This is a genomic window from Janthinobacterium sp. LPB2021202312-11-4, from assembly GCF_037049705.1.
GTDB lineage: Bacteria > Pseudomonadota > Gammaproteobacteria > Pseudomonadales > Pseudomonadaceae > Aquipseudomonas.
This window is the reverse complement of the sequence record NZ_JBAGKV010000024.1, coordinates 57,672-99,572: the sequence shown is the minus strand read 5'-3', so window position 1 is coordinate 99,572 and position 41,901 is coordinate 57,672. Positions and strand designations below refer to the sequence as shown.

Sequence of the window (41,901 nt, the reverse complement as noted above, 5' to 3'; positions counted from 1 at the left end):
CCTATCAACTCTTTCTGGGCTTCGATGATCTGAAGCAACTCGCTGTCGAAACCTGCATAACTCTATGTTTACCAAGGAGTTTTCCGTTTCGACTGCGCCGGAAGTGGGGCGAATTATAGACTTCCAGAATCTGCCGTCAACACCTAATTTCACAATTCTGTCATATAGGTCAAAAAAGCCCAGAAACGCAGAGGCCGACTCCAAGGAGCCGGCCTCTGCGCCTTCTACTTACAAGCTAGGAAAAGCGAATTGCGACGCTTCATGGCTCGCCCGTTGCGGCCAGCGCTGTGTAATCGCCTTGCGGCGGGTGTAAAACCGCACGCCATCAGGGCCATACGCATGCAGGTCGCCGAACAACGAACGCTTCCAGCCGCCAAAACTGTGATAAGCCACTGGCACCGGCAACGGCACGTTAACGCCAACCATACCGACTTCAATCTCATCGCAGAACAACCGCGCCGCTTCCCCGTCACGGGTAAAGATGCAGGTACCGTTGCCATACTCATGATCGTTGATCAGTTGCATCGCCTCTTCCAGGCTGTTCACCCGAACGACACACAGCACCGGCCCGAAGATCTCTTCTTTATAGATGCGCATCTCAGGCGTGACGTTATCGAACAGGCAGCCCCCCAGGAAGAATCCTTCCTCATGCCCGGCCACACTCAGACCACGACCATCCACCACGAGGCTCGCCCCCGAAGAAACGCCGTCTTCTATATAGCCACTGACTTTGTCGCGAGCCTGACCGGAAACCAGCGGCCCCATGTCCAATCCACACGAAGTGCCCGCACCAATCTTCAGTGCCTTGATTTGCGGCACCAACTTGGCCACCAGCGCATCCGCCACCTGGTCACCGACGCACACGGCCACCGAAATCGCCATGCAACGCTCGCCGCAAGAACCGTACGCCGCGCCCATCAGTGCGCTAACGGCATTGTCCAGATCCGCATCCGGCATCAGTACCGCATGGTTCTTCGCGCCGCCCAGTGCCTGGACGCGCTTGCCGCGCTTGGTGCCTTCGGCGTAGATGTACTCGGCAATCGGCGTCGAACCGACAAAGCTCAGCGCTTTGACTTCCGGCGCTTCGATCAGCGCGTCCACCGCAGCCTTGTCACCGTGCACCACACTCAACACGCCTTTAGGCAGACCGGCTTCGATCAACAACTGAGCGATCAGCAGCGTCGAGCTCGGATCACGCTCGGACGGCTTGAGGATGAAGCAGTTGCCGCAGACGATCGCCAGCGGATACATCCAAAGCGGCACCATCGCCGGGAAGTTGAACGGGGTGATACCCGCCACCACGCCCAACGGCTGGAAGTCCGACCACGCATCGATGTTCGGCCCAACGTTGCGGCTGTACTCGCCCTTGAGGATTTCCGGCGCGGCACAGGCGAACTCGACGTTCTCAATCCCGCGCTTCAGCTCACCAGCAGCATCTTCCAGCGTCTTGCCGTGCTCTTCGCTGATCAACTGAGCGATGCGCGCTTCGTTCTGTTCCAGCAATTGCTTGAAACGAAACATCACCTGGGCCCGTTTGGCCGGCGGCGTGTTGCGCCAGGCCGGGAACGCAGCCTTGGCCGCATCGATGGCTTTCTGAATGGTTTCGCGGCTGGCCAATGGCAGCTTGTGGATGGCTTTGCCGGTCGAGGGGTTGAACACGTCAGCCGTGCGACCTTCTTCGGTCACCAGTTCGCCATTGATCAAATGCGGGATGAGGCTCATGCGGTACTCCTGAATTTTTGTTCACCGGCGCCCATCAAGGGACGCCCGCTTAGCTTTTGTAGGAGCAGAGCTTGCTCGCGAAGGCGGCCTCAAGGACCCCATCGCAGGCAAGCCTTGCTCCTACAGGTCATGTCGAATCAGTCGATCTTGTTCAGCACTTCGCCGACCGCGTCGAACAGACGATCCAGGTCCTGCGGCTTGCTGTTGAAGGTTGGGCCGAACTGCAGGGTGTCGCCGCCGAAGCGCACGTAGAACCCGGCTTTCCACAGCGCCATCCCCGCTTCGAACGGACGCACAATCGCGTCGCCGTCACGCGGGGCAATCTGGATCGCACCGGCCAAGCCGTAGTTACGAATATCGATAACGTTCTTCGAACCTTTCAGACCGTGCAGCGCATTTTCGAAATGCGGCGCGATTTCGGCCACGCTCTGCACCAGGTTTTCCTTTTGCAGCAGGTCGAGTGCCGCCAAGCCAGCGGCACAGGCCACCGGGTGTGCCGAATAGGTGTAGCCGTGGGGAAATTCCACCGCGTATTCCGGCGTCGCCTGGTTCATGAACGTGTGATAGATCTCGGAGCTGGCAATCACCGCGCCCATCGGGATCGCGCCGTTGGTGACTTGCTTGGCGATGCACATCAAGTCCGGGGTCACGCCGAAGCTGTCGGCGCCGAACATCGAGCCGGTACGGCCGAAACCGGTGATCACTTCATCGAACACCAGCAGGATGTTGTGCTGATCGCAGATGTCGCGCAGACGCTTGAGGTAACCCTCAGGCGGAACCAGCACGCCAGCGGAACCGGCCATTGGCTCGACAAACACAGCGGCGATGTTCGACGCGTCGTGCAGTTCGATCAACTTCAGCAGTTCGTCCGCCAGGGCGATACCGCCCTCTTTCGGCATGCCACGGGAGTAAGCATTGCTGGCCAGCAAGGTGTGCGGCAGGTGATCGACGTCCATCAGGCCTTGGCCGAACAGTTTACGGTTGCCGTTCACGCCGCCAAGGCTGGTGCCGGCGATGTTCACACCGTGATAACCACGGGCACGGCCAATCATTTTGGTCTTGGTCGCCTGGCCTTTCAGGCGCCAGTAAGCACGGACCATCTTCACTGCGGTGTCCGCACACTCGGAACCCGAGTCGGTGAAAAACACATGGTTCAGATTGCCCGGCGTCAGGTCAGTGATTTTCTCGGCCAACTGGAACGACAACGGATGGCCGTACTGGAAACCTGGCGAGTAATCGAGAGTGCCCAATTGCTTGGCCACCGCTTCCTGAATTTCCTTGCGAGTGTGCCCGGCACCACAGGTCCACAGGCCCGAGAGCGAGTCGTAAACCTTGCGGCCCTTGTCGTCTGTCAGCCAACTGCCTTCGGCGGCAACGATCAGTCGCGGATCGCGCTGGAAATTGCGGTTGGCGGTGTAGGGCATCCAGTGCGCATCCAGTTTGAGCTGGCTGGCCAGGGAAGACGGGGCGTTTTCGGGCAAGTTCATGACTAAAACCTCGCAGGGCAATAAGCAACGTAGAGATCAAAAGCGTTCTTGCAGCTAAATTGCCACGGAGATAGAGTCGGTGAAACCCAACTCTTCTAACGTTCAGTCAGGCCAGCACTAAACTTATGAGTACTCGACGCCCCGACCCTCTGGCCCAAGTCAGCGACTTTGATATTCGTTTATTGCGGATCTTCCGCAGCGTGGTGGAGTGCGGCGGCTTCTCTGCGGCGGAATCGGTGCTGGGCATCGGCCGCTCGGCCATCAGCCAGCAAATGAGCGACCTGGAACAACGCCTCGGCCTGCGTCTGTGCCAACGGGGGCGCGCCGGGTTTTCCCTGACCGAAGAGGGCCGCGAGGTTTACCAATCGGCCTTGCAGCTATTAAGTGCGCTGGAAAGTTTCCGCACCGAGGTCAACGGCCTGCACCAACACTTGCGCGGCGAGCTGACCATCGGTCTGACCGACAACCTGGTCACCCTGCCCCACATGCGCATCACCCACGCGTTGGCGCAGTTGAAGGAACGCGGGCCGGACGTGCAGATCCAGATTCGCATGATCGCCCCCAACGAAGTCGAACAAGGCGTGCTCGACGGACGCCTGCATGTGGGCGTGGTGCCGCAAGCCAGCGCGCTATCGGGCCTGGAATATCAACCGCTCTACAGCGAACGTTCGCTGCTGTATTGCGCAGTCGGGCATCCGTTGTTTTACGTCGACGACAAGCAACTGGACGACGGGCGACTCAATAGTCAGGACGCCATCGCCCCGACCTTCCGCCTGCCCGCCGACATCCAGGCGCATTACCAGGCGCTCAATTGCACCGCCAGCGCTTCGGACCGCGAAGGCATGGCGTTCCTGATTCTGACCGGACGCTACATCGGTTACCTGCCCGATCACTACGCCAACCTCTGGGTTCAGCAGGGCCGGTTGCGCGCACTCAAACCGACCGTGAGGTTTTATGACCTGAGCCTCGCATCGGTCACGCGCAAGGGCCGCCGCCCCCATTTGGTGCTGGAAAGCTTTCTGGAGAGCCTGGCGGCGACACGCTGAAAAAACGTTGAAGCCCGGCCACGTTGGACCAAACATCAAAAACAGAGCAATAACCTGAGCACTTGGACAGCTTTTTGCAATGATCAGAAACCTCGATCCGTCAGCAATGAGTTCCTACGCCCATGCAGCCAGAATCCTCAACCCCAAGCGATCTGATCTACGGCCTCAACGATCGCCCAAAACCCCTCGCCGCGATCCTCGCCGCCCTGCAACACGTGCTCGCCAGTTTCGTCGGCATCATCACCCCGCCGCTGGTGATCGGCTCGGCCTTGGGGCTGACCGCGCATTTGCCGTACCTGATCAGCATGGCGCTGATGGTTTCCGGTGTAGGAACGTTCATTCAGGCCCGTAAGCCATTTGGCATTGGCGCCGGGATGATTTGCCTGCAAGGCACCAGTTTTGCGTTTTTGGGCGCGGTGCTGTCGGCGGGGTTTCTGGTCAAGCAACGGGGCGGCAGCCCGGAAGACATTCTGGCGATGATCTTCGGCGTGTGTTTTTTCGGCGCCGTGGTGCAGATCGTCTTGAGCCGTTTCATCGGCCAGTTGCGCCGGGTGATCACGCCGCTGGTGACCGGGATTGTCATTACGCTGATCGGCATCAGCCTGATCAAGGTCGGTATCACTGACCTGGGCGGGGGATTCAACGCGGCGGATTTCGGCGCGCCGGGGAATCTGGCGCTGGGTCTGTTTGTGCTGGTGACAATTGTTTTGCTCAATCGCTCGAATACCCCGTGGGTTCGTCTTTCGGCGATCATCATCGGCCTGGTGCTCGGCAGCCTCGCCGCCTGGTTCAGCGGCAAACTCGTCCCGCAGCCATTGCCTGACGTGCCCCTGATCAGTCTTCCGATCCCGTTCCGGTTCGGTTTCAGCTTCGACTGGGCAGCTTTCCTACCGGTCGCGCTGATTTATCTGATCAGCACCCTCGAAACCGTCGGCGATCTCACGGCCAATTGCATGCTCGCCCGACAGCCCATCAGCGGCCCTTCTTATATAAGCCGACTCAAGGGCGGCGTGCTCGGTGACGGTTTCAGTTGCCTGATTGCCGCGACGTTCAGCGCCTTCCCCAACACCACGTTTGCGCAGAACAACGGGGTGATCCAGTTGACCGGTGTCGCCAGCCGTTACGTTGGGTTGTACATCGGTGCCGTGCTGTTTTGCCTCGGGATGTTTCCGCTGATTGGCGCTGTGTTGCAGCAGATTCCCAAACCGGTTTTGGGCGGTGCAACCCTGGTGATGTTCGGCAGTGTCGCGGCCGCCGGTGTACGCATCCTCGCCCAGGCGCCGCTGGACCGGCGCAGCATGTTGATCATCGCCACATCATTCGGCGTCGGCCTGGGGATTGCCGCACAACCGAGCCTGTTGCACCTGCTGCCGAAACTGGTGCAAAACCTGTTCGACTCGGCGATCACCAGCGGCGGTATCACCGCGATTTTGATGTGCCTATTGCTGCCCGAATCGAAAACCCAAATGCTTGACGCCAATACCCCGTTAAAAAACGCGCCGATCGAGCAGCCATAGGGGTTTTATTGCCTCAGGACTTGTCTGAAACCTGTGGGTGCGCTATCAACGCACTGGTTGCACCCACAGACTATTTCGGAAGTGCCTATGACCTTTGAAGTCCCCGCCCACGGCGGCAAACCTGCCAGCCGCATTCGTCAGAAGAACGAAGAGACGATCCTCAAAGCCGCCGAAGATGAATTCGCCCGACACGGGTTCAAAGGCACCAGCATGAACACCATCGCCCAGAATGCCGGGTTGCCCAAAGCGAACCTGCATTACTACTTCACCAACAAGCTTGGGTTGTACGTGGCGGTACTGAGCAACATCATCGAGTTGTGGGACAGCACCTTCAACACACTGACCGCCGAGGACGATCCGGCCGAAGCACTGACCCGTTACATCCGCGCCAAAATGGAATTCTCCCGACGCCAACCTCAAGCCTCGCGGATTTTCGCGATGGAAGTGATCAGCGGCGGCGAATGCCTGACCGAATATTTCAATCAGGACTATCGCGCCTGGTTCCAGGGCCGGGCCGCCGTATTCCAGGCGTGGATCGACGCCGGAAAAATGGACCCGGTCGACCCGGTGAACCTGATTTTCCTGTTGTGGGGCAGCACTCAGCACTATGCCGATTTCGCCACGCAAATCTGCCGTGTCAGCGGTCGCACCAAGCTGACCAAGCAAGACATGGAAGACGCCGGCGACAACCTGATCCGCATCATCCTCAAGGGCTGCGGCCTGACACCGACGCTCTAAGTTCTTTATGCCTTTTACCCTCAGCGGTTTTTGCGAATACCGCGAAGAGATTCGCAAAAGCCGCTTCATCACCTTCGCCGGGCCAATCAGCAGCCCGGCCGAAGCCCAGGCGTTCATCGAGCAGCACAGCGACTTGAACGCCTCGCACAATTGCTGGGCCTGGAAGCTTGGCGACCAGTACCGCAGCAATGACGATGGCGAACCTGGCGGCACGGCGGGCCGGCCGATTCTGGCGGCGATTGAAGCCCAGGATTGTGATCAGGTCGCGGTGCTGGTGATTCGTTGGTACGGCGGCATTCAACTCGGCACCGGTGGTTTGGCCCGTGCCTATGGCGGCGGCGCGAACAAATGCCTGCAAGGGGCGCCGAAGGTTGAGCTGATCAGCCGCGTGCCGGTGAGTTGTGCCTGTGGGTTTGGGGAGTTGGCGCTGGTGAAGTTGCGGGTGGCGGAGTTGGGTGGGTTGGTGGTGGACGAAGCGTTTACCGCTAACGGCGTAGATCTGAAATTGGCGATTGGCGAAGCACAGATCGAAACCCTGCAATTGCACCTGGCGGACTTGAGTCGCGGGCGGATTTTGTTGGAGCGTTAAAAACAAGATCAAAAGATCGCAGCCTTCGGCAGCTCCTACAGGAGTTGCCGAAGGCTGCGATCTTTTAGGGCATCCACCATTTCCCGTGCATTCCACACTTGCCCACATCTGCTGTGCACCCGGCTGTGGATAACCTGAGTACATTCCGCTGTAACCCTTCTGTCATGCGGCTTTGCGGGCTTTGTTCACTTTTCGTCCAAAGTGCTATCAAAAAACCTAAATCCACGAAAAAACAATCAGTTAGCTCGGTTTATCACCTTTAGAAGATAGCCACACAGTGCTTATGCCCGAGCGTTGAGCTTGCGCACAAATACTGTGGAGCAATCTGTGGATAACCCGTTCATGGCTGGCGCTGCCCCATGTCCGGCATAGCTTGCAGCCCACTGCTCGTTTTTTGATCAAATTGAGGTGGGCAAAACCGGAGCCTGATCAACAACCTTGCCCTCTCGTGGTGCCTGATTCATCAGCGAAACAGTTCCGGCCGCCCCCGCGAAACCCTTGCCGGCAAGGCTTTGCGAAAATTCCTGACTCAATGGCCAGAAAATTGCTTTATCCACAGGCATAACTCCAATCGACCCGAGTCAGTCATGCCCAACCCCGTGCCGATCCCCAATAAAGCCCCACGCCTGCAATTGCGCAACATCACCAAGCGCTACCCCGGTTGCCTGGCCAATGACGCCATCGACCTGAGCATTGCTCCCGGCGAAATCCATGCGCTGCTGGGCGAAAACGGTGCGGGCAAAAGCACGCTGATGAAGATCATCTACGGCGTCGCCCACGCCGATGCCGGGGAGATGATCTGGCAAGGGCAGCGCATCAGCATGCGCAACCCGGCCCAGGCACGGGGCCTGGGGATCGGCATGGTGTTCCAGCACTTCTCGCTGTTCGAAACCTTGAGCGTGGCGCAGAACATTGCGCTGGCCATGGGCGCGGCGGCCGGGACGCCGAAACAACTCGAACCGAAAATTCGCGAGGTGTCCCAGCGCTACGGCATGGCGCTGGAACCGGAGCGACTTGTCCACAGCCTGTCGATCGGCGAACGCCAGCGGGTGGAAATCATTCGCTGCCTGATGCAGGACATTCGCTTGCTGATTCTCGATGAGCCAACTTCGGTGCTGACCCCGCAAGAGGCCGACGAGTTGTTCATCACCCTGCGTCGATTGGCCGCCGAGGGCTGCAGCATTTTGTTTATCAGCCACAAACTCGGCGAAGTCCGCGCGTTGTGCCATAGCGCCACGGTGCTGCGCGGCGGACGTGTGGCCGGGCATTGCGTGCCGGCCGAGTGCACGGATCAGCAACTGGCGCGATTGATGGTCGGGGAAGCCGCCGAGTTGATCACCGACTATCCGAAGGTCATCGGCGGCAATACATTTTTAAACGTAAGTGGATTGTCCTGGCACAACCCGGACCCGTTCGGGTGCTCGCTCAAAGACATCAACCTGCAAGTGCGCAGCGGTGAAATCGTCGGCATCGCCGGGGTCGCGGGCAACGGTCAGGATGAGTTGCTGGCGTTGCTCAGCGGTGAAGAGCGATTGAGCCGCAACGACGATTCAATCATCAAATTCGGTGAAACAGCCGTCGCTCATTTGCGCCCCGATGCCCGGCGCAAACTGGGCCTGGCGTTCGTCCCCGCCGAACGCCTGGGCCACGGCGCAGTGCCGGAGCTGAGCCTGGCAGACAACGCCTTGCTCACGGCGTTTCAACAAGGGCTGGTAAGTAACGGCTTGATTCAACGCAGCAACGTCGAGGCGCTGGCCGAAGCGATTATCCACCGCTTCGGCGTGAAGACACCCGACAGCAAAACCCCGGCCCGCAGCCTGTCCGGCGGCAACCTGCAGAAATTCATCCTTGGCCGGGAAATCCTTCAGCGCCCGAAACTGCTGGTGGCCGCGCACCCGACCTGGGGCGTGGACGTCGGCGCCGCCGCGACCATTCACCGCGCACTGATCGCCCTGCGCGACGCCGGCGCGGCGATCCTGGTGATCTCTGAAGACCTCGACGAACTGTTCCAGATTGGCGATCGCCTCGGCGCGTTGTGCAGCGGTCGATTGTCTCCGCTCCAGGCCACCGTCGACACCCGGCTGATCGACGTCGGCGGCTGGATGGCCGGCCAGTTCGACGTCCCTCATTCACCTGTATCCGCAACGGTTTAACGGAGTTTCACATGCTGCTTTCTCTCGAACCCCGTGGCCAGCAATCACGCCTGATGTTGTGGTGCTCGCCGTTGCTGGCGGCGGCGCTGACCCTGGGCTGCGGCTCATTGCTGTTTATCGCGCTGGGACATGATCCGTTGCTGACCTTGCATACGTTGCTGATTGCACCGATCAGCGACTTGTATGGCATCTCCGAGTTGCTGGTCAAAGCCTTGCCGATTTTGCTCTGCGCCTTGGGCCTGGCGGTGGCGTATCAGGCGCGGATCTGGAACATCGGCGCCGAAGGTCAGTTGCTGCTCGGCGCCCTGGCCGGCAGTGCGTTGGCCGTGAACATCATCGACATGCAAAGTCGCTGGGCGCTGGTGTTCATTCTGCTCACCGGCACGCTGGCCGGTGCCGCGTGGGCCGGGCTGACCGCGTGGTTGCGCACGCGCTTCAACGCCAACGAAATTCTCACCAGCATCATGCTCAATTACATCGCCCTGAACCTGCTGCTGTTTTGCGTGCACGGGCCGCTGAAAGATCCGGCCGGGTTCAACTTCCCGGAGTCGGCGATGTTTGGCGATGCCAGCCGTTTGCCGCTGCTGATAGAGGATGGCCGGGTTCACGAAGGGGTGTATTTCGCACTGCTGGCACTGGTTGCGGTGTGGGTGCTGTTGCAGAAAAGCTTTGTCGGCTTCCAGATCAAAGTGCTTGGGCTGGACAAGCGCGCCGCCGGTTTTGTCGGTTTTCGCGAGAAGCGGCTGATCTGGCTGGCGCTGTTGATCAGCGGCGGTTTGGCGGGACTGGCCGGGGTTTGCGAAGTCACCGGGCCGATCGGCCAATTGGTGCCGCAGGTCTCACCGGGTTACGGCTACGCGGCGATCACCGTGGCGTTTCTCGGGCGGCTCAATCCCATCGGCATTCTGTTTTCCAGCCTGTTGATGGCGCTGCTGTACATCGGCGGCGAAAGCGCGCAGATGAGCATGAACCTGCCGCAAGCGATCACTCAATTGTTCCAGGGGATGATGCTGTTTTTCCTGTTGGCCAGTGATGTGCTGATTCTGTATCGACCGCGTTTGAACCTGCGCTGGGCTCGCCGCGCACCCGCCGCCGTAACCGCAGGAGCGCTGTGATGGATATCGATCTGCTGAGCAATATTTTCTACGCCATGGTCCGTTGCGGGACGCCGTTGTTGCTGGTGGCCCTGGGCGAACTGATCTGCGAGAAGAGTGGCGTCCTCAACCTGGGCCAGGAAGGCATGATGCTGTTTGGCGCGGTGATCGGTTTTATCGTCGCGCTCAACAGCGGCAACCTGTGGCTCGGCGTGTTGCTGGCGATGTTGGCCGGGATGCTGCTGTCGTCGTTGTTTGCCTTGGTGGCGCTGGTGTTCAACGCCAATCAGGTGGCCACCGGGTTGGCGCTGACGATCTTCGGTGTGGGGCTGTCGACCTTTGTCGGCGCGGCGTGGGTCGGTAAACCGCTGGCGGGTTTTGAGCCAGTGGCGATTCCGTATTTGAGTGAGATTCCGCTGATCGGACGGATGCTGTTTGCCCAGGATCTGCTGGTGTATTTGTCGTTCGCGCTGTTTGCGCTGGTGGCGTGGGTGATTCTGAAAAGTCGCGTGGGTTTGATCATTCAAGCGGTCGGGGAAAACCCGGACGCGGCCAGTGCCATGGGCTTGCCGGTGTTGGGCGTGCGCACGCTGGCGGTGTTGTTTGGCGGGGCGATGGCTGGGTTGGCCGGGGCTTATTTGTCCCTGGCTTATACGCCGATGTGGGCCGAAAACATGAGCGCCGGACGCGGCTGGATCGCGCTGGCGCTGGTGGTGTTTGCCAGTTGGCGGGTGTGGCGATTGTTGCTGGGGGCGTACCTGTTCGGGCTCGCCAGCATCCTGCATTTGGTGGCGCAGGGGTTGGGGCTGGCGATTCCGTCGAGTCTGCTGGCGATGCTGCCGTATGTTGCGACGATTGTGGTGTTGGTGTTGTTGTCACGGGATGCGGTGCGCACGCGGTTGTATGCGCCGGTGTCGTTGGGGCAGCCGTGGCAGGCGGGACATTAGCGGTTTGCAGGTCCGGCCTCTTCGCGAGCAAGCCCGCTCCCACCATGGATCGGGTTTACACCCCCCCCTGTGGGAGCGGGCTTGCCCGCGAAAGCGTCCGCACCGGCAACACCTGAACCACGCCCCACGCCAATTCAAAGACCAGGAAAACCACCAACAACGAACTGGCCCCGTGGGCCAGGGCATACGCCTGCCAAGCCGCAAACAGGAACCGCCCCACCGCGTCATACCGACCGTAAACCGGCTGCGGATCACGAATCCGCAACACCGCCCACACGCACACAATCGAGCCCAAAAGATTCGCCATCAGCATGTGCATCGGCTCGAATGCCGGCAGCGCCCCGGGCAGATTCAACGCCTGACTCAATCCCGACAACGCGCCATGTAACAAAGCAAAACTCCACGGCGTGGCAAACGCCGCGGTGACGATCAAGTCATACCAGGCACTGCCGCGCACCACCCGGCGATATTGCGTTGAAGTCCACATTGGCGTTGCTCCATAAATTGAAGGAGCAACAAGGCTAAAGCCTGGAGTATGCTCCAGGGTCAAGCCCCTTTGAGACTCCATGATGCGCATCGGTGAATTAGCCCAGGCCAGCGCCGTCAGCCGCGACACGCTGCGCTTCTACGAGCAGCGCGGGTTGATCGCCGCGCAACGCAGCGCCAACGGTTATCGCGATTACCCGGCCGACATGGTGCAACTGGTGCTGTACATCAAGACCGCTCAACGGCTGGGGTTTACCCTCGGCGAGATCGGCAACAGCGTCGCCGCGTTGTGGCACTCGCCCGACCCGGACAGCGCCGTCACGCAATTGCTGCACGACAAACTCAAACTGATCGAAACCCGCATGGCCGAACTCGGCGCCCTGCGCAGTGAGTTGCAGCAACGGCTCGGTCAACGCTGTCCATTGAATCCATGATCCTCACTTATCAAGGAAACCACTCATGTCCACGGCAAAAACCGCACTCATCATCGGCGCCTCCCGGGGCCTGGGCCTCGGGCTGGTGAAAACCCTGCTGGCCGACGGCTGGCAAGTCACCGCCACCGTGCGCAATCCGCAAAACGCCGAGGCGCTGCAAGCGCTGGGCAAGGTGCGGATCGAAAAACTCGACATGGATGATCAGCAGGCCGTCATTGCCCTGAGCCAGCAGCTCAAGGGCGAAGTGTTTGACCTGTTGTTCGTGAATGCCGGGGTCAAGGGCCCGGCCGTTCAAACGCCCGGTGGCGGTGCGACACTGGCCGAAGTCGGACAATTGTTTTTCACCAACGCCGTGGCGCCGATCAACCTGGCCCAGCGTTTCGTCGGGCAGATTCGCGACGGCAGCGGCGTACTGGCGTTCATGAGTTCGGGGCTGGGTAGCGTCACCGTGCCGGACGCCCCGGAACTGGCGTTGTACAAGGCGAGCAAAGCGGCGCTGAACTCGATGACCAACAGCTTCGTGACGCAATTGGGCGAGCAGAAACTCACCGTGCTGTCGCTGCATCCGGGCTGGGTGAAAACCGACATGGGCGGCGAAGGCGCGGACCTGGATGTGCAAACCAGTACCCGTGGCTTGGTGGATCAAGTGAACGCGTACACCGGCAGGGGCGGGCATCACTTCTTGAACTACAAAGGTGAAACCATTCCCTGGTAACCCCGCAATCCCCCGTAGGAGCTGCCGCAGGCTGCGATCTTTTGATCTTGATCTTTCCTCTGGATCGCTGAAAAACAAGATCAAAAGATCGCAGCCTGCGGCAGCTCCTACGGGGTTATGCGTCGTCTGGTCGGGCCGGGCTTGCCCGCAACGCGGTTTTGTTTGAAACTCCGCACCTCGTCCCCGCGACGACCCTGGATCAGCAGACAGGGTAATTACTGAGCTGGCTAACCTGAACCCCACTTTCAGAGGAGCCGGCCACCATGCCTGCGACCCGTACCTGGTTAAAAAATCCCCTTGCGATCTTCACTGCCAATGGCCTCGATGCCCGTGGCGGCCTGGTGTTGCAAGACGGTTTGATCGTCGAACTGCTCGCCGCCGGCCAGCAACCGTCCGCGCCCTGTGGACAAGTCTTTGATGCCCGCGAGCATGTGATCCTGCCCGGCCTGATCAACACCCATCACCATTTCTACCAAACCCTGACCCGCGCCTGGGCGCCGGTGGTCAATCAGCCGTTGTTCCCGTGGCTGAAAACCCTGTACCCGGTCTGGGCCCGCCTCACCCCGGAAAAACTCGCCCTCGCCACCAAAGTCGCGCTGGCCGAATTGCTGCTGTCGGGCTGCACCACCGCCGCCGATCACCACTATCTGTTCCCGGAAGGCCTGGAAAACGCGATCGACGTGCAAGTCGAAAGCGTTCGCGAACTGGGCATGCGCGCCATGCTGACGCGTGGTTCCATGAGCCTCGGGGAAAAGGACGGTGGCCTGCCGCCGCAGCAAACCGTGCAGGAAGGCGAAGTGATTCTCGCCGACAGCCAGCGTTTGATCGCCGAGTACCACGAACGTGGCGATGGCGCGCAAATCCAGATCGCCCTGGCGCCATGCTCGCCGTTCTCGGTGACTCCGCAAATCATGTCCGCCAGCGCCGAACTGGCGAATAAACTCGACGTGCGCCTGCACACGCATCTGGCGGAAACCCTCGACGAGGAAGATTTCTGCCTGCAACGCTTCGGCCTGCGCACCGTGGATTACCTGGACAGCGTCGGCTGGCTCGGCCCGCGCACCTGGCTGGCCCACGGCATCCACTTCAACCCGGACGAAATCGCCCGCCTCGGCGCCGCCGGCACCGGCATTTGCCACTGCCCGAGCTCGAACATGCGCCTGGCGTCCGGCATCTGTCCGACCCTGGACCTGACTGCCGCCGGTGCGTTGCTGGGCCTGGGTGTGGACGGTTCGGCGTCCAACGATGCGTCGAACATGATGCTCGAAACGCGCCAAGCGCTGTACATCCAGCGCCTGCGTTACGGTGCGGAGAAGATCACCCCGGAACTGGTTTTGGGCTGGGCGACCAAAGGTTCGGCAAGTTTGCTCGGGCGCACCGATATCGGTGAACTGGCGGTGGGCAAGCAAGCGGACCTGGCGTTGTTCAAACTCGATGAACTGCGTTTTTCCGGCAGCCATGACCCGGTGTCGGCGTTGCTGCTGTGCGGCGCGGATCGTGCGGACCGGGTGATGATTGGCGGCAAGTGGCGGGTGATTGATGGGCAGGTCGAAGGGCTGGACCTGAAAGGCTTGATTGCTGATCACAGCCAGGCGGCTCGGCAGTTGATTGCTGGCGTCTGATAGGACGCCTTCGCGGGCAAGCCTCGCTCCTACAGGGTTTTCGCCAGACATGGGAACGGCGCTATACCTGTAGGAGCGAGGCTTGCCCGCGAAGCTCTTAAAGACCGAGCAACGACAACATGATGAACGTCGCAAACAACACAAAGTGCGTCATGCCTTCGATGGCATTGGTTTCTCCGTCGTTGAGGTTGATCGCACTGACAATCAACGTCAGGAAAATCATCACCGTCTGCACTGGGGTCATCGCCATCTGAAACGGCTGGCCGGTGTACAGCGCCATCGCCTCCATCACCGGCACCGTCAGGATCACCGTCGACAGCGACGCGCCCATGGCGATGTTCACCACCGATTGCATGCGGTTGGCCAATGCCGCGCGCAACGCGGTCAAAATCTCCGGCGCGGCGGAAATCGCCGCCACCAGGATCGCCGTGATCACTGGCGGTGCGCCCGTGCCTTCCAGGCCCAGATCGAGGGTCTTGGACATCACCTCGGCCAGTGCGCCGATCACCACCACACCGAAAACCAGCGTCGCGATACTGAGCGTTACGTTGACTGGCTCAGGCTCTTCATCGGGGACTTTCTTGCGGCGTTTTTCCGGGTAGCTGTAGCTGAAGAAATAACTGTGCGGCCCGACCTGCATCCGCAGGAACAAGGTGTAGAGCACGACCATCGCACCGATGGTGAACGCCGAATAAACCTTCCAGTTCGCTTCGGGGATGAATTCCGGCACCACCATGGAAACGCCCATGGCGGTGAGGATCATCACGCTGTAGCTACGCGCCGAATCATCGTTGTAGGACTGTTCGCCATGCTTGATCCCGCCCATCAACGCGGCGAGCCCGAGGATGCCGTTGATGTCGAGCATCACCGCCGAGTAAATCGTGTCGCGCACCAGGGTTGGCGAAGCTTCGTTGCTCATCATGATCGCCAGGATCACCACTTCCACCAGCACCGCCGCCAGGGTCAGGATCATCGTCCCGTAGGGGTCACCGACTTTTTCCGCCAGCAGTTCGGCGTGATGGGCCACGCGCATCGAGGCGGCGACGATAAAGGCAATCAGCACCAGCCCGGCGCCCAGTGCGACGGGCTGGCCGCTGTGCAGCATCCAGTGCTCCAGCGGATACGCAACGACGGCGGCGAGCACGGCCAGCAACAGAAAGCTTTCTTGCTTGAGGAGTGTGAGCATTGCGGGCCTTTTGCACAGGGGAGCGAAATCGGATTGATGAGCTACTGACTGCGGGGCGGCGCTAACGTTTCGTTACACCTTAGCGCACCAGTGGATGGCGTGAGTCCGGTCAGTTGCACTGGGTTGGTTCTGATATTGAAAAGATCGCAGCCTTCGGCAGCTCCTACAGGGGCACGCGAACTCATTTAGGAGCTGCCGAAGGCTGCGATCTTTTGATTTTGTTGTCCTGTTGGTCAGCAATTTGCATTGAGCTCGCCATCCTCAAAACAAAATGGAGTTCGAGTTCATGCACAAACGTCCGTTGAAGAAGCTGCTGTGCGCCGTTGCTGCGGCCATCGGTCTGAGCGCCAGCCTGAGCGCCAGTGCCGCCGACCCGCTGAAAGTCGGCTTCGTCTATATCGGCCCGATCGGTGACCACGGCTGGACGTATCAGCATGAACAGGGGCGCAAGGCGCTGGCCGAGAAATTCGGTTCGCAGATCACCACCAACTACGTGGAGAACGTCGCCGAAGGCGCTGACGCCGAGCGGGTGATCCGCAACATGGCCAAGGACAATTACGACCTGATTTTCACCACGTCTTTTGGCTACATGAACCCGACGCTGAAAGTCGCCAAGCAATTCCCGAAAGTGACGTTCGAACACGCCACCGGCTACAAACAGGACAAGAACCTCGGCACCTACCTGGCGCGGACTTATGAAGGTCGCTACGTCGGCGGTTTCCTCGCGGCGAAGATGACCAAGACCAAGAAGATCGGCTACGTCGCCTCGTTCCCGATCCCGGAAGTGATCCGCGACATCAACGCCATTCAACTGGCCCTGAACAAATACAACCCGGGCACCGAGATCAAAGTGGTGTGGGTCAACTCGTGGTTCGATCCGGGTAAAGAGGCGGACGCCGCCAACGCGCTGATCGACCAGGGCGTGGACGTGGTGTTCCAGCACACCGACAGCCCGGCGCCGATCCAGGCCGCCGAACGTCGCGGTGTGTATGCCGTGGGCTACGCTTCGGACATGGCGCACTTCGGGCCGAAAGCGGTGCTGACCTCGATCGTCAACGACTGGGGCCCGCACTACATTCAAGCGACCCAGAGCGTGCTAGACCACACCTGGAAATCCCAGGATTACTGGGGCGGCTTGAAGGAAGGCACGGTTGAACTGCCGATCAGCGATCTGGTACCGGCACCGGTGAAAGCCGAAGCCGAGCAGATCATCGCCGACATCAAAAGCGGTGCGCTGCATCCGTTTACCGGGCCGATCAAGGATCAGGCCGGCAGCGTGAAAATCCCGGCGGGCGCGACGGCGAGCAATGCGGAACTGGCGTCGATGAATTACTACGTTGAAGGCATGAAGGCCGACATACCGAAGTAATTTCAGCTCAATACACAATCCCCCCCTGTGGGAGCGGGCTTGCTCGCGAAGGCGTCGTACCAGTCGACATTGATGTTGCTGACACACCGCTTTCGCGAGCAAGCCCGCTCCCACAATTGGATCTTCAGCGTTTATAGGGACTGCGCATGAACCGACTCCCGATCATCGACATCGCCCCGCTCTACACCGACGACGCCCACGCCTGGCAAACCATCGCCAGCCAAATCGACCGCGCCTGCCGCGACTGGGGCTTTTTCTACATCAAGGGTCACCCGATCAGCGCCGCACGCATCGACGCCGTGCTCGATCACGCCCAACGCTTCTTCGCCCTGCCGGCCGCCGAAAAACTCAAGATCGACATCACCCAGACCCGCCACCATCGCGGCTACGGTGCCATCGCCACCGAACAACTGGACCCGAGCAAACCCTGCGACTTGAAAGAAACCTTCGACATGGGCCTGCACCTGCCAGCCGATCACCCCGAGGTGCTGGCGGAAAAGCCCTTGCGCGGCCCCAACCGCCATCCGTCGATGCCTGGCTGGGAAGCGCTGATGGAACAGCATTACCTCGACATGCAGGCCCTCGCCCAAACCCTGCTGCGGGCGATGACGATGGCGCTGGGCATCGACCGCGACTTCTTCGACAGTCGCTTCAATGAACCCGTCAGCGTGTTGCGGATGATCCACTACCCGCCACGCCACACCGCCAGTTCCGAAGAGCAACAAGGCGCCGGGGCCCACACGGATTACGGTTGCATCACCCTGCTCTACCAGGACGCCGCCGGTGGCCTGCAAGTGCGCAATGTCAAAGGTGAATGGATCGACGCGCCGCCCATCGACGGCACATTTGTGGTCAACCTCGGCGACATGATGGCGCGCTGGAGCAACGACCGTTACCTGTCGACGCCGCACCGGGTCATCAGCCCATTGGGCGTGGACCGCTACTCGATGCCGTTCTTCGCCGAACCCCATCCGGACACGATCATCGAATGCCTGCCCGGTTGCCAGGACGAAAGGCACCCGGCGAAATATCCGACGACCACGTGCGCCGAATTCCTGCTGTCACGCTTCGCCGATACCTACGCCTATCGACGGGAACCGGAAGCGGTTTGATCAACCGTCTGGTCAGGTTTTACCAATTGTTGCAGCGAGCATCTGTAGAATGCCGTCATTGCACCTGATGAGAATTCGAACATGTACGACTGGCTGAACGCCCTGCCCAAGGCAGAACTGCACTTGCACCTGGAAGGCTCGCTGGAGCCCGAGTTGCTGTTCGCCCTGGCCGACCGCAACAAAATCGCCCTGCCGTGGGACGACGTCGAAACCCTGCGCAAGGCGTACGCCTTCAACAACTTGCAGGAGTTTCTCGATCTCTACTACAAGGGCGCCGACGTGTTGCGCACCTCCCAGGATTTCTACGACCTGACCTGGGCCTACCTGTTGCGTTGCAAGGCGCAGAACGTGATTCACACCGAACCGTTCTTCGACCCGCAAACCCACACCGACCGTGGCGTGCCGTTCGAAGTGGTACTCAACGGCATCGCCGCCGCACTGAAGGATGGCGAGCAGCAACTGGGCATCACCAGCGGTTTGATCCTGAGCTTCCTGCGCCACTTGAGCGAAGACGAGGCGCAGAAAACCCTCGATCAGGCGCTACCGTTCCGCGATACGTTTGTGGCTGTCGGCCTGGACAGTTCGGAAATGGGTCACCCGCCGAGCAAGTTCCAGCGCGTGTTTGATCGTGCCCGTCACGAAGGCTTCCTGACCGTCGCCCACGCCGGTGAAGAAGGCCCGCCGGAATACATCTGGGAAGCCCTCGACCTGCTGAAAATCCAGCGCATCGACCATGGCGTGCGTGCCATCGAAGACGAGCGTTTGATGCAGCGGATCATCGACGAACAAATCCCGTTGACCGTGTGCCCGTTGTCCAACACCAAGCTTTGCGTGTTCGATCACATGTCCCAGCACAACATCCTCGACATGCTGGAGCGTGGGGTGAAAGTCACGGTGAACTCCGATGACCCGGCGTACTTCGGCGGTTATGTCACCGAGAACTTCCATGCGCTGTACACCGACCTGGGCATGACCCAGGATCAGGCCAAGCGTCTGGCGCAGAACAGCCTGGATGCGCGGTTGGTGAAACCTTAAAAGCAAAAGATCGCAGCCTGCGGCAGCTCCTACAGGTGTACACATAACCTTGTAGGAGCTGCCGCAGGCTGCGATCTTTTCAGGCCTATCCCGCCACTGGCTCAGTCAGCTCTTCAAGCGTCTTGCCCCGCGTCTCCATCCCGAACACCCACACCACCGCCGCCGCAATCGCAAAGCACATCGCCCCCAAGGCGAACACTCCGCCCTGCCCGGTTATCGGGAACACCAGCCCGGTCACCAATGGCCCGAGCAGCGAACCGACGCGCCCGATCGCCGAGGCAAACCCCGAGCCCGTGGCCCGCGCCGAGGTCGGGTACAACTCCGGGGTATAGGTGTAGAGCACCGCCCACATGCCAAACAGAAAGAATTGCATCAGCAGGCCCGAGCTGATCAATAACCCGACGTTGCCGCCAAACACCGCGCTCTGGCCGTAAAGAAACGCCATCACCCCGCCGCCCAGCAACGTCACGATGCACACCGGTTTACGGCCCCAACGCTCCACCAGCCACGCGGCCATGAGGAAACCGGGAATCCCGCCGAGGGAAATCAGCACCGTGTAATACACCGATTGCGTCACGGCAAAACCCGATTGCTGCAGCAAGGCGCTGAGCCACGAGGTCAAGCCATAGAAGCCGAGCAAGGCGAAGAACCAGACGCTCCAGATCATCATCGTGCGCTGGCGGTACAGCGGCGACCAGATCTGCCGCAGCGCCGAAAAGAAGGTGCCCGGCGTACTCGCCACACGCGGCAAGCGAATCGGCTGCGGCAGTTCCGAACGGCCCAGGGATTTACGCACCCGGTCTTCGATCCCCAGCAACACCGTGTCCGCCGCATCATGCCGCCCGGCCTGTTCCAGCCAGCGCGGCGACTCAGGAATGAAAAAACGAATCGCCAGGACAAACACTGCCGGCACCGCCAACACCAGGAAGATGTCGCGCCAGCCAATCACCGGCAGCAAGAAATACGACAGCACCCCGGCCGCGACAAAGCCCAGGGGCCAGAAGCCGTCCATCAACGCGATGTAACGTCCACGTTTCCTGGCCGGAATCAGTTCCGAGAGCATCGATTGAGCGATGGGAAACTCCATGCCCATGCCGATCCCCAGCAGGATGCGGAACAAGGTCAGGGTTTCGACGTTCTGCGCCGTCGAGCACAAGTAACTGGCGATGCCCCACAACACGATGCTCCACTGGAACACCGGTTTGCGCCCGAAGCGATCGGCCAGCATCCCGGACAACGACGCCCCCAGCACCATGCCGAAGAAACTCGAACTGGCCAGCAACCCGGCCTGGGCGCTGCTCAGGCCGAACTCGGCTTTGATCGAACCGAGCAGGAAGGTCATCATCGCCAGGTCCATGGAGTCGAAGAAAAACGCCAGGGCGATGATGATGAAAATGATGCGGTGATAGCCGCTGATGGGCAGCCGTTCCAAGCGTTCTGCCGCGCTGAAGCCTATTGATTCCATGCCGCATTCCCCCAATCCCGAAGTCCCGGGATCGAGTGTGCGCGATAGCGGCGTGGGGTTATTGCTGGATGCGACCTGCCCGCAACCCTGAACGACGCCCGAGGCCTCAGACGTCGGTCTCGAAGCGTCTACAACGCCATTTCCAGCTCGGTTTCCTTGGCGAATCGATGAACCTCACGCTGCCCGGTCGCGGTGATCTGCAAGGCGCGGGAGTCGTTGGGCAAGGTCAACCAGCCCGACTGCATGAACAACTGCAACAACGCCGCCCCCAACGAGCCCCCCAGGTGCGGACGGCGTTCACTCCAGTCGGGGCAGGCGCAGGCGATTTGTGCGTTGCGATGGGCCAGGGCCTGGATGAACACCCCGCGCTTGGCCAGTTGCTGGGCGCCCTTATGGGTGACGACGACTCGATGGTCGAACTGTTCGATCCAGCGGGCATCCAGCAAACGCTGGAACAGGTCGGCCGCCAGCGTGCCGCCCAGGTGATCGTCACAGAGCCGCGCCTGTAACAGCGACGAGGGGGCGTGCTGGCGTTTGCCCATGGGCGAGCCGCGCTTGATCGTCTCCGGAATCTCCCGGGGGGTGCTGGCCAGGGTGGCACTGGCCAGCGCTTCCACGGCAGCGCCAACTTCGGGCGCGGCCAGGCGGAAGAAGCGTTTGCGCCCGCGCTCTTCGACTTTCAACAGACCTCCGGCGGACAGGCGCCCCAGGTGTGCACTGGCCGACGACGGCGACAGGCCGGCCAGCAAGGCCAACTCTTCGGCTTGCCGCGCCGTGCCATCCATCAAGGCCCACATCATTGCGCTGCGCTTGGGGTCAGCCAGCAACGTGGCGATCTGGCTGATGCAAGGTGCATGTTCCATGTATTCACTCCCTGTTGAATCGTTTCGTCTACTGCTCAGAGACATCTTGACCAGTAATGTGTCGTCGGCCAAGACGCGAAAACCGTCATAAGCCGGGTCAGCCATGCCGCCCACTTAACGCGTTCCGTCCAACAATCCAGACCGCCCTGGTGCCTGGACGATGACAGCGTGAACGCGTCCGGGCCGGTTCGACGGTGCAGGCATGAGGCGGGCGCTAGTATAAGCGGGTTGAACGTCCGTTCCTGCCCTTGGGAGGCCGCGGGTGGTGATAGTTCCTGACAGAAATTTCGCTATTTGCCTGCGACTATTGATCAACTCCCGGTAACGCAGGAAATTGACTACTCAATTTCGCGCATCGGCTGGCGAGCATTTCCCGCAAAAGGTTCACCGGCTTACTCAATTGTGCGCGATGGGCGCACAGCAAATTCAGCGGTGCGCGCTCACACAGCAGCTCCGGCATCAGCACTTTCAAGCGACCGGCCAGCACGTCGGCGGCTACATCGAGCCAGGATTTGTAGGCGATCCCGGCCCCCGCCAGCGCCCACAGGCGCACCACGTCGGCGTCATCGCTGAAACGGTCGCCACTGACCGTCAGCCCGACTTCGCGTTTGCCATCGTGAAAACTCCAATGGTCGTGAACCCGGCTGCCGAGCATGAACAGCAGGCAATTGTGTTGCGCCAGTTGCTCCAGTTGTCGGGGTTCGCCGTGACGAGCCAGATAATCGGGCGATGCGCAGAGTACGCGACGGTTCTGCGGGGCGATGGGCAATGCCACCAAACTGGAATCTTCCGGCTCGCCGTAACGCAGGGCGATGTCCACCGGTTGGCGGAACAGATCGGCGATGCGATCCCCCAACAATAAACGCACAGTCAATTTCGGGTGCTCGCGCTGGAATTCATCCAGCCATGGCAGCAGCAGGTTGCGACCAAAATCCGACGGCGCCGACAGTTGCAACACACCGCTGACCTGATCCTGACCGCTGGCCAGCAAGCGCCGGCCCTCGTCCAGATTGCTCAGGGCCGCCCGGGCGTATTCCAGAAAGCCTTCACCTTCGGCGGTCAGGCGCAAACTACGGGTGGAGCGCGCCAACAATCGCGCACCGAGTTGCTGTTCGATGCGTTTCAACGCCGCGCTGGCCACGGCCGCCGACATGTCCATGACCCGCGCCGCCGCCGACAAACTGCCCAAGTCCGCAGCCCGGACAAACAACTGCAAGTCATCGAAACGCAGCATCTTCAGCCCCGATTATCAAAAAAATATTGAAAGAGACTGCTCTTTTAGCGGGTTTTATCTTGCCGGGAAATAGCCAATCATCTGCTCCATCGAAATCACTCAGTGTCAGGAGTCGAACATGTCCCAGCCGTTTACCGCCATTGCCACCCTCATCGCCAAACCTGGCCAGCAGGATGCCCTCGAACAACACCTGCGGGCCCTGCTGGAGCCGACCCGCGCCGAGGCCGGTTGTGGCCAATACGACCTGCACCAGGACCTCGCCAACCCATTGGCGTTCTACATGATCGAACAGTGGAGCAGCGACGAAGCCCTGCAAGCCCACGACGACAGCGCTCACATCCAGCACTTTCGCGCCAGGGCCGGCGACTTTCTCGAACACTTCGAGCTCAAGCGCCTGCGCACCCTGGCCTGATTTCTTCCTTTATTCCTTTTTCGGAGCCCGCCATGAAAGCCATTGCCTACTACAACGCCCTGCCGATCAGCGACGCCAACGCCCTGCAAGACATCGAACTGCCAGAACCGGCGGCCGGCCCGCGTGACCTGCTGGTGGAAGTCAAAGCCATTTCGGTCAACCCGGTGGACACCAAGGTCCGGCAGAACGTCCAGCCTGAGGGCGGCGCGGCGAAAGTGCTGGGCTGGGACGTGGCCGGTGTGGTCAAGGCCGTTGGCAGCGACGTGACGCTGTTCAAGGCGGGCGACAAGGTGTTTTACGCCGGCTCCATCGCCCGTGCCGGCGGCAACAGCGAACTGCATGTGGTGGACGAGCGCATCGTCGGCCATATGCCGAAAACCCTCGGCTTTGCCGAAGCCGCCGCGCTGCCGCTGACCGCAATCACGGCGTGGGAATTGTTGTTCGAACGCCTGCAAGTGCGTGAAGGCAAAACCGATGAAGGTCAGAGTTTGCTGATCGTCGGGGCGGCGGGTGGGGTGGGTTCGATCCTGACTCAACTGGCCAGCCAGCTTACCGGGCTGAAGGTGATCGGCACCGCATCTCGTCCGCAAACCCAGAGTTGGGTGCGGGAGTTGGGCGCTGATCTGGTGATCGATCACAGCCAACCGCTGAGCGAAGCACTCAAGCGGGCGGGCGTTGAGCAAGTGACTCACGTCGCCAGCCTGACCCAGACCGACGGGCATCTGGATCAACTGGTCGAAGCCTTGGCGCCTCAGGGCAAACTGGCGTTGATCGATGATCCGAAAGCGCTGGACGTGACCAAGCTCAAGCGCAAGAGCATTTCGCTGCACTGGGAATTCATGTACACCCGCTCGCTGTTCGAGACCGCCGACATGATTGAGCAGCACAACCTGCTTAACCGTGTGGCCGGGTTGATCGATGCCGGGACGCTGAAAACCACGGTGGGCGAACACTTCGGCACCATCAACGCCACCAACCTGCGCCGCGCCCATGAGTTGCTGGAAAGCGGCAAGGCCAAGGGCAAGATTGTGCTCGAAGGGTTCTAAGCGCTCAGATGCAAAACCTGTAGGCGTAACCGCAGGCTGCGAGCTTTTCAGGAGACAAAAGCAAGATCAAAAGATCGCAGGCTTCGCCAGCTCCTACGGGGTATGGCGTACGTAGCGGATTTCAGGTCTTGCACAAAACCTGTAGGAGCTGCCGCAGGCTGCGATCTTTTCGGCAGGCAAAAGCAAGATCAAAAGATCGCAGGCTTCGCCAGCGCCTACGAGGTATGGCGTACGTGCCGGATTTCCAGTCTTGCACAAAACCTGTAGGAGCTGCCGCAGGCTGCGATCTTTTCGGCAGACAAAAGCAAGATCAAAAGATCGCAGGCTTCGCCAGCTCCTACGCGCCTGTGGGCGCTGGCGCTGGCTGCGAGCTTGTGCCGTTACACCGTCAGTCAGAAGGTTGACCGTTGTCACAATTGCGATCGTATTCGGGTCTACAATCGGAACCTCTGCGACACAATCTTTTACTGAAGGAGGTCAGCAATGAAGATCCTGATAAAAGAAGTGGCAACATCCCTGTGGCAGGTCCGCCTGGACCAACACGCCGTCACGTTCCGCAGCGAAGCGGAAGCCCGAGCCTTCACCCGCACCCTGGAAGCGCGGCTCCATGCCCCTCATCAAATCCCCGACCGCCAGCAACGTGCCGCTGGCTAAGTCCGTCTTCAAGCTTCGGCTTGGGCCAGTGCCCGAGCATTTTGTAAACGTCGGGTGAGCATCGCCACGCTCACCACCAGAATTCCGCACAGGCTGATGACCATGGCCATCGGCATGGCGCTGCCATCGTGTAAAACCCCCACCAGCGCTGACGCCCCGGCGGCGATGCTGAATTGCAGGCACCCGAGCAGCGCCGACGCGCTACCGGCACGAGCGCCCTGCCCGTTCATGGCACACGCCGAAGCGTTGGGGAGGATGCAACCGAGACTGGCGATGCAGACAAACAGTGGAATCAGCAGCGGCCATAGCTGTTCGGTGTGCAGCGAGCTGACCGCCAGCAACGTCAGGCCCGCGCCCAGGTAAATCCAGACCGTGCGGGCCAGCAGGAACGCCGGGCCACGCTTGGCCAGCAGTCGTGCGTTGACCTGCGCCACCAGAATGAAACCCGCCGCGTTCGTACCGAACAGCCAGCCGAAATGCTCGGCAGGCACGCCATAAAGCTTGATGAAAACAAACGGTGAACCGGAGATGTAGGCGAACATCCCTGCGACAGCGAGACCGCCGGTCAGGGCGTGGCCGAGGTAGACCGGATCGGCCAGCAACCGGCCGTACTGACGCAATGCCCCCTTCAACGGTTGACGCGGCACGTAATCCGGCAGGCTTTCCGGCAACCCGAGGGCCACGGCCAGTGCAGCAAGGGCGCTAAACCCGGTCAGCACCAGGAAGATCGACTGCCAGCCACTGGTGTTGACCAACAGCCCGCCAAGCATCGGTGCCAGGATCGGCGCCAGTCCCATCACCAGCATCAGCTGTGAAAAGACCTTGGCCGAACCCACCGCGTCGCATTTATCACTGACCACCGCCCGGGCGATCACCATCCCCGCGCAACCGCCCAGGGCCTGGATGAATCGCGCGCCCATCAACCATTCCAGGTTCGGCGCGAAGGCGCAGGCCAGGGACGCCACCGTGAACAAGCCGACGCCGGTGAGCAACGGAATACGCCGCCCGAACCGATCCGCCACCGGACCGTAGAGCAACTGACCAATGGACAAGCCGAGGAAATAAGCGGCAAGGGTCATTTGCACGTGTTTTTCGTCGGTGCCGAACGCCAGCGCCATGGCCGGGAACGCGGGGAGGTAGAAATCGATCGCCAGCGGACCGAAGGCGGTCAAGGCGCCAAGAATCAGAATGGTACGGAAGTTCATCAGGCATCCAGTTGGGCGTGGGTCGGCAGCTCGACAGTCTAGCCGCGCGAGGACGCCTTGAACATTCCGATAGGTCGCTAACTATTAAAAACATTGGATAAATGTGCTTCCGCCTCTGTAGGAGCGAAGCTTGCTCGCGAAGAGGCCGGCACCTCCAACATCGATGTCGCCTGGCAAAGCGCTATCGCGAGCAAGCTCTGCTCCTACAGAAGCAAAAGCAGGTGTGTCAGGCGACTTTGGCTTCGTAGCCTTCTTCGGTGATCGCCGCGATCACCTGCTCGGCGGTCAGTGCGCTTTCGACGCCGACTTCTTTCGTCGCCAGATCCACCCGTACGCTGGCCGCCGGGTCCTTGGCTTGCAGGGCTTGAGTAATGGCCTTGACGCAGTGACCGCAGGACATGCCTTGAACGTTGAACACTTGCATGGTGAGACTCCTTTAGTGAGGTTGCCGGCAGTCTCGACCTTGCCATCATGGCAAGGTCAAGTTCTGAAACAATCTGCCGGGCTGGCAATCGGCGTCGCGCTCGGCCAAGCTGCGTTCATCAATGACTTCACCTCAGGAGATTCAGCCATGCGCTGGTCAGCTCTCAGCCTGTTTGGCTTCCTCAGCCTTTTCGCCGCCCTGCCTTCGGCCAACGCCGCCGGGGAGGATTACGGTGTATTGATCATTTCCCGCGAACGGCTGGAAGTATCGACCAACTGCGAGATCGGCGTGTACATCCAGGATCAACTGTCCGCGCGGCTGTTCCAGGAGCAAAGCACCTCATTCAACCTGCCGCCGGGCAATGTCTCCCTGCGCCTGAAGTTATTGCCGGGCGGGACGTCGGGCTGCAACCCGGGGATGCTGGCGCCGGGTTCGCAGATCATCACGCTCAAGGCCGGGGATGTGCTGAAGTTCCGGATTGCGATGACGCAGGAAGGGATGTACCTCAAGCCTGCGGCTCTGGAATATTGAGTCGCCTGTAAAAAAGATCGCAGCCTTCGGCAGCTCCTACGGGATCGGGTTAACACGCGCTCAATGTAGGAGCTGCCGAAGGCTGCGATCTTTTGATCTGCGACATGGCGCTTGACCTTGCCCGCATGGCAAGGTTGATCCTGTAGGCACTTTCTACAGGGAGCGTGACCGATGTCCGAATCCACCACTTTCGATCTGCCGATTGCCGGCATGACCTGCGCCAGTTGCGCCGGGCGTGTCGAGCGTGCCTTGAGCAAAGTCATCGGCGCCACGGCAGTCAGCGTCAACCTGGCCACCGAGCAGGCGCGCATTCAAGCCCCCCGCGACAGCCTGCCCGCCTTGATGGACGCCGTGCGGCAGGCGGGCTACAGCGTGCCGCAACAAAGTCTGGAGTTGAGCATCGACGGCATGACCTGCGCGTCCTGCGTCGGTCGGGTCGAAAGGGCCTTGAGCAAGGTGCCGGGAGTGAAAAGCGTCAGCGTCAACCTGGCCAATGAACGCGCCCATCTCGAATTGCTCGGCCACATCGATCCGCAAACCCTGATCGCCGCCGTAACCAAGGCTGGCTACAGCGCCAGCGTCTGGGAAGTCGAACACCCGACCGACAATCAACAATCCCGTCTGCAGCGTGAGCGCTGGATCTTGCTCGCGGCCATCGCCCTCGCCTTGCCGCTGGTGTTGCCGATGCTGCTGCAACCGTTCGGCGTGCACTGGATGCTCCCGGCCTGGGTGCAGTTCGCCTTGGCCACGCCAGTGCAATTCATCTTCGGCGCACGGTTTTACGTGGCCGCGTGGAAAGCCGTGCGCGCCGGGGCCGGCAATATGGATTTGCTCGTCGCGCTAGGCACCAGCGCCGGTTATGGCTTGAGCCTGTACGAATGGGCGACTGCCGCCGGGCGCATGCCGCACCTGTATTTCGAAGCCTCGGCCGTGGTGATCGCGCTGGTGCTGCTGGGCAAATACCTGGAAAGCCGCGCCAAACGCCAGACCGCCAGCGCCATTCGCGCACTGGAAGCCTTGCGTCCGGAACGGGCGATTCAAGTGATCGATGGCCGTGAGCAAGACGTCGCCATCAGCGCGCTGCGCCTCAATGACCTGGTCATGGTCAAACCCGGCGAACGTTTCCCGGTGGATGGCGAAGTGGTGGAAGGCCAAAGCCATGCCGACGAAGCACTGATCAGCGGCGAAAGCCTGCCGGTGCCGAAACAACCCGGCGACAAGGTCACCGGCGGCGCAATCAATGGCGAAGGCCGGTTGCTGGTGCGCACCTTGGCCCTTGGCGCGGAAACCGTGTTGGCGCGGATCATTCGCTTGGTCGAAGACGCTCAAGCGGCGAAAGCGCCGATCCAGAAACTGGTGGATAAAGTCAGCCAGGTGTTCGTGCCGACGGTTTTGGTTTTGGCCCTGGCGACGCTGATCGGTTGGTGGCTGTACGGCGCGCCGATTGAAACCGCGCTGATCAACGCCGTCGCCGTGCTGGTGATCGCCTGCCCTTGCGCCTTGGGCCTGGCCACGCCGACCGCGATCATGGCCGGCACGGGCGTGGCGGCGCGCTACGGGATTCTGATCAAAGACGCCGAAGCACTGGAGCGCGCCCACGAAGTCAGCGCCGTGGTCTTCGACAAGACCGGCACCCTGACCTCCGGCGCACCGCGTATCGCACATTTGAGTGCGCTCGACGGTGACGAAGCCGCCCTGCTGCAAATGGCCGGTGCGCTGCAACGGGGCAGCGAACACCCACTGGCCAAGGCTGTGCTGGACGCCTGCGCCGAGCGCGGATTGGCGGCGGCCGATGTCACCGACAGCCAGTCGCTGACCGGGCGCGGCATTGCCGGCACCCTCGACGGACGCCGGTTGGCGCTGGGCAATCGGCGCCTGCTGGAAGAAAGCGCGTTGAGCGCGGGGTCCCTGGCCGATTCCGCGACAGCCTGGGAAACCGAAGGCCGGACCTTGTCCTGGCTGATCGAGCAAAGCCCCGAACCCCGGGTCCTCGGCCTGTTCGCGTTTGGCGACACCCTCAAACCCGGCGCCCTGCAAGCAGTCCAGCAACTCAACGCGCGCAACATCAGCAGCCACCTGCTGACCGGCGATAACCGGGGCAGTGCCAAAGTCGTTGCTGAAGCCTTGGGCATCACCGATGTTCACGCCGAAGTGCTGCCAGCGGACAAAGCCGCCACCGTCGCCGAGCTGAAGAAAACCGGTGTGGTGGCGATGGTCGGCGACGGCATCAACGACGCCCCGGCGTTGGCGGCGGCGGACATCGGCATCGCCATGGGCGGCGGCACCGACGTGGCGATGCATGCCGCCGGAATCACCCTGATGCGCGGCGATCCACGGCTGGTGCCGGCGGCGCTGGAGATCAGTCGCAAGACCTACGCGAAGATTCGCCAGAACCTGTTCTGGGCCTTCGTCTATAACCTGATCGGCATTCCGCTGGCGGCGTTCGGCTTCCTCAACCCGGTGCTGGCCGGCGCGGCGATGGCGCTGTCGAGCGTCAGCGTGGTGAGCAATGCGTTACTGTTGAAAACCTGGAAACCCAAGGACCTGGAGGACAACCGATGAACATCGGCCAAGCGGCCCGCCATAGCGGCCTGAGCGCGAAGATGATCCGTTATTACGAGTCCATCGGTTTGCTCAAGGCTGCCCATCGCACCGACAGCGGCTACCGGGTGTATGGCGATGACGACCTGCACACCCTGGCCTTTATCAAGCGTTCCCGGGACTTGGGGTTTTCCCTGGAAGAGGTCGGCAAACTGCTGACCCTCTGGCAGGACCGCCAGCGGGCCAGCGCCGATGTGAAGGCCCTGGCCCGTCAGCATATCGACGAGTTAAACCAGAAGATCCGCGAACTCGGCCAGTTGCGCGACACCTTGCAAGACCTGGTCGAGCATTGCCAGGGCGACCACCGCCCGGACTGCCCGATCCTCAAGGAGCTGGCGTCGGGCTGCTGCGCCGAACCGGCCCGCGCCTGAGGGACAACAACTTCACCACCAGCAACGTGCTGAGGGGAATGCCGTGGAACAACAGCACCACCATGCCCGGCGTCCACCAGGCATAGAACGGCGCGGCGAGCAGCATGCCGACGCCGAACCCGGTCATTTGCAGCAAGGTCAGGAAACTGAAGATCGGCAGGCGCAGGTGATCCGGTTCCCGTTGCAGGCGCGACATCAGGCCGACTTCGGAAAAACCGTCGCCCAGCCCGGCGGGCAATGAAAACAGCAGCAAACCGTACAGCGTCTGCTGCTGGAACATCAGGATGAAACCGCAGGACATCAGCAGCACGCCGTAGAAAAATCGCCGTTCCAGGTTGATGTTGTCCGAGCCCTTGAGGCGACTGGCGATCCGCGCGCCGATGAGTTTTCCGCTGGCCCAGACCGCCAGCATCAGGCCCAACGTGGTGCTGGCCGATTCCGGGGTCAGCAGCCGCGAGATGATCGGGAACCCGACGTTGTGGGCGGCACTGCCCAAGGTGTCCGCCATGGCCACGGCAAGCATCGCCGCCAACACCGGAGCGCTGCGCAAACCCTGGAGCAATGCCGACCACTGCCCTCGCTCAGAATCGGGTTCAGCACCGGTTGTTGCCGCGCTGAAACGCAACGGCACAATCAACAGTGCCGCCAGCAGGTAAGTGACCACGTTCAGCGCAAACACCGCTTCAAAGCCAAACGCCGCCACCACCAACCCCGCCACCAGACTGCCGCCGACCATCGCAATCGACGCCGCCGAGGTGATCCAGGCATTGGTCTTGAGCAGGTGCTCGCGTTCGATCAGGTTCGGCAACTGGCTGTTGAGGCCGATGGCGAACATCGAATTGCCGAACCCCAGGCCAAAGGCAATCACCGGCAGCAGCAATACTTGTTGGGTCACTGGCAGAATCAGCAGCAAGCCAAGCACCCCGGCGCGCAACAGATCGAAGGCCATCAGCGGCAGGCGCCCGGCAAAGCGGCGATAGAACGTGGTGCCGATCAGGCTGGCAAAGATTCCACCGGCCACGCGGCTGGCGAGGAAAATCGCCACGCTCATGGCGCTGTTGCTCAGCACATAAACGTAAGTGGCCAGGGCGACCATGTTGAGGAACGCGCCGAAATCGGAGATCATGCGGGCAGTGATGATCAACTGAGCATTGCGGGTGGAGTTCACATTCAATCCTTGAGTGTGCAGGTATTCGTAGGAGCTGCCGAAGGCTGCGATCTTTTGATCTTGATCTTAAAAAACAAGATCAAAAGATCGCAGCCTTCGGCAGCTCCTACGGGGTATGCGTGTTCTGTAAAAAACCCGGCCGAAGCCGGGTTTTTTTAACCGATCACTGCATCCACGGTGGAGGCGGCTCTTCGGTTTTGTTCGGCGGCGCATCATCGGCCGCGCGCACCGCTTGTTTACGCTCTTCATCCAGGCGTGCCGCCTCGATTTCGCGAATGACACCACCCACATCCGCCAACTCTTCCGGCTCATCGAACTCGCCGGTCAGGATGCTCGCCGGGTGCAAGGTGCCGGCTTCGTACAAGGCCCACATTTCCTTGGCGTACTTGGTCTTTTTCAACTCCGGCGCAAACCGCCCGAAGTACGACGCCATGTTGCCCACGTCCCGCTCCAGCATGTTGAACGCGTGGTTGTTACCCGCCGCATCCACAGCCTGAGGCAAGTCGATGATGACCGGGCCGGTCGGGGTCAACAGTACGTTGAACTCAGACAGGTCACCGTGCACCAGACCGGTACACAACATCAGCACGATCTGGGAAATCAGGAACGCGTGGTATTCGCGGGCCTGGTCCGGTTCCAGCGTCACGTCATTCAGACGCGGCGCGGCATCGCCGTATTCATCGGCCACCAGTTCCATTAGCAGTACGCCTTCAAGGAAGTCATACGGCTTGGGCACGCGCACACCGGCGCCGGCCAGACGGAACAGGGCCGCCACTTCGGCGTTCTGCCAGGCGTCCTCGGTTTCTTTCTTGCCGAACTTGGAGCCCTTGGCCATCGCCCGAGCCTGTCGGCTATTGCGTACCTTGCGGCCTTCCTGATACTCGGACGCCTGGCGGAAACTGCGTTTATTCGCCTCCTTGTAGACCTTCGCGCAACGTAGCTCATTACCGCAGCGCACCACATAAACAGCTGCTTCTTTACCACTCATGAGTGGGCGCAGCACCTCGTCGACCAGACCGTCCTCGATCAGGGGTTCAATGCGTTTTGGAGTCTTCATCAGCTTTTATTGTGGGTCCTTTATTACCAAACACGCGAAAGTCATTCGTTATACGGCAATCCTCGCACCTCGGGGAGGGGTTACCGACCTATGAACATTGCGGATGCACACAATGTGCCGAATTTAGCCGGCAAATTCCGCACCGCCCATCGACCGATGCAGATCATAGCCGAGCCGCCGACACTTGATGGCGCAGGGATGTGAGGGCATTTACGACAGAAGCTGACATCCAACCGCCTCCTATTTGTAGGTTTTTTCTCGTTAGGCCTCAATTTCCCGTTTTTTCAGCCGAAGTCCTCAGAGAGAAAAGGATTTGTCCGACAATCGTCCCCGACTAAAACGACGATGCCGTACTCAAGGAATCGAGTCGATCACGATCGTTTTCGGCTGCCAATAATCCCCGAGTCATCTGCACTGCGTGGGCCTACAAGAAAAATCTGGAGCGCGGATGAACATTAAACAGAAGTTGACCTGGGCGTTTGCAATCATCGCCTGCTTGCCGGTGGTGCTGGTCGCCACGCTCGTGGTGCTGAACTTGCGCAGTGATGCCAAGGAAGGTTTTGTCGACAGCAGTGGCCGCGAGATCCGTCAGGTCAGCAACGCCATGCAGCTGTTTTTCGACGGCATCAGCCAGAACGTCGATTACCTCGCGTCCCAGCCGTTGATCAAAAACACGGACGACAGCCTCAAGACTTACATGGCCGCCAACGCCGAGAGCATTCCTCAGGGCGAGATGGACAAAAAAGTCTTCGCGCTGCTCCAGGACCTGGGCAACACTCATCCGTCCTACGCCTACGCGATCGTCGGCACGGCAGCGGGCGGTTATGTGTCCTGGCCGGACGACGCCAAACTGAACAACTACGACCCGCGCCAGCGTCCCTGGTACAAGGCCGCCCAGGCCAAACCGGGCAAGCCGTTCCGTACCGAGGCGTATTACTGGGCCCAGGACGATGCGTCCTACGTCAGCACCGTGCGCACCATCGACAACAAGTTGGGCAGCAACGGCGGCGTGGTCAGCATCGATGTGACGCTCAAGCAGCTCACCGAAATCGTCAAACAGATCAAGCTCGGTGAAACCGGCTACCTGATGCTGCTGGAAAACACCGGCACCGTGCTGGTCGATCCGAAGCAGCCGGAACACAACTTCAAGGCCCTGAGCAGCCTCGGCGAGGGCTACGCGCAACTGGCCAAGGCTGGCAAAGGCCTGGTGGAAGTCGAGCTCAATGGCGAGCGCTACATGGCCAACGTCTGGCCGTCGGAGCAACTGGGCTGGACCTTTATCGGCCTGATCAAGCAAACCGACGTGATGAGTTCGGCGACCCAACTGACCTGGTTGATCGCAGTCATCGCCGCCGTGCTGGCCGTGTTCTTCGCCATTGTCGGCGCCAGTTTCGCCAGCGTCATCGTGCGTCCGATCCGCAGCGTGGCCAGCGGCCTGGAGGGCATCGCCCAAGGTGAAGGTGACCTGACCAAGAGCCTGGAAATCCGTGGCAGCGACGAAACCGCGCAACTGGCCAACTGGTTCAACCAGTTCCTGGCGGCGATCCGCAACCTGATTCAAAGCATCGGCGGCGCCGCGAATAAAATCCTCGCCACCTCCCAGAGCTCGACCCGGGTCTCCAGTGACATGGCCGAAGCCGCCGGGCGTCAGCGTGAAGCGGTGGACATGGTGTCCACGGCGTTCCACGAAATGGTTGCCACCGCCAACGAAGTTGCGCGTTCGTGCAGCCAGGCCGCTGAATCGGCCGACAGTGGCCAGCGTCAGGCCCGGGAAGGTCAGCAGCAGATCGATGCCGCCGTGACCAGCGTGGATCGCTTGAGCCAGGAAATCGAATCGTCGGCCCAGTCGATGCAGCAACTGGAGCGGGACAGCAATGACATTCAGTCGATTCTGGGGACGATTCGCTCGATTGCCGAACAGACCAACCTGCTGGCGCTGAACGCCGCGATTGAAGCGGCGCGGGCCGGTGAACAAGGGCGTGGCTTTGCGGTGGTGGCGGATGAAGTTCGCGCGCTGGCCAAACGCACGGCCGACTCGACGGCAGAAATCGACGGCTTGCTCGGCAACCTCGCCAAGCGCACCAGCCAGGTGACGCAGCAGATGCACGCGAGCCTGGAAGTGTCGCAGCAGTCGGTGACCCGCATCGGTGAAGCGCGCAATAGCTTTGGGCAGATTCGTGAGTCGGTGGACGTGATTCGCGACATGAACACGCAGATCGCGACCGCCGCTGAAGAGCAGCATCAGGTGGCCGAAGACATTAATCGGCACATCAGCCAGATTCATGGCGATGCGCAGTTGGTGGCGGAACTGGCGAACTCGGCGCGGATTGACTCCCAGAGTTTGGCCGGGTTGTCGAATGAATTGGATGGGTTGGTTCGACGCTTTAGAACCTGAAGATCAAAAGATCGCAGCCTTCGGCAGCTCCTACAGGGATCGGCGCACATCCTGTAGGAGCTGCCGCAGGCTGCGATCTTTTGAGTCCATCACTGCCGAAACAACTCCCCCGGGGTAAACCCGAACAACCCCTTGAACGCCGCGATAAACGCCGACGTCGAGTCATACCCGCAGGCCAGCGCGGCATTAGTCACGCTGTCGCCCTTCTCCAGCAACCCCAACGACGACAACAGCCGCATCCGCTGGCGCCATCCGCGAAAACTCAAACCCGTTTCGCGCTGAAACAGCCGCATCAGGGTCTTCTCCGACGTGCCCAAGCGCTGCGCCCATTGCTGCAAGGTCACGTTCAGCTCGGGGTTTTCGATCAGCTCATTGCACAACCCGAGCAAGCGTTCATGCCGGGGCAACGGCAGGGAAAACTCTACCTGCGGCAAACTCGCCAACTGATCCAGTAACACGTTCACCAGCCGTGCTTCCTGGGTATCGCCCTCGGGATACTCCACCGGCAGCAGGCAAAAACTTTTGATCAGCTCCCGAGCCAGGGGCGTCACTTCCAGCACCCGGCAACGCCCGTCCGCCCACTCGCAATCCTCGCGGCGCACGTACAGGCTGCGCATCTCGGCGCGCATCGAGGTCACTACCTGGTGTTCGAGGTCGGCGGGAATCCAGATCCCCCACTGCGGCGGCGCAAAGAAACTGCCCTCGGCGGTGTGCACGCCGAGCACGCCGCTGATGGCGTAGGAAAACTGCACCCAGTCGTGGCGATGGGGCGGCGTCCAGGAACCGGCGTTGAGGCTTTCGGCGCGGGCGAATAACGGGCGCGGCAGGGCCGTGATTGCCGGGATAGACCGTTCGAGGGAGATTTGTCCGTTGGACGTCATTGATGGGCCTTGTGTCGCAGGACGGCAGATATCGCCGACGTTAGATCAAGTCATCAAATCTTACAAACATCCCTGTGGGAGCGGGCTTGCTCGCGAAAGCGGTGGTTCAGTCAACATCAACGTTGAATGACACACCGCTTTCGCGAGCAAGCCCGCTCTCACATTAGATTTCGGTCGGTCTTAGCGTTCGATGATGGCCGTTACGCCTTGGCCACCGGCCGCGCAAATCGAGATCAACCCACGCCCCTTGCCCGCCGCATCCAGCAGCTTCGCCAGGTTGGCGACGATGCGCCCGCCCGTCGCGGCAAACGGATGCCCGGCGGCCAATGAACTGCCCTTGACGTTAAGTCGGCTGCGGTCGATGGACCCCAGCGGCGCATCGAGGCCCAGGCGGGTTTTGCAGTACTCGGGATCTTCCCAGGCCTTCAACGTGCACAGCACTTGCGCGGCGAAAGCTTCGTGGATTTCGTAGTAGTCGAAGTCCTGCAAGGTCAGGCCATTGCGCGCCAGCAAGCGTGGCACCGCATACACCGGAGCCATCAGCAGCCCTTCGGCGCCGTTGACGAAATCCACCGCTGCCGCTTCGCCGTCGCGCAGGTACGCGAGGACCGGCAAGCCGCGTTCCCTGGCCCACTCTTCACTGCCCAGCAACACCAGGGACGCGCCGTCAGTGAGCGGCGTGGAGTTGCCGGCGGTCAGGGTGCCCTTGGCGCTTTTCTCGAACGCAGGTTTCAGCGAGGCGAGTTTTTCCAGGGTCAGGTCCGGGCGCAGGTTGTTGTCCCGGGTCAGGCCGAGGAACGGCGTGATCAGGTCGTTGTGCCAGCCTTCGGTGTAGGACGCCGCCAGTTTCTGATGGCTTTCGAGGGCCAGTTGATCCTGTTCGGCGCGGGGGATGTTCCAGGTCTGGGCCATCAACTCGCAATGCTCGCCCATGGACAGGCCGGTGCGCGGCTCGCCGTTACGCGGAAACTCGGGGATCAGATGGCCCGGACGCAGTTGCAGGAAGGTTTTCAGTTTGTCGGCGGTGGTCTTGGCGCGGTTGGCTTGCAGGAGGATTCTGCGCAGGCCTTCGTTGATGCCGATCGGCGCGTCGGACGTGGTATCGACGCCGCCGGCAATGCCGCACTCGATCTGGCCGAGGGCGATTTTATTGGCCACCAGCAGCGCCGCTTCCAGGCCGGTGCCGCAGGCTTGCTGGATGTCATAGGCAGGGGTGGTCGGCGACAGCCGCGAGCCGAGCACACATTCGCGGGTCAGGTTGAAATCCCGGGAATGCTTGAGCACCGCCCCCGCCGCCACTTCCCCCATGCGCAAACCGTGCAGGTTGAAGCGTTCGATCAAGCCTTCGAGGGCGGCGGTGAGCATCGCCTGGCTACTGGCGGTGGCGTACGGCCCGTTGGAGCGGGCGAAAGGGATACGGTTACCGCCAATGATCGCGACGCGGCGCAACTGAGTCATGAAAAGCTCCTTCTAAACTATCCGAAAATTTAAACCGCTCCCCTGCAGGAGCAAAGCTTGCTCGCGATAACGGTCAGACAGCCAGAAATTATGTGACTGACACACCGCTATCGCGAGCAAGCTCAGCTCCTACAATTCAAGCGTAGGCCTTATCTCGTGGATCGAACGACTGATCGCCATTCATGGTCCACACTTTGAACCCCAGCTGCCGGAGAGCGTTCCATGTCAGACCGTTATATCGACTTCGCCAATTCGTCCATCGGCCACCGCTTGGTCGGGGCCCTGGGCCTGCCGTCGCCGGTGCGTCTGGAACGCTGGCAGGCCGGACGCCTGCGACCTGTTGAAGGGCCGTTGCTGATCGGCGGCGGGCCGCTGACAGAAAATGTCGGCGTCTTTGCCAATCGCCTGACCGACGCAATTTACGGCTACGGCACCGAGCCGTCCCTGGCCACTGCGTGGATTCCCGGCCATGGCCCGAAACTCAAAGCCGTGGTGTTCGACGCCAGTCATTTGCTGCACACCGATCAGCTCAAACAGCTGCGCGAATTCTTTCAGCCGCTGATGAAAAACCTCGATTCCAGCGCACACCTGGTGATTCTGGGCCGTGCGCCGGAAACCCTGAGCGACCCGTTCGCCGCCAGCGCCCAGCGTGCCCTGGAAGGTTTCAGCCGTTCGCTGGCCAAGGAACTGCGCAGCGGCGGCACGTTGCAATTGATCTATGTCGGCGACGGGGCCGAGGATCAACTGGAAGGTCCGCTGCGGTTTTTCCTCTCGCCCAAAAGCGCTTTTGTGTCGGGGCAGGTCATTCGTTTGCAGGCCTGCGATACGCCGGTTCAGGACTGGACGCGTCCGTTATCCGGGCGCAAGGCGCTGGTGACTGGCGCCGCACGGGGCATCGGTGCCTCCATCGCCGAAACCCTGGCCCGGGATGGCGCCGAGGTCATCCTGCTAGACGTGCCACCGGCCAAGACCGACCTCGAAGCCCTCGCCGCACGCCTGGGCGGGCGCGCTATCACTCTGGATATTTGTGCCGAAGACGCCGCCGCGCAGTTGATTGAACATCTGCCCGACGGCATCGACATCGTGGTCCACAACGCCGGCATTACCCGGGATAAAACCCTGGCCAACATGACCCCGGAATTCTGGGACGCGGTGCTGGCGGTCAACCTCAATGCCCCGCAAGTGCTGACCAAGGCTCTGCTCGACGCCGGCACCTTGCGCGATAACGGCCGGGTGATTCTGCTCGCCTCGATCAGCGGCATCGCCGGCAATCGCGGGCAAACCAACTACGCCGCGAGCAAGGCCGGGTTGATCGGCCTGGCCCAGGCCTGGGCGCCGCTGTTGCATGAGCGCGGCATCAGCATCAACGCGGTGGCGCCGGGGTTTATTGAAACCCAGATGACCGCGCACATTCCGTTTGCCCTGCGTGAGGCCGGGCGACGCATGAGCTCCCTGGGCCAGGGCGGCTTGCCGCAGGACGTCGCCGAAGCCGTGGCCTGGCTGGCGCAACCGGGCACCGGCGCGTTCACCGGGCAAGCGTTGCGGGTGTGTGGGCAAAGTATTTTGGGGGCGTAGACATGATCACCAATTGGCACACGCTTAACCGTGAACCGAGCTTGCCGGGGTTGTATCTGCGGGCGGCGATGCGGCGCAAAATTACCGGCAGCGCCCTGCCCGATACCGGTTTGCATTGCTGGGTGAATGTCGATCCGCAACGTCTGGCGGCGTATCGCAAGGTCTGTGGTTTTGCCGATAACGGTCTGCTGCCACCGACTTATCCCCATGTCCTGGCGTTTGCCTTGCAGATGCAATTGCTGACGTCCAAAGAGTTTCCCTTCCCGTTGCTGGGGCTGATTCACCTGGGCAATCGCATTCGCGTATTGCGGCCCATGGGTGGCGTCAGTCACGTGCGGGTCAGCGTGCAAGTGCAGAACCTGCAACCCCACGCCAAGGGTGCGACGTTCGATCTGGTCACGACCCTGAATGATCAGTTGGGCACACTGTGGGAAGCGCAAAGCCAGATGCTGTGTCGCGGGGTAAAGCTTGAAGGTGAACCGGTCGAGGATGAGTTGACCGTGAGCCTGCCGCTGACCGAAGTGGCGCGCTGGAAAGCACCGGCGGATATTGGCCGGCAATACGCCAAAGTGTCCGGGGATTACAACCCGATTCACCTGAGTGCGGCCAGCGCCAAGTTGTTCGGTTTCCCTGCCGCCATCGCCCATGGGTTGTGGAACAAGGCGCGGACATTGGCGGCGCTGGCCGATCATCTGCCGACGGCGAATATCGAGATCGCCGTGCAGTTTCGCAAACCGGTGCGATTGCCCAGCGAGGTGACGTTGCTGGCCAGTGCGGCGGCGTCCAGTGGGGATTTGCTCTTGGTGGGCGCCGGGGACCTGGAGCATATGGTCGGGCATTGGCGGCCGGTGGCCTGAACGGCAAAAGATCGCAGCCTTCGGCAGCTCCTACGGATCACCGCGTCCCCGTAGGAGCTGCCGCAGGCTGCGATCTTTTAAAGCCTGAAAACATGTTTAATTGTGAATATATAACTTAAGTTTTCTTCCCTGCGCCAAGCCCCCGCCTGAAAACACCCTCCGTTGATTTAAAACGAATTCCCCCCAAGCCAGCCACCCGACTTAAACCCAAGGTATTAGTCCTTAGGCCGTACCCGCACGCCCTTATATAAAGGGGTTAATACCAACTTGAGAATGGTGCGAAAGCGCTCCTGAGATTGTGATGTGCACAACGGACGAAGGCATTGCGACGACAGATCGACAGGCCATCGAAGACAACGAACGTTGTAACAGGTGCAAGGAATCTCGCTCATGAAAACTCAAGTGTGGTGCAAATCGGCAACAGCATTGGCATTGATCCTCTCCCTCGGCCTGGCGGGTTGCAGCAGTGGCGGTGGCGGTCATCACAGCACATCCGGCAGCTCATCCGACGATGCCGCCGCTGGCGCAGCGGGTGCCGGCAGCGGCGCTTCGGGCAGCGGCGGTACTGCCGGAGCAGGTGGCACGGGTGGAGACACAACCGGGACTGGCGGCACGGCGGGAACCGGTGGCACGGATGGCACTGGCGGCACCACTGGCGGCACTGGCGGCACTGCCGGAACCGGTGGAACCGGTGGAACCGGGGGCACTGGCGGTACCACTGGCGGCACCGCAGGAACAGGTGGGACGGGTGGCACTGGCGGCACCACCGGTGGGACTGGCGGGACTGGCGGGACTGGCGGCACCACAGGAGGAACCGGTGGAACCGGCGGCACAACCGTCCCCCCTCTGGTCACCAGCACCGTCGTTTCCGACCTGGGTAAAACCGTCACTGGCGTCGGCGATGGTCTGACGGGTATCGGCAACACCGCATCGACCGTACCGGTCGTGGGTGGCGTCGTGCAAAGTGCCGTCACCACCACCGGCAACGTGGTGGACAGCATTGGCGGCGGGCTGACCGGTGGCGTGGGTCAACTCGGCACCAACCCGCAAGCCGTCACCAAAACCACGGCTATCGTTGGCAACGTGGTGTCGGATGTGGGCACTGGCGTCACCGACATCAGCGGCAAACTGGCCACGGCCACCAGCAGCATTCCACTGGTCGGCGGCGTGGTCAGCAAAGTCACCCCGGTACTGGGCGGTGTCGGCGAAAAAGTCACCATGCTCGGCGATACCTTGAACGTTGCCACCAGCACCGGGCCTTTGGGTTCTCTGAGCAATGGCGTTGGCAACAAGGTGCTGGTGCCGGTGGTGACGCTGGCGGAAGGCCTGACGGGTAAAGTCGGCAGTGCTACCGGCCTGGGTAATCCAGTCGATGGTTTGGTCAATAACGTCGCCAGTGCCGTCGGCGGCCTGGGCACTAAAGTGACGGCGGCGGGCGGCGACAATCCAGTGACGGGCCTGGTCGGTACCGCGCTGACAAACGTTGCGACCACCGCCGGAACTGCCGGCGGCCTGGTGGCAAACTCGGGGACCGGCACCGGTACCGGTGGACTCGGCGGCCTGGGCAACTCCGGTTTACTGCAAACAGTGGGCGGCGCCGTGGCCAATGTCGGCGGCGGGTTGAATGCCGGCAACACCAATCCAGTGGTGAGTAACGCCGGGGTGAACCTGGGCGCAGCAGGCGGCACTGTGGCTTCGGTTGGCGGCGCGCTGGGCGGTTCCAGCACACCGAACCTCGCCCCGACCACGGCCCTGGCTAGCGTCGGTGGCACCGTCGGAGCAGCATTGAATCCGGTGACCAGCAGCGTCACCAGCCTCACTCAACAAGTCGGCGGCACCACCGGTCTTGGTGCACCGGTCAACGGCCTGGTGACACAAGTGGGCGGCGCGGTCAGCGGCGTTGGCGGCAACATCGCCGCAGCCGCACCCAACCCGGTCGTCGCGGCGGTTGGCAATACGGTCACCACGGTCGGCGCCACCGTCGGCTCTGTGGGCGGACTGGTCACCAGCGCAACGGGCGGCAGCACCAGCGGCACCGGCACAAGCGGTGGTCTCGGTGGCCTGCTGGGCGGCCTGACCGGCAACAAACGCTGAATTGCACCTGGCCGATTCGACGGCCTGACCTACAGCGCCTACGCTTGGTTGGAGGCGGAAGATTCAAGTGAGTCTTCCGCTTTTTCTTTTGGAGCATGACACCTCGCGGTTACGGTTCAGTCAGTTGACGAGCCACGGGATGTTGCGATTCGACCATGGAGTGTCCTATGCGCGTTATGGCTTCCCTGCTGTTCATGACCGTCAGTTCCTTCGCACTCGCCGACACCCTTCCCAGCTTCCTCAACAGTAACGACACCATCCGCAACCTCCCCGTACCGAACCTGCCCGCCGACGCCTATCGCCCGAAAACGGCACCGCTGCAAGTGCCGGAACCCGGCGCAGCCCAGGCCCAGCCGTT

At 61.1% G+C, this 41,901-nt stretch carries 38 protein-coding genes (1 of these 38 cut by a window edge); 24 read left to right on the top strand and 14 right to left on the bottom strand.

Annotated features, from left to right (window positions below):
- Positions 1–228 precede the first annotated feature (228 nt).
- A complete protein-coding gene (locus V5E99_RS23115; protein ID WP_499804563.1) occupies positions 229–1,722 on the bottom strand; it encodes a CoA-acylating methylmalonate-semialdehyde dehydrogenase in 1,494 nt (497 codons plus the stop codon).
- Positions 1,723–1,859: 137 nt separating this feature from the next.
- On the bottom strand, positions 1,860–3,209 hold the full coding sequence (gene aptA / locus V5E99_RS23110; RefSeq protein ID WP_499804562.1) for an omega-aminotransferase AptA: 1,350 nt from the start codon (positions 3,207–3,209) through the stop codon (positions 1,860–1,862).
- Positions 3,210–3,334: 125 nt separating this feature from the next.
- On the opposite strand from aptA, the gene V5E99_RS23105 reads away from it, so the two are divergent.
- The 4 genes from V5E99_RS23105 to V5E99_RS23090 all read left to right on the top strand — a co-directional run bounded on the left by V5E99_RS23105 (position 3,335) and on the right by V5E99_RS23090 (position 7,099).
- Positions 3,335–4,255, top strand: a complete 921-nt coding sequence (locus V5E99_RS23105; protein ID WP_499804561.1) for a LysR family transcriptional regulator — start codon at positions 3,335–3,337, stop codon at positions 4,253–4,255.
- Positions 4,256–4,377: 122 nt separating this feature from the next.
- Positions 4,378–5,772, top strand: a complete 1,395-nt coding sequence (locus V5E99_RS23100; RefSeq protein ID WP_499804560.1) for a uracil-xanthine permease family protein — start codon at positions 4,378–4,380, stop codon at positions 5,770–5,772.
- 87 nt (positions 5,773–5,859) lie between these two features.
- Positions 5,860–6,510, top strand: coding sequence for a TetR/AcrR family transcriptional regulator (locus tag V5E99_RS23095; protein WP_499804559.1), 651 nt, complete (start codon positions 5,860–5,862; stop codon positions 6,508–6,510).
- Positions 6,511–6,517: 7 nt separating this feature from the next.
- Positions 6,518–7,099 carry an IMPACT family protein gene (locus tag V5E99_RS23090; protein WP_499804558.1) on the top strand — a complete coding sequence of 194 codons (582 nt, stop codon included), beginning with the start codon at positions 6,518–6,520 and terminating at the stop codon, positions 7,097–7,099.
- Between the two features lie 398 nt (positions 7,100–7,497).
- Here the strand turns inward: V5E99_RS23090 and V5E99_RS23085 are convergent, their stop codons facing one another.
- Positions 7,498–7,656 carry a hypothetical protein gene (locus V5E99_RS23085; protein ID WP_499804557.1) on the bottom strand — a complete coding sequence of 53 codons (159 nt, stop codon included), beginning with the start codon at positions 7,654–7,656 and terminating at the stop codon, positions 7,498–7,500.
- A gap of 30 nt (positions 7,657–7,686) precedes the next feature.
- On the opposite strand from V5E99_RS23085, the gene V5E99_RS23080 reads away from it, so the two are divergent.
- From V5E99_RS23080 to V5E99_RS23070, 3 genes are read left to right on the top strand one after another with little or no spacing between them, the layout of a single operon-like run.
- Complete coding sequence (locus tag V5E99_RS23080) at positions 7,687–9,252, top strand: ABC transporter ATP-binding protein (RefSeq protein WP_499804556.1); 1,566 nt, start codon at positions 7,687–7,689, stop codon at positions 9,250–9,252.
- An 11-nt stretch (positions 9,253–9,263) separates the two neighbouring features.
- A complete protein-coding gene (locus tag V5E99_RS23075) occupies positions 9,264–10,367 on the top strand; it encodes an ABC transporter permease (RefSeq protein WP_499804555.1) in 1,104 nt (367 codons plus the stop codon).
- Positions 10,367–11,293 (top strand): ABC transporter permease, encoded by a 927-nt coding sequence (locus V5E99_RS23070; RefSeq protein WP_499804554.1) that lies wholly within the window; start codon positions 10,367–10,369, stop codon positions 11,291–11,293. The genes V5E99_RS23075 and V5E99_RS23070 overlap by 1 nt, the downstream gene beginning before the upstream one ends.
- Before the next feature lie 55 nt (positions 11,294–11,348).
- On the opposite strand, the gene V5E99_RS23065 is transcribed toward V5E99_RS23070, so the two are convergent.
- Complete coding sequence (locus tag V5E99_RS23065) at positions 11,349–11,780, bottom strand: hypothetical protein (RefSeq protein ID WP_499804553.1); 432 nt, start codon at positions 11,778–11,780, stop codon at positions 11,349–11,351.
- Between the two features lie 79 nt (positions 11,781–11,859).
- Here V5E99_RS23065 and V5E99_RS23060 point away from each other — a divergent pair, with 79 nt between their 5' ends.
- The 3 genes from V5E99_RS23060 (at position 11,860) to V5E99_RS23050 (ending at position 14,550) form a co-directional block, all read left to right on the top strand.
- Positions 11,860–12,213 (top strand): MerR family transcriptional regulator, encoded by a 354-nt coding sequence (locus tag V5E99_RS23060; protein WP_499804552.1) that lies wholly within the window; start codon positions 11,860–11,862, stop codon positions 12,211–12,213.
- 25 nt (positions 12,214–12,238) lie between these two features.
- Positions 12,239–12,928, top strand: a complete 690-nt coding sequence (locus tag V5E99_RS23055; RefSeq protein WP_499804551.1) for an SDR family oxidoreductase — start codon at positions 12,239–12,241, stop codon at positions 12,926–12,928.
- A gap of 263 nt (positions 12,929–13,191) precedes the next feature.
- A complete protein-coding gene (locus V5E99_RS23050; RefSeq protein ID WP_499804550.1) occupies positions 13,192–14,550 on the top strand; it encodes an 8-oxoguanine deaminase in 1,359 nt (452 codons plus the stop codon).
- 97 nt (positions 14,551–14,647) lie between these two features.
- Here V5E99_RS23050 and V5E99_RS23045 read toward each other — a convergent pair whose 3' ends face one another.
- On the bottom strand, positions 14,648–15,736 hold the full coding sequence (locus tag V5E99_RS23045) for a calcium:cation antiporter (RefSeq protein ID WP_499804549.1): 1,089 nt from the start codon (positions 15,734–15,736) through the stop codon (positions 14,648–14,650).
- A 286-nt stretch (positions 15,737–16,022) separates the two neighbouring features.
- Between V5E99_RS23045 and V5E99_RS23040 the strand changes: the two genes are divergently transcribed.
- The 3 genes from V5E99_RS23040 to V5E99_RS23030 all read left to right on the top strand — a co-directional run bounded on the left by V5E99_RS23040 (position 16,023) and on the right by V5E99_RS23030 (position 19,252).
- Complete coding sequence (locus V5E99_RS23040; protein WP_499804548.1) at positions 16,023–17,105, top strand: BMP family ABC transporter substrate-binding protein; 1,083 nt, start codon at positions 16,023–16,025, stop codon at positions 17,103–17,105.
- 146 nt (positions 17,106–17,251) lie between these two features.
- Positions 17,252–18,217 carry a 2-oxoglutarate and iron-dependent oxygenase domain-containing protein gene (locus V5E99_RS23035; RefSeq protein ID WP_499804547.1) on the top strand — a complete coding sequence of 322 codons (966 nt, stop codon included), beginning with the start codon at positions 17,252–17,254 and terminating at the stop codon, positions 18,215–18,217.
- 81 nt (positions 18,218–18,298) lie between these two features.
- The gene (locus tag V5E99_RS23030) at positions 18,299–19,252 is read left to right on the top strand and encodes an adenosine deaminase (RefSeq protein WP_499804546.1); all 954 of its coding nucleotides are present in this window, start codon (positions 18,299–18,301) and stop codon (positions 19,250–19,252) included.
- A gap of 85 nt (positions 19,253–19,337) precedes the next feature.
- On the opposite strand, the gene V5E99_RS23025 is transcribed toward V5E99_RS23030, so the two are convergent.
- From V5E99_RS23025 to vimR, 3 genes are all read right to left on the bottom strand, one after another.
- The gene (locus tag V5E99_RS23025) at positions 19,338–20,717 is read right to left on the bottom strand and encodes an MFS transporter (RefSeq protein ID WP_499804545.1); all 1,380 of its coding nucleotides are present in this window, start codon (positions 20,715–20,717) and stop codon (positions 19,338–19,340) included.
- A 128-nt stretch (positions 20,718–20,845) separates the two neighbouring features.
- A complete protein-coding gene (locus V5E99_RS23020) occupies positions 20,846–21,580 on the bottom strand; it encodes an ArsR/SmtB family transcription factor (RefSeq protein WP_499804544.1) in 735 nt (244 codons plus the stop codon).
- 304 nt (positions 21,581–21,884) lie between these two features.
- Positions 21,885–22,814: a transcription regulator VimR gene (gene vimR, locus V5E99_RS23015; protein ID WP_499804543.1), complete on the bottom strand. Its 930-nt coding sequence runs from the start codon at positions 22,812–22,814 to the stop codon at positions 21,885–21,887.
- 118 nt (positions 22,815–22,932) lie between these two features.
- Between vimR and V5E99_RS23010 the strand changes: the two genes are divergently transcribed.
- The 3 genes from V5E99_RS23010 to V5E99_RS23000 all read left to right on the top strand — a co-directional run bounded on the left by V5E99_RS23010 (position 22,933) and on the right by V5E99_RS23000 (position 24,926).
- A complete protein-coding gene (locus V5E99_RS23010; protein ID WP_499804542.1) occupies positions 22,933–23,226 on the top strand; it encodes a putative quinol monooxygenase in 294 nt (97 codons plus the stop codon).
- 32 nt (positions 23,227–23,258) lie between these two features.
- Positions 23,259–24,272 carry a zinc-binding alcohol dehydrogenase family protein gene (locus tag V5E99_RS23005; protein ID WP_499804541.1) on the top strand — a complete coding sequence of 338 codons (1,014 nt, stop codon included), beginning with the start codon at positions 23,259–23,261 and terminating at the stop codon, positions 24,270–24,272.
- A gap of 483 nt (positions 24,273–24,755) precedes the next feature.
- Complete coding sequence (locus tag V5E99_RS23000) at positions 24,756–24,926, top strand: hypothetical protein (RefSeq protein ID WP_499804540.1); 171 nt, start codon at positions 24,756–24,758, stop codon at positions 24,924–24,926.
- 8 nt (positions 24,927–24,934) lie between these two features.
- On the opposite strand, the gene V5E99_RS22995 is transcribed toward V5E99_RS23000, so the two are convergent.
- Positions 24,935–26,131 (bottom strand): multidrug effflux MFS transporter, encoded by a 1,197-nt coding sequence (locus V5E99_RS22995; RefSeq protein ID WP_499804539.1) that lies wholly within the window; start codon positions 26,129–26,131, stop codon positions 24,935–24,937.
- Between the two features lie 226 nt (positions 26,132–26,357).
- Complete coding sequence (locus V5E99_RS22990; RefSeq protein WP_499804538.1) at positions 26,358–26,555, bottom strand: heavy-metal-associated domain-containing protein; 198 nt, start codon at positions 26,553–26,555, stop codon at positions 26,358–26,360.
- Between the two features lie 147 nt (positions 26,556–26,702).
- Between V5E99_RS22990 and V5E99_RS22985 the strand changes: the two genes are divergently transcribed.
- The 3 genes from V5E99_RS22985 (at position 26,703) to cueR (ending at position 30,058) form a co-directional block, all read left to right on the top strand.
- Positions 26,703–27,086 carry a hypothetical protein gene (locus V5E99_RS22985; protein WP_499804537.1) on the top strand — a complete coding sequence of 128 codons (384 nt, stop codon included), beginning with the start codon at positions 26,703–26,705 and terminating at the stop codon, positions 27,084–27,086.
- A 171-nt stretch (positions 27,087–27,257) separates the two neighbouring features.
- Positions 27,258–29,648, top strand: a complete 2,391-nt coding sequence (locus V5E99_RS22980; protein WP_499804536.1) for a heavy metal translocating P-type ATPase — start codon at positions 27,258–27,260, stop codon at positions 29,646–29,648.
- The gene (cueR, locus tag V5E99_RS22975; protein ID WP_090175934.1) at positions 29,645–30,058 is read left to right on the top strand and encodes a Cu(I)-responsive transcriptional regulator; all 414 of its coding nucleotides are present in this window, start codon (positions 29,645–29,647) and stop codon (positions 30,056–30,058) included. The genes V5E99_RS22980 and cueR overlap by 4 nt, the downstream gene beginning before the upstream one ends.
- Here the strand turns inward: cueR and V5E99_RS22970 are convergent.
- On the bottom strand, positions 30,012–31,226 hold the full coding sequence (locus V5E99_RS22970) for an MFS transporter (protein WP_499804535.1): 1,215 nt from the start codon (positions 31,224–31,226) through the stop codon (positions 30,012–30,014). The two genes, cueR and V5E99_RS22970, sit on opposite strands and share 47 nt — an antisense overlap.
- Before the next feature lie 163 nt (positions 31,227–31,389).
- The gene (locus V5E99_RS22965; protein ID WP_499804534.1) at positions 31,390–32,283 is read right to left on the bottom strand and encodes a PA4780 family RIO1-like protein kinase; all 894 of its coding nucleotides are present in this window, start codon (positions 32,281–32,283) and stop codon (positions 31,390–31,392) included.
- A 448-nt stretch (positions 32,284–32,731) separates the two neighbouring features.
- Between V5E99_RS22965 and V5E99_RS22960 the strand changes: the two genes are divergently transcribed.
- On the top strand, positions 32,732–34,678 hold the full coding sequence (locus tag V5E99_RS22960) for a methyl-accepting chemotaxis protein (protein ID WP_499804533.1): 1,947 nt from the start codon (positions 32,732–32,734) through the stop codon (positions 34,676–34,678).
- 89 nt (positions 34,679–34,767) lie between these two features.
- On the opposite strand, the gene V5E99_RS22955 is transcribed toward V5E99_RS22960, so the two are convergent.
- Positions 34,768–35,559, bottom strand: a complete 792-nt coding sequence (locus V5E99_RS22955) for an AraC family transcriptional regulator (protein WP_499804532.1) — start codon at positions 35,557–35,559, stop codon at positions 34,768–34,770.
- Between the two features lie 180 nt (positions 35,560–35,739).
- A complete protein-coding gene (locus tag V5E99_RS22950) occupies positions 35,740–37,017 on the bottom strand; it encodes an acetyl-CoA C-acetyltransferase (RefSeq protein WP_499804531.1) in 1,278 nt (425 codons plus the stop codon).
- 222 nt (positions 37,018–37,239) lie between these two features.
- Between V5E99_RS22950 and V5E99_RS22945 the strand changes: the two genes are divergently transcribed.
- The 4 genes from V5E99_RS22945 to V5E99_RS22930 all read left to right on the top strand — a co-directional run.
- Positions 37,240–38,592: a 3-oxoacyl-ACP reductase gene (locus V5E99_RS22945; protein WP_499804530.1), complete on the top strand. Its 1,353-nt coding sequence runs from the start codon at positions 37,240–37,242 to the stop codon at positions 38,590–38,592.
- Positions 38,593–38,594: 2 nt separating this feature from the next.
- Positions 38,595–39,449, top strand: a complete 855-nt coding sequence (locus V5E99_RS22940) for a MaoC family dehydratase (RefSeq protein ID WP_499804529.1) — start codon at positions 38,595–38,597, stop codon at positions 39,447–39,449.
- 390 nt (positions 39,450–39,839) lie between these two features.
- Positions 39,840–41,543 carry a collagen-like triple helix repeat-containing protein gene (locus V5E99_RS22935; RefSeq protein ID WP_499804528.1) on the top strand — a complete coding sequence of 568 codons (1,704 nt, stop codon included), beginning with the start codon at positions 39,840–39,842 and terminating at the stop codon, positions 41,541–41,543.
- 167 nt (positions 41,544–41,710) lie between these two features.
- Positions 41,711–41,901, top strand: partial view of a ShlB/FhaC/HecB family hemolysin secretion/activation protein gene (locus tag V5E99_RS22930; protein WP_499804527.1) — the 5' end (the start) only. 1,477 nt of this gene lie beyond the right edge of the window; 191 of the gene's 1,668 nt are visible here — the first part of the coding sequence; the start codon lies at positions 41,711–41,713; its stop codon lies off the right edge, out of view.

Excerpts from the sequence above, each read along its gene's own strand:
- aptA (WP_499804562.1), bottom strand. The coding sequence starts at position 3,209 with ATGAACTTGCCCGAAAACGCCCCGTCTTCCCTGGCCAGCCAGCTCAAA.
- V5E99_RS22990 (WP_499804538.1), bottom strand. The coding sequence starts at position 26,555 with ATGCAAGTGTTCAACGTTCAAGGCATGTCCTGCGGTCACTGCGTCAAG.
- V5E99_RS23050 (WP_499804550.1), top strand. The coding sequence starts at position 13,192 with ATGCCTGCGACCCGTACCTGGTTAAAAAATCCCCTTGCGATCTTCACT.
- V5E99_RS23040 (WP_499804548.1), top strand. The coding sequence starts at position 16,023 with ATGCACAAACGTCCGTTGAAGAAGCTGCTGTGCGCCGTTGCTGCGGCC.
- V5E99_RS22935 (WP_499804528.1), top strand. The coding sequence starts at position 39,840 with ATGAAAACTCAAGTGTGGTGCAAATCGGCAACAGCATTGGCATTGATC.
- V5E99_RS23080 (WP_499804556.1), top strand. The coding sequence starts at position 7,687 with ATGCCCAACCCCGTGCCGATCCCCAATAAAGCCCCACGCCTGCAATTG.
- V5E99_RS23045 (WP_499804549.1), bottom strand. The coding sequence starts at position 15,736 with ATGCTCACACTCCTCAAGCAAGAAAGCTTTCTGTTGCTGGCCGTGCTC.
- V5E99_RS23055 (WP_499804551.1), top strand. The coding sequence starts at position 12,239 with ATGTCCACGGCAAAAACCGCACTCATCATCGGCGCCTCCCGGGGCCTG.
- V5E99_RS23030 (WP_499804546.1), top strand. The coding sequence starts at position 18,299 with ATGTACGACTGGCTGAACGCCCTGCCCAAGGCAGAACTGCACTTGCAC.
- V5E99_RS23095 (WP_499804559.1), top strand. The coding sequence starts at position 5,860 with ATGACCTTTGAAGTCCCCGCCCACGGCGGCAAACCTGCCAGCCGCATT.
- V5E99_RS23035 (WP_499804547.1), top strand. The coding sequence starts at position 17,252 with ATGAACCGACTCCCGATCATCGACATCGCCCCGCTCTACACCGACGAC.
- V5E99_RS22950 (WP_499804531.1), bottom strand. The coding sequence starts at position 37,017 with ATGACTCAGTTGCGCCGCGTCGCGATCATTGGCGGTAACCGTATCCCT.
- V5E99_RS22945 (WP_499804530.1), top strand. The coding sequence starts at position 37,240 with ATGTCAGACCGTTATATCGACTTCGCCAATTCGTCCATCGGCCACCGC.
- cueR (WP_090175934.1), top strand. The coding sequence starts at position 29,645 with ATGAACATCGGCCAAGCGGCCCGCCATAGCGGCCTGAGCGCGAAGATG.
- V5E99_RS23105 (WP_499804561.1), top strand. The coding sequence starts at position 3,335 with ATGAGTACTCGACGCCCCGACCCTCTGGCCCAAGTCAGCGACTTTGAT.
- V5E99_RS23070 (WP_499804554.1), top strand. The coding sequence starts at position 10,367 with ATGGATATCGATCTGCTGAGCAATATTTTCTACGCCATGGTCCGTTGC.
- V5E99_RS23065 (WP_499804553.1), bottom strand. The coding sequence starts at position 11,780 with ATGTGGACTTCAACGCAATATCGCCGGGTGGTGCGCGGCAGTGCCTGG.
- V5E99_RS22980 (WP_499804536.1), top strand. The coding sequence starts at position 27,258 with ATGTCCGAATCCACCACTTTCGATCTGCCGATTGCCGGCATGACCTGC.
- V5E99_RS22955 (WP_499804532.1), bottom strand. The coding sequence starts at position 35,559 with ATGACGTCCAACGGACAAATCTCCCTCGAACGGTCTATCCCGGCAATC.
- V5E99_RS22940 (WP_499804529.1), top strand. The coding sequence starts at position 38,595 with ATGATCACCAATTGGCACACGCTTAACCGTGAACCGAGCTTGCCGGGG.
- V5E99_RS22995 (WP_499804539.1), bottom strand. The coding sequence starts at position 26,131 with ATGAACTTCCGTACCATTCTGATTCTTGGCGCCTTGACCGCCTTCGGT.
- V5E99_RS23090 (WP_499804558.1), top strand. The coding sequence starts at position 6,518 with ATGCCTTTTACCCTCAGCGGTTTTTGCGAATACCGCGAAGAGATTCGC.
- V5E99_RS23115 (WP_499804563.1), bottom strand. The coding sequence starts at position 1,722 with ATGAGCCTCATCCCGCATTTGATCAATGGCGAACTGGTGACCGAAGAA.
- V5E99_RS23060 (WP_499804552.1), top strand. The coding sequence starts at position 11,860 with ATGATGCGCATCGGTGAATTAGCCCAGGCCAGCGCCGTCAGCCGCGAC.
- V5E99_RS23075 (WP_499804555.1), top strand. The coding sequence starts at position 9,264 with ATGCTGCTTTCTCTCGAACCCCGTGGCCAGCAATCACGCCTGATGTTG.
- V5E99_RS23005 (WP_499804541.1), top strand. The coding sequence starts at position 23,259 with ATGAAAGCCATTGCCTACTACAACGCCCTGCCGATCAGCGACGCCAAC.
- V5E99_RS22985 (WP_499804537.1), top strand. The coding sequence starts at position 26,703 with ATGCGCTGGTCAGCTCTCAGCCTGTTTGGCTTCCTCAGCCTTTTCGCC.
- V5E99_RS23000 (WP_499804540.1), top strand. The coding sequence starts at position 24,756 with ATGAAGATCCTGATAAAAGAAGTGGCAACATCCCTGTGGCAGGTCCGC.
- V5E99_RS23020 (WP_499804544.1), bottom strand. The coding sequence starts at position 21,580 with ATGGAACATGCACCTTGCATCAGCCAGATCGCCACGTTGCTGGCTGAC.
- V5E99_RS23100 (WP_499804560.1), top strand. The coding sequence starts at position 4,378 with ATGCAGCCAGAATCCTCAACCCCAAGCGATCTGATCTACGGCCTCAAC.
- V5E99_RS23010 (WP_499804542.1), top strand. The coding sequence starts at position 22,933 with ATGTCCCAGCCGTTTACCGCCATTGCCACCCTCATCGCCAAACCTGGC.
- V5E99_RS22965 (WP_499804534.1), bottom strand. The coding sequence starts at position 32,283 with ATGAAGACTCCAAAACGCATTGAACCCCTGATCGAGGACGGTCTGGTC.
- vimR (WP_499804543.1), bottom strand. The coding sequence starts at position 22,814 with ATGCTGCGTTTCGATGACTTGCAGTTGTTTGTCCGGGCTGCGGACTTG.
- V5E99_RS23025 (WP_499804545.1), bottom strand. The coding sequence starts at position 20,717 with ATGGAATCAATAGGCTTCAGCGCGGCAGAACGCTTGGAACGGCTGCCC.
- V5E99_RS22960 (WP_499804533.1), top strand. The coding sequence starts at position 32,732 with ATGAACATTAAACAGAAGTTGACCTGGGCGTTTGCAATCATCGCCTGC.